The sequence below is a fragment of the Phenylobacterium sp. CCH9-H3 genome, from assembly GCF_001557235.1.
Taxonomy (GTDB): domain Bacteria; phylum Pseudomonadota; class Alphaproteobacteria; order Caulobacterales; family Caulobacteraceae; genus Phenylobacterium.
On record NZ_LSJI01000266.1, the window covers coordinates 1 to 54893 of the forward strand.

Here is a 54893-nt window from a genome sequence, read left to right on the forward strand (position 1 = left end):
GGGGCGGGGCCGCCCTGGCGGACCTTGCCCGCGCCGCTGATGTCGGTCTCAAGGCTGCGGGGGCTGGTGAGCAGACGCACGTCGCCTGCGCCGGAGATGTCGAGCCGCGCCCATTCCGTCGGCGCGATGGTCGCCTCCGCCGCGCCCGAGATGTCCACGTCGGCGCCGCGGGTCTTGAGCGCGCCCAGGTCGACCTCGCCCTTGCCGGAGATATCGAGCTCCAGGTCCTCGACCTCGCCGGAGGCGGTCACCCGGCCCATGCCGGCGACGTCGAGGCGCAGGGTCTTCTGACGATAGCCTTCGATGGTCAGGGCGTTGTAGCCGGCGACGTCGAAGCGATTGATCCCGGGCGCGCGGACCACGATGCTGAGCTTCGGGCGCCAATGGCCACGACCGTGCTCGTAGCGGATGCCGTCGCCGCGCACGACGACGCGGTCCACCGCCCGCTGCGGACCGGTGACGGTCACCGTACCCGGGCCGTCGGCCTGGACGTAGCGGACGTCGGCGGCGAGGCCCAGGTCGAGGCTGTCGCCGCCGGTCCAGGCCAGGGTGCGTGTGGCCTGCGGGCCGGCGTCGGGACCCCAGTCGCCGTGCCCGTTGTCGTCCGAGCGCCAGCGTCCGTGGGTGTGATTGTCCCACTCGCCCCAGCCGCCCGAGAACATCTGCCAGCCGCCGCGGGTCACGGCTTCCGGGCCGCCGATGGCGATCGCCGCGGAGAGAGTCCCCACCGAGAGCACGAAGCCGGCGGCGGCGATCATGAAGAGTACGCGGATCATGTCTTCGCTCCTCAGGCTTGCGGTTCGAGAGCCGGCTTGAGCAGCCGGTAGTGGAGGCGGCCGTACCAGACGAGGGCGTTCATCAGGCCGATCGAGACGATGGTCAGCAGGGCTCCGCCCGAGGCGGATCCGGCCATGATGCCGATGCCGGCCAGGATCGCCGTGACCGGGCCGCCGGGCGGATCGGTGAAGGGGCCTGCGGCGAAGACGACGGCGCCGGCGAAGAAGCAGACGATGACCGCGACGGCGAGGCCGACGATGGCGCCGGCCACGCCCATCAGGATCGGCAGCAGGACCAGGATGTCGATGGCGCCCAGGCCCAGCACCGCGAACACCGCGGCGGCGGCCGACGAAGGGCTGCGCTCCTCGCGCCAGCGGTTGAGGCTGCTCTCGGCGCGGATCTCCCGGGCCAGGCGGTCGGGATCGCCCAGCGCGGCGGCCACCTCGGCCTCGGTCCGGCCGGCGGCCTCGCCGTCGGCGAAGTGCGCCTCGTAGTCGGCGACGATATCGGTCACGGTTTGCGGAGGCAGGCCGCGAAGCCCCTCCCGCAGCCGGGCCATGAAAGCCTGGCGTGTCATTGCGCCCCTCCAAGGATGGTGTCGACCGCGCCGGAAAACGACTTCCAGGCCGCGGCTTGCGAGTTGAAGCTCTTCTTTCCGGCCTCGCTCAGCCGGTAGTACTTGCGCGGCGGGCCGGCGGAGCTCTCGACGAGATAGGTCTCGACCAGCCCGTCCGACTGCAGCCGGCGCATCAGGGGATAGATCGTGCCTTCACCCATGCCGATGGCGTCGGCGAGCTGGCTGGCGATCTCGTAGGCGTAGCTGTCGTGCCGATGGAGCAGGGCCAGAACGCAGAGTTCGAGCGCCCCCTTCTTCAGCTGGATCTCAATGGCTTCGGGCACGTGATCGCCCTCCTTGCTGAGCCATTGAGTACCGCCAGGTACTGTGCGGTGCAAGGTAGCTTGCATTAAACCTTAGTAACCCGGCGAGCGGCGTTACGGATGATGAAAGAGACTTAACTCGGCCGGCAGCCTTGACCGTGGCACCGAGCCGTTTCCGCCACCCCGGAGTGTCCGATGTTCCGCAGCCTGTTGTTCGCCGCCCTGATCGCCGCCGCGCCCGCAGGGGCGCTTGCCGGGGACCTGACTCCCAAGGCGGCCGGGGAAGTCGTCGATCAGCTGGTGATGCACATGGACGGCTACATGGACCCGAAGGTGGCCGCCGAGATCCGGGCCAGCCTGAAGGCGCACAAGGCCGAGTACGTGAAACTCGACACCCGCGCCGCGTTTGCGGAGGCGGTCAGTCGCGACCTCTACGCCGTCTCGCGGGACCGTCACCTGAAGGTGTCGCTGGAGACCAACGACGCCAGCCGCGGGGCGCGGCTCAGCGATGAAGAGCAGGCGCTGGTCGATCGGCGCCTCGCCTATGGCCTGATGTCGGTGCGGCGGCTGCCGGGCAATATCGGGCTGCTCAAGACCAGCTACTTCGAGCAGGGCGAGGCGGGCGGCCGGCTGTCGAACACGATGATCGAGCTGCTCAAGGACACCGACGCCCTGATCATCGACCTGCGCGCCAACCGCGGCGGCGGCGGCGCCAGCGATGAGGCGCTACTGGGCCACCTCTCCAGGACGCCGATCCCGATGGCGAAGATCTTCTGGCGCACGGCGTCGGGTGGGACCGACGTGATGCAGCGCCGGGCGGCGACCCCGAAGGACGGCCCGCTCTATCCCGACAAGCCGGTCTTCGTCCTGACCTCTCCCCGAACTGCGTCGGCCGCAGAAGCCTTCGCCTACGATCTGCAAGCGGCGAAGCGGGCGCTGGTGGTGGGCGAGACGACGTCGGGGGCGGCCAACCCCTCGAACCGGCCGTTCCGGCTGGACTATGGCTTCCGCGTCTTCATCCCGACCGGCAAGGTGGTCCACCCGACCACCGGCGGAAACTGGGAAGGCGTCGGCGTGAAGCCGGACGTGGAGGTTCCCGTCGATCAGGCTCTGACCGAGGCCTACGCGCGCGCCCTGGCGGTCGCCAAACCGACGGTCTCCACGCCGAAATCCGAGGCCGAGCGCGCGGCGGCGATCGCCGACCCGAAAGCGACGCTGCTGGCCGACCAGGCGCTCTAGCTTTTCACCTTCACATAGTCGCCCGGCGCGTCGCCCAACGGCTTCAGCGGACCCTTAGCCGGGTCGCGGGCCGGGACCTTTCCGCCAGACCTGGCCGACAGCCAGGCCAGCCAGTGCGGCCACCAGGAGCCCGGAGCCTCGACCGCGCCGGCCTGCCACTCCTCGAGGGTGGCGGGCAGCTTGTCGTTGGTCCAATGTTGGTACTTGCCCGCCGCGGGCGCATTGATCACGCCGGCGATATGGCCGGACCCGGCCATGGTGAAGGTGGTCGGGCCGCCGAACAGCCGCGCGCCCCTGTAGACCGAGCGGGCAGGGGCGATGTGGTCTTCCTTGGACGACTGGACGTAGACAGGGACCTTCACCTTGCCGAGGTCGATCTGGACACCGTCCAGGGTGAGCTCGCCCTTGGCCATCGCGTTGTCGCCGTAGAAGCGGCGCAGGTAGAAGGTGTGCAGGGTCTTCGGCATCCGCGTCTGGTCCGAGTTCCAGAACAGCAGGTCGAAGGGCTTCGGCTCCTTGCCCAGGAGGTAGTTGTTCACGAAGAACGACCAGATCAGGTCGTTGCCGCGCAGGGCGTTGAAGGTGTCGGCCATGGTCTGGCCGGAGAGCACGCCACCCCCTTCGTCCATCTTGGCCTCAAGGTCCTTCAGCCAGTCCTCGTTGGTGAAGAGCAGCAGGTCGCCGGCCTCGGAGAAGTCCTGCTGGGCGGCGAAGAAGGTGGCCGAGCCGATGGAGGTGTCGTCCTTGGCGGCCATGTGGCCCAGCGTAGCGGACAAGAGGGTGCCGCCAATGCAGTAGCCCACGGTGTTCACGTGGTCGACGCTCGCCTGCTTGCGGGCCGCGGCGACGCCCTCGTAGATCCCCTGGCGCATGTAGTCTTCGAAGGTCTTGGTCGCGAGCGCGGCGTCCGGGTTTACCCACGAGGCCACGAAGACGGTGATCCCCTGGGCGGTCAGCCAGCGGATCATCGAGTTCTCGGGCCGCAGGTCCAGGATGTAGAACTTGTTGATCCAGGGCGGGAAGATCACCAGTGGGATCTCGAACACCTCGTCGGTCGAGGGCGAGAACTGCAGCAGCTCGATGATCTCGTTGCGGAAGATCACCTTGCCCGGCGCGGTGGCGACATTCTCGCCGATCTTGAACATGTCGTAGTCGGTCTGGGCGATGGAGAGCTGCCCGCCGCCGCGCTGCAGGTCGGACTGGAAGTTCTCCATGCCCTTGACCAGGCTGGCGCCGCCGGTGGCCATGACCTCTTTCAGCGCCGTCGGATTGGAGGCCAGGAAGTTCGACGGCGAGAAAGCGTCGGTCAGCATCTTCATGAAGAACTCGACCCGCCGCTTCTCCAGTGGATCGACGCCGTCCACGTCGGCCACCAGGCCGTTCAGGAAGTTGGCGGTGAGCAGGTAGGACTGCTTGATCACGTCGAAGACCGGATTGTCCGACCAGTCGGGATCGGCGAATCGCTTGTCGCCCTTGGCCGGGGCCACGACGGGATCGGCGGTCTCGCCGCCCGCGCGGCGGGCGGTGGACTGCCAGAGGTCGAGGTAACGGGAAAAGAGGTCGGCCTGGGCCCGCATCATCCGGTCGGGCTGAGCAGCCAGCCGGCTCATGACCTGGGTGAGGGCGGGAGCCACGTGGAAGGGATCGGGCGAAAGGGCGGCCGGCCGGTCGGCCTGGCGCAGGGCCATCTCGGCGATCGCGCCCTGGGCGGTGATCGCCGCGCGGGCCAGGTTCATCGAGAGCTGTTCGATGTGGGCGCGCTGCTCGGCGGTGAAGGCCGTGGGATCGAAGCCGGGCAGGCCCGGCTGCGGCTGCGACGGCGGCGGCTGGGGCGCGGGCTCAGGCTTGAAGGTCTTGGCTTCCGCCGAGGGCGCTTTGGCCGCCTTCTTGCCGGTCTTCTTGGAGCCGGCCTTCTTCGGCCCCTTGGCCGGGGTCGAGGTCTGCTCGCTCATCCTGTCGTTCTCCCGAATGGCGCGATCTGAAGTCGCGCTCTTCCGCCGCTCGCAATCATCGCATAAGACCTTGGCGCAAATGAACGCGTCGCGCCCGTTTTTTCCGATGAGGCCCTGGGTTGGCACAGCGCTCGCCGTCGCGGCGGGTTCCCTGCTGCTCGGCGGCTGCATCGGCAACCCGTTCAGGGACGCCAAGGTGGATCCCGCCTCGCCCGTGGCCGCGGACGTCACCCGCCTGACCCGCCAACCCGGCAAGTTCCCCACCTTCGCCAGCATTCCCACGGCGCCCACCGACATTCGCCCGTTGGCCCAGTATGGCCGCGACGCCTATGCCGTCCTGGCCGAGGGTGAGGCCCTGACCCAGGCCACGGCCCCCGGGACTTGGACCCTGCAGGGCACCGACGCCTTCGCCGAGAAGGCGCGTCGCGATGCGGGGCCTCAGATCGAGCCCCCGAAGCCCGGCGACGCCGAGGCTTTCGCAAGGGAACTGCGCGAGCGAGCTACCCCGCCTCCGCGGCGCTGAGCCCCGATGGGGCTTTCGGGGCCGCGAGAGGCATAAAAATCCCCCAAGCCGGCTTGGCGGACTCCCGCCTGGAGTCTATCGAAGCCTGACGTCAGCTCGCAGATCGGCCGCATGGGCGAACCGCGGCGAGAGAGCTCTACCTATGACACCCGAATTCCACCGCATCCGCCGCCTCCCGCCCTACGTCTTCGAGGAGGTGAATCGCATCAAGGCCCGCCTGCGGGGCCAAGGTACGGACATCATCGACTTCGGCATGGGCAATCCCGACATGCCGACGCCCAAGCACATCGTCGAAAAGCTGATCGAGACGGCGCGCGACCCGAAGGCGGGCCGCTATTCCGCGTCCAAGGGCATCCAGGGCCTGCGCAAGGCCATGGCCGGCTACTACGCCCGCCGCTTCGGCGTGAAGCTGGACCCGGACCGCGAGGTGATCTCGACCCTGGGCTCGAAGGAGGGGTTCGCCAACCTGGCGCAGGCCCTGACCGCGCCCGGCGACGTGATCATCTGCCCGAACCCGGCTTATCCGATCCACGCCTATGGTTTCATCATGGCGGGCGGGGTGATCCGCCACGTGCCGGCGGGCAGCCCGGAGGAATACCTCTCGGGCATCAGCCGCGCCGTGAAGCACTCGGCGCCGCCGCCCAGCGTGCTGATCGTCAGCTATCCGTCGAACCCTACCGCCCAGTGGGTGGACCTCGACTTCTACAAGGAGGTCGTGGCCCTGGCGCGCAAGCACGATCTGCTGGTGCTGTCCGACATCGCCTATTCCGAGATCTACTTCGACGACAACCCGCCGCCGTCGCTGCTGCAGGTCGAGGGCGCCAAGGACATCGCCGTCGAGGTCAATTCGCTCAGCAAGACCTTCGCCATGGCCGGCTGGCGGGTCGGGATGGTGGTCGGCAACGAGCGGATGTGCGCGGCCCTGGCGCGGGTGAAGTCCTATCTCGACTATGGCGCCTATACGCCGATCCAGGTGGCCGCCGCGGCGGCGCTGAACGGGCCTACGGACTGCATCGACGAGATCCGGGCGATCTACAAGGGCCGCCGCGACACCCTGGTGTCATCGATGAAGCGGGCCGGATGGGATATCCCGGCGCCGCCCGCCTCGATGTTCGCCTGGGCCAAGCTGCCGCCGCAGTACGAGGAAGCCGGATCGATGCTGTTCTCCAAGCTGCTGATCGAGGAGGCCGGGGTCGCCGTGGCGCCCGGCATCGCGTTCGGCGAATACGGCGAGGGCTATGTCCGGATCGGCCTGGTGGAGAACGAGCATCGCATCCGCCAGGCGGCGCGCAGCGTGAAGAAGTTCCTGGCCAACTCCGAGGAGATCCTGGGCCGCGCGCACAACGCGTTGGCCGCACAGTGACCGACATGGGAAGCGATCGAAAAACCTGGCGCATCGGCGTCGCCGGCCTCGGCACCGTGGGCGCCGGCCTGCTGACCTTCCTCTCGGAACATCCGGACTTCGCGCCGGCGGGGGGCAGGGCGGTCGTCACCGGCGTGTCGGCGCGCTCGCGCTCGCGCCCGCGGCCGTTCGACATCTCGAACCTGCCCTGGTTTGACGATCCCGTGGCGCTGGCGAACTCGCCGGACGTGGACCTGTTCGTCGAACTGGTCGGCGGCTCCGATGGGCCGGCCAAGGCGGCGGTCGAGGCGGCGCTGTCGGCGGGCAAGCCGGTCGTGACGGCCAACAAGGCCCTGATCGCCGAGCACGGCGCCGAACTGGCCGCGCTGGCCGAGGCCAAGGGCGCGCCGCTGCTGTTCGAGGCCGCGGTCATGGGCGGCGTGCCGGCGGTGAAGATCGTCCGCGAGGCGCTGGTTGGCGACGAGATCCGCTCGGTGGCCGGCATCCTGAACGGCACCTGCAACTACATCCTGACCGAGATGGAGGCGACGGGCCGCTCGTTCGCCGAGGTGCTCGCCGAGGCCCAGCGGCTGGGCTATGCCGAGGCCGATCCCACCATGGACGTCGGCGGCTTTGACGCGGCCCATAAGATCTCGATCCTCGCGGCCCTGGCCTTCGGCTGCGCGCCGAACTTCGCCGCAGCCGAGATCGAGGGCATCGAGCAGGTGGACCTGCTGGACATCCGGATGGCCAAGGACCTGGGCTATCGCATCAAGCTGGTCGCCTCAGCCGAGCGTTCGGCCGATGGCGTCCTGGTGCGGGTGCACCCCTCGCTGGCGCCGCTCAACCATCCCCTGGCCCAGGCCGGCGGGGCGTTGAACGCGCTCTTCATCGAGGGCGTACGGACGGGAAGGATCTTCGTCCAGGGGCCCGGAGCCGGGGCGGGGCCGACGGCCTCGGCCGTCGCCGCCGACATCGCCGACGTGATGACCGGCGCGGTCCGGCCCGTCTTCCAGGCGCCGGCGAACTCCCTGAAGCCCTTCGATCCAATCGACCCGTCGCGGATGATGGGGCGCGCCTATCTCCGCTTCCTGGTGAAGGATGAGCCGGGGGTGATCGCCGCGGTTTCCGAGACCCTCGCCGAGGCCGGGGTGTCCATCGAGAGCTTCCTGCAGAAGCCGACCGAGGGCGCCGAGGGCGTGCCGATCGTGCTGACGACCCACGCGGTGGCGGAATCTGTCCTGACGGCGGCAGTCGAACGGATTGCGGGCCTGCCCGCGGTGTTGGATCGTCCTCATCTGTTGCGGATCGCCCGCATCTAGGGTCAAACGCGCCTCCGATAGAGATGCGCACGCTGGGGTTGGAAACGAGATGAGTTCTGAAGTTCTGGATCGCGGACTGGTGCTGGACGCGGTCCGGGTGACCGAGATCGCCGCCATCGCCGCCTGGAAACTGGTGGGCCGCGGCGACGAGAAGGCCGCCGACCAGGCCGCCGTGGACGCCATGCGCACGGCGCTGAACGACCTCGACATCGACGGCGAGATCGTCATTGGCGAGGGCGAGCGCGATGAGGCGCCGATGCTCTACATCGGGGAGAAGGTGGGCAAGGGCAAAGGGGCCAAGATCGACATCGCCCTCGACCCGCTGGAAGGCACGACCCTCACGGCGAAGGCGATGGCCAACGCCTGCGCGGTGATGGCCTGGGCGCCCAAGGGCACCATGCTGAACGCGCCCGACACCTACATGGACAAGATCGCCTGCGGTCCCGGCTATCCGGCCGGGGTGATCGACCTGGACAAGAGCCCGGCCGACAACATCAAGGCGCTGGCCAAGGCCAAGGGCGTCGACCCCAGCGAGATCACGGTCTGCATCCTTGACCGGCCGCGGCACGCCGACATCATCGCGTCGGCCCGTTCGGTGGGCGCGCGCGTCCATCTCATCACCGACGGCGACGTGGCAGGCGTGATCAACACCACGGACCCGGAGACGGGCATCGACCTCTACGTCGGCTCGGGCGGGGCGCCCGAGGGTGTCCTGGCCTGCGCAGCGCTGAAGTGCGTCGGCGGCCAGTTCCAGGGCCGGCTGGTGTTCCGTAACGCCGACGAGCGGGCGCGGGCGGCCCGGGTCGGGATCACCGACCTCGACAAGAAGTACGACCTGCACGAGATGGTGCGGGCCGACGCGATCTTCGCGGCCACGGGCGTGACCAAGGGCGCTCTGCTGGACGGGGTCACCTATTCGGGCGGCTTCGTGCACACCCACACCCTGGTCATGAACTCGGCGACCCGAACCGTGCGCGACGTGCGGATGAAGCGGCCGGTCTAGGTCTGCGACCGGATCTGTCGCAAGCGGCGCGCAGGGAGATAGGTCCTAGCGACTCGTAGGCGCCCGGCCGATAGTGGCCCCAGGCGAAGGAGCGGACCGACGGATGGCGGACGGGAGCGCGCATGTAGGGTTCCTGGGCGTCACGCGTTCGCTGAGCGGCCGGCTGTGGCGCCAGCGGGCGGCCGAGGCCGACATCGTGCGGCGCCACCAGCTCGACCATGGGGTGTCCGAACCGCTGGCCCGGGCGCTGGCGTCGCGCGGCGTGACGGTCGAAGCGTGCTCCGACTTCCTGAACCCCACGCTGAAGGCGCTGTTCCCCGATCCTTCGTCCTTCGCTGATATGGACCGGGCCGCGGAGATCCTGGTGGACGCCCTGGAGGCGCGTCGCCGGATCGTGGTGTTCGCCGACTACGACGTGGACGGCGCGTCCTCGGCCTCGCTGATCGTGCGCTGGTTCCGCGCGATGGGCCTGGAGCTGTCCATCTACGTGCCGGATCGGATCAACGAGGGCTATGGCCCGTCCCCCGCCGCCTTCCGCCGCCTGAAGGCCGAGGGCGCCGAACTGGTCGTCACCGTCGACTGCGGTGCGGCGGCGCACGACGCCCTGGCCTGCGCGGTCGAGATCGAGCTGCCGGTCGTGGTGGTGGACCACCATCTGATGCGACCGGGCGAGGTTCCGGCGGTCGCGGCGCTGGTGAACCCGAACCGGCCCGACTGCCGTTCGGGGCAGGGGCATCTGGCGGCCGCTGGAGTGAGCTTCGTGCTTCTGGCGGCGCTGTCCCGCGAGGCGCGCAAGCGCGGCCTGTGCGCGGGCGCGGGTCCCGATCTGAAGGCCTGGCTGGACCTGGCGGCGATGGGCGCTGTTTGCGACGTGACCCAGCTCACCGGGTTCAACCGCGCCTTGGTCGCCCAGGGGCTGAAGGTGATGTCGGCCTGGGGCAATCCCGGACTGAAGGCCCTGATGGAGGTCGCCAAGGCCCAGGGACCGGCGTCCGTGTTCCATGTCGGCTTCCTGCTCGGGCCTCGGATCAACGCCGGCGGGCGCATCGGCCGGTCCGACCTGGGCGCACGGCTGCTTTCCACCGACGATCCGGCGGAGGCGCGGGCTCTGGCCGCGGAGCTGGATGCACTGAACGCCTCGCGCAAGCAGGTGGAGGCCGAGGTCCAGGAGGCGGCGGTCCGCCACATCGAGCGCGAGAGCAACCAGGCCGACGCGCCCTGCTTGATCGTCGCCGACGACGGCTGGCATCCGGGCGTCATCGGCATCGTGGCCGGGCGGCTGCGCGAGCGTTACCGAAAGCCGGTGATCGTCATCGGGATCGACCGGGCCGCCGACGTGGGGAAGGGCTCCGGCCGTTCGCAGCCGGGTGTCAACCTGGGGCGGGCGGTACAGGCCGCCTACGAGGAAGGGCTGTTGCTGGCCGGCGGCGGCCACGCCATGGCGGCGGGCCTGTCGGTGCGACCCGACACGATCCCCGAACTGCGGGCCTTCCTTTGCGAGCGGATGGCGGCCGAGGCCGAGATCGCCGCGGCCGCGGACGGGCTGGAGATCGACGCCCTGGTGACGACGCGGGGCGCGGACCGGAGCCTGTGGAGCGACTTCCAGCGGCTCGCGCCGTTCGGACCGGGCAATCCCGAGCCGACGTTCGCTGCGGCGGACGTGCGAATCGAACGGCCGATGGCCCTGCGCGGCGGACACGTGCGCTGCACCCTGACCGACGGCAGCGGGGGGCGACTCAAGGCCGTGGCGTGGCGGGTCGAGGACACCGAGGCCGGCCGCCGCCTGCTGCAGGAAGGCGGCGCGGTCCATGTGGCGGGCCGCCTGAAACCCGACGACTGGCAGGGGCGGGAAGGGGTGGAACTCGAGATCGAGGACGTCGCCGACCCGCGCCGAACATAAGTCCGTTTCGGCCGCTTGCGCCCCAAAAAGAAGGCCGCTATAGAGCCGCCTCTCGCGCACGCGGTCCCTTCGTCTATCGGTTAGGACGCCAGGTTTTCAACCTGGAGAGAGGGGTTCGACTCCCCTAGGGACTGCCACGCGACCTCCCCTCATAAGGTGTTCGACCTCGCGCGGCGCGGGATTCGCCGAACGCGAATCACCATTGACGTCCCATATGTTACAAGAACAGTGTTATAGTCGGCTCCGACCCAATTGTCGGGAGGGTAGCGGGCCGAGGGGCGAATGGCTGGTTACGAATTCGAGCAAGTGGATGCGCCGCCGCCGGTGCGGATTTGCGGGCGCGTGAAGTGGTTCGACGTGGGCAAGGGCTACGGCTTCATCGTCCCCGACGATCCGAGTCTCACCGACCTCAAGGATGTGCTGCTCCACGTCACGAGCCTCAGGACCTCGGGCCGTGAAAGCTGCCTCGAAGGCTCTCTGATCACCTGCGATGTCGTCCGCCGGCCCAAGGGCTGGCAGGTGGCCGAGGTGGTCCTGGTGGACGAAAGCTCCGCCACGCCGGCCCCGCCGCGGCCGGACGCCATGCGCAGCCGCCCCGAGGGGCTGAGTCGACCGCCGCGCCGGCCGGTCCAGGCCACGGGCCCGCTGGAAGAGGCCAAGGTGAAGTGGTTCAACCGGGCCAAGGGCTACGGCTTCGTCGTGCGCGACAGCCAGCCGGGCGACATCTTCGTCCACATCGAGACGCTTCGGCGGTCGGGAATGGAGGATCTCCAGCCCGGCGAAAGCGTCATGGTCAGGTTCGCCGAGGGGCCCAAGGGGCTTGTCGTGGCCGAGATCGAGGCGTCTAACCTCTCGTAAGAGAGACGACACGCTTCGGAGCTGACTTCGTGCTGCATGAGTTGATCGGCCGGCGGCTGGGCGTCGCCCTGGCCTTGGCGCTGTGCGCCGCGCCGGCGATGGCGCAGATTCCGCGCCAGGATCCAAAGACCTGCAAGGGCCAGCCCGAGATCAAGCCGCTGGAGGCCCTCCAGGTGCGCACCGACAAGGGCGTGCATGCCTTCATGGTCGAGGTGGCGGACAGCGACAGGGAGCGCGAGTATGGCCTGATGTGCCGGCGCAGCCTGGCCGCCGACCGCGGCATGCTGTTCCTGTTCGCCAAGGCCGGGCCGCAGATGTTCTGGATGCGGAACACGCTCATCCCGCTCGACATCATCTACATCGGCGAGAACGGCCGGGTGGTCTCGATCAGCCGTAACGTCCAGCCACTGGACGAGCGGGGGGCGCCGTCGGCGGGGCCGGCGAAGTTCGTGCTGGAGCTCGCGGCCGGCCGTGCGGCCCAGATCGGCCTGCTGCCCGGCGACCGGGTGCTGCATCGGGCGCTGCCGCGTGGCTGACGAGATCCCCGAGCCGCCGGCCGGCTTCGTCCTGACCAAGGGCCGCGGCCCGTTCTCCACCCACAACGGGCCCTACTTCCACCGGATCGGCGCCGGCGACCTCGTGGAACAGGCGTTCTACGCCCTGCCACGGCACACCAACGGCATCGGCATCGTGCACGGCGGCATGCTGTCGGCCTTCACCGACGGGCTGCTGGCGGCGGCGGTGGGACGCGGCACGCAGAAGGTAGGCGTGACGATCCACCTCTCCATCGACTTCCTCCACATGGCCCGCGAAGGCGACTGGATCGTCGGCGAGGCGCGGATGAGCCGGGCGACCCGGGACGTGGCCTTCGCCGACGGCCGCCTGCACGCCCGCGGCGTGGACATCGTCCGGGCGTCGGGCGTCTTCAAGCTGATGAGCCGCCCGGGCTAACAGTCCTTGTCAGCGAACAGGCCCTTCAGATGGGCCAGACGCTGGCTCCCCGGGGTCGCGGGCGCGGCGTCTGTGCCCGGCGTCGCGGACATGCCGGGCATGGCGCCGTAGGCCTGGGCCAATTGCTGCTGCATCTGCTGCTGCTGTTGCTGCATGGCCTGCTGCTGGATCGCCCCTAGGGCCTGCTGGGCCGCGTAGCCGCCCTGGCCCCCACCAAGCTTGCCGCTGCTCAGCAAGGGCGCCGCCGCCTGGAGCGCGGCTCCCGCGAAGCCCAGGAACTTGCGGCCCGACTCCGCGCGGCGGGCGGCCTTGGCTTCGCTGGCGGACAGCGTGTTGATCTCATCGGCCAGGATGGCGCAGGTCTTCTGGCTGTCGCCCGCCTCCACGACGGCTGGTTCGGCGCCCCGGGCGGGAGCGGCGAGGGCGAGCAGACATGCGGCGAGCACCGCGCCGCGGATGGGCCTTGGAGACGTCATGTATGCCTCTCTGTTTGAGGCGTCGGTTGTGGCCCGCGGCGCCGCGTTGGTCGCCCGCGGCTCGACGAACAGCATGGCGTACGCGCCGAATGCCGGTCCACGTGCGCCCATCAGCCCCTTTACCGGACCGGGTAAACCCTTGTAGGGCAGGCGTTCCGGCGTCCTCGGGGCGTAGCGCAGCCTGGTAGCGCATCTGCTTTGGGAGCAGAGGGTCGGGAGTTCGAATCTCTCCGCCCCGACCACGCCGGCGGAATTTGAGGCCTGAGAAACAGCATGCTCGCGCGCATCTACCGTCCGTCCAAGACCGCCATGCAGTCGGGCCGCGCCAAGGCGGCCGGCTGGGTTCTGGAATTCGAGCCCAAGGCGGCGCGCAGGCCCGATCCGCTGATGGGCTGGACCGTGACGACCGATACCGAGTCGAGCCAGGTGCGGCTGACCTTCGAGACCAAGGAAGAGGCCGTGCGCTACGCCGAGGCGCACGGGATCGCCTTCCAGCTCATCGATCCCGCACCGGCCAAGCGCATCATCAAGGCCTACGCCGACAACTTCGCCTTCGGCAGACGGATCCCCTGGACCCACTGAGGTCTCGCCTGAGCGCCCGTAGCTCAACCGGATAGAGCATCCGCCTTCTAAGCGGACGGTTGCAGGTTCGAGTCCTGCCGGGCGCGCCAGGCCGCAAGGTTGGCCGCGGTCAACTCAGGCGCTCGATCGCCGCGTCATGGAATGTCACTTAGACGGACGTATCGCCCCCTGCGGGTCACAGCATTTCTCCACCATGTTCGCGGCCGTCCCAGCCGTGTAAGCAGCCGCCATGGCCTGGACGAAGACCTACGACGAAGCCGAGCCGCAGCGCGTGAACAAGTGGCTGGCGCAGAGCGGCGTGTGTTCGCGGCGCGAGGCCGAGGCGCTGATCGGCGAAGGGCTGGTCTATATCGATGGGGAGCGGGTCGACGACGCTGGCCGCAAGATCCAGCCGGGCCAGACGCTCACCCTGACCGACAAGGCCGAGGGGCGGCTCGAGGGCTTTACGGCCGTCCTGAACAAGCCCACCGGCTACGTCTCGGGCCAGCCGGAGCCCGGCTATACGCCCGCGGCGCGCCTGCTGACCCGGCAGACGCTGGTCGGCGAAAGCGCCACGATCCCGGACGCGAAGATGAGCCTGCCGCCCCTGGGACGGCTGGACCTGGACAGCCACGGCCTGCTGATCCTGTCCAACGACGGCGTGCTGGCCAAGGCGGTCATCGGGCCGCAATCGGAGCTGGACAAGGAGTATGTCGTCCGCGTCGCCGGGCGCATCGACGAGCCGACGCTGGGCCGCCTGCGCCACGGCCTGGAGCTGGATGGCCGCAGGCTGCGCCCCGCCAAGGTGAGCGTGATCCAGGGCCAGGTGCTGAGGTTCGTGCTCACCGAGGGCCGCAACCGGCAGATCCGGCGCATGTGCGAGCTGGTCGGTCTGCGGGTGATGGACCTGAAGCGCATCCGGATCGGCCCGCTGGAGCTGGGCGACCTGCCGGAGGGGCGGTGGCGGCCCATGACGGCCGCCGAGCGCGAGGCGATGATCAGGTCGTCAAAGGGACCGGCGTCCGGTCGGGATTGAGCGGCACCACCCAGTCGGCCCGCTCGGGCATCTCCGCCAGGATCCAGCGGGTGAGCCGCTCATAGTACTGCACGAACCGGCCGACCTCGCCGTCGGACATGCCCCCGCCGGTGCGGGCGCGCAGCTTGGCCTCCTGTTCCACGCGCCAGCCGCGGACCACGTCGAAGCTGGGCGCCCGCAGCAGGACCAGCCGGTCCAGCCGGCCGAAGAGCGCTTGATAGTGCTCGGCGAGCTGGCGGTTCACATAGCCGCGCCAGGCGCGGGTGGGATCGTCGCGCCGCTCCAGGCCGTTGGCGGGCTGCGTCAGCCGTTCCGCGGGCTCCGGCCGGGCGCCGACACACCAGCCCTCGAGGATCACCACGTCGGCGGGACCCTCGACCGTGCGCCAGCGACTCTTGGGTTGGCGCTCGTCCGTGGCCTTGTCGAAGCCGGGCAGGGGCGTCGTCCCCTCGCCCCGGAGGTGGTCGAGCACGGCGCAGGCCAGGGCCACGTCGTGAGTGCCGGGCGGCCCGCGGACCTGGAGCAGGCGGTGGACCTTGGCCGCGAGCCAGGCGCGCGCCTCCCGTCCGAGGTAGAAGTCGTCCAGGGAAATCGTGACCGCCTTCAGGCCGTTGCGATTGAGGTAGCGCTCGGTCGCGGCCGCCACGGTCGACTTGCCCGACCCCTGCGCGCCGCAGAGGCCGACGACCGCCGTGCGACCGAAGTCCGCGCGCCAGTCGACGCAGCGATCGGCCAACGGGCGACAAACCTCGTCGAACGTCAGCTGGAACGTTTCCGGCAGGCGTTCCTCGGCGATGAAATCCGCCAGCCAGTCGTCCAAGCGTTCCCCAGCGCGCCTTAGTACCCGCCGACGATCGGCAGAATCTCGCCGGTGATGTAGCTGGAGGTCTGCGGCGACGCCAGGAACACGAAGGCCGGCGCGATCTCCTCCGGTTGGGCCGGGCGGCCCATAGGCGTCTTGGCGCCGAACTGCTGAAGCTCCTTCCCCGCCTTGTCCGCAGGGTTGAGCGGCGTCCAGACGGGGCCGGGAGCCACGGCGTTGACCCGCACGCCCTTCTTGATCAGCGAACCGGCGAGCGATCGTGTGAAGGCGTGAATCCCGCCCTTGGTCATCGAATAGTCGAGCAGGTCCTTCGAGCCCTCGAGCCCGGTGACCGAGCCGGTGTTGATGATCGCCGAGCCGGGTTTCAGGTGGGGCGTGGCGGCCTTGGCCATGTTGAAATAGCCGTAGAGGTTGGTTTTCAGCGTGCGGTCGAAGTGCTCGTACGTCAGGTCCTCGATGGACTGGGCATGCTCCTGGAAGGCGGCGTTGTTCACCAGGATGTCGAGACCGCCCAGGGCTTCGATCGTCCGTGCGACGGCGGCCTCCGCGTACTTGGGATCGGCTACATCTCCGGGGATGAGGATCGCCTTGCGGCCCTCCTTCTCCACGGCCGCCTTCGTGGCCTCGGCGTCCTCGGTCTCCTCGAGATAGGCGATCGCCACGTCGCAGCCTTCCCGGGCGAACAGGACGGCCACAGCCCGGCCGATGCCGGAGTCGCCGCCGGTGATCAGCGCGACCTTGTCCTTGAGCTTTTCGGAGCCCTTGTAGAACGGGGCCTCCCACATCGGCTTCAGGGTGAGGTTGGCCTCTACGCCCGGCTTCTCGAGGTGCTTCTGAGGGAGCGGTGGGACGGGATAGGCGCGGGCGCCCGTCTGGGGCGGGGCTTCGTCGCCGTCGTCGAAGGACCGCTTCTCCTTCGCCTCGACCTCCTTCTGGATCTTCCGCTCGTCGTCGGCCACGCGCTCGGCGCGGTCCTCGAAGCCTTGCTGGACGCCGGACATGACGCTCTCCTTCCTTGCTTGGCCAGCAAGCGCGGGAGGGCCCGGCAGGTTCCGCTCAGTCGGCGAGTTTGCCGTAGGCGTCCAGGCCGCGGCGTAGGTCGGCGATCAGGTCTTCGGGCGCCTCAAGGCCGACGTGCAGGCGCATCAGGGGGCCGCCATAGTCCGTTGCGAACCGCCGGACGTGCAGCTGCGGGTCGCAGGATATGGCCAGACTCTCGAACCCGCCCCAGGAGAAGCCCAGTCCGAACAGCTTGAGCGCGTCGAGGAAGGCGTTGACCGCCGCCTCGGGCGCAGGGCGCAAGACGAAGCCGAACAGGCCGCAGGCGCCCGTGAAGTCGCGGGCCCACAGCCCATGGTCGGGAAAGTTCGGCAGAGCTGGGTGCAGGACTTGGCGGACCTCGGGCTGGTCGCCCAGCCAGCGGGCGACCGCAAGGCCGCTCTCGCCGTGGCGGGCCATGCGGGTGGGCAGGGTGCGAAGGCCGCGGAGGATGGCGTAGGCCTCCTCGCCGGAGACGGCCCAGCCCATGTGATGGACCCCATCGGCCAGCTTGCGCACCAGGGCGGGGTCGCGGGCGGCCACGGACCCCATGAACACGTCCGAATGACCTCCCACGTATTTCGTCAGCGCCTGGATCGACAGGTCGACGCCGTGGGCGAGCGGCTTGAACAGGAGGCCCGCCGCCCAAGTGTTGTCGATGGCGGTCAGGATGCCCCGCTCGCGCGCCAGTTCTGCGATGCGGGGGACGTCCTGCATCTCGAATGAGAGCGACCCGGGACTTTCCAAAAGGATCAGCCGCACCGCATCGGAAGCCGTGGCGACGAGGGTTTGCGGCGGCGTGTGCGGATCGAAGTAGCTTACCGTCACGCCGAACCGCTTCAGCACGTGGTCGCAGAACCGGCGGACCGGCTTGTAGACGTTGTCGACGACCAGGATCTCGTCGCCGGCCTTCAGCAGCGCCATGAGCGCGCCCGAGATCGCCGCGATGCCCGACGGATAGAGCGAAACGCCCACCGCGCCTTCCAGGACGGCCAAGGCCTCCTGCAGGCAGGCCTGGGCCGCCAGGCCACCGCGGCCATAGGTCAGGTGGTTGGCGTCGTCGTACAGCGCCTCCGCATTGGGCAAGAGGACGGTCGAACCCTTCTGGATCGGCGGCCCGACGGTCTTGGCCAGCGCGCCGCCGGTCTTGCCGGCGTGGATCAGGCGGGTCTCATCCGACATGCGGGGTTGCGGGTCCGGGCGACGCTGGCGAAAGTGCCAAGGCACTTAGAGCCCCAAGCCCTTCAGCGTTTCAAGGGAGCAGCGATGATCCGGCGCCTCACGGCGATCGCGGCGGCGATAGCGTTCCTGAGCGCGTGCAGCCGGCCGCCCACCCCGGAGGCAAAGGCGCCGGAGGCTGAGCCGGTGGCCAAGATCCGCTCGGCGCAGGCCGGATACGAGCCGGCGGAAAGCCCGACGCTGAAGGCGGTGAAGGCGCGCGGCTATGTGGCTTGCGGCGTTCATGAGGGCCTGCCGGGCTTCGCCCTTCGGGACGCCCGCGGCGCTTGGCGGGGCTTCGACGTCGACATCTGCCGCGCCGTGGCGGCCGCGACGCTGGGCGACGCGACCAAGGTGCGGTTCACCGTCGTCGGCGCCCAGGATCGCTTCGGCGCCCTGCAGAAGGGCCAGTTGGATCTGCTGTCGCGCAACACCTCCCAGACCTTCGCGCGCGAGGTCGGGCTGGGGGTGACCTTTCCGGTCGTGACCTACTACGACGGCCAAGGATTCCTCGCGCCACGGTCGATGAGCCTGACCAGCGCCGAGGAGTTGAACGGCGCCCGGGTCTGCGTGCAGGAGGGCACGGCCAGCGCGGGCAACGTCGAGGACTATTTTCGCGTCCGCGGGCTGAAGTATCGCCCCGTGATGGCCGCCACCGAGGAGAAGGCGCGCCAGCTGTACGAGGCCGAGAGCTGCGACGTCTTCACCGCGGACATCTCGGCGCTGGCGGCCTCGCGCTCGCTGCTGAGCAACCCCAACGGCCATGTGATCCTGCCCGATGTGATCTCGAAGGAGCCGCTCGGGCCCGTGGTGCGCCAGGACGATCCCGTATGGGCCGATATCGTGCGCTGGACAGTCTATGCGACGCTGCTGGGCGAGGAACTGGGCCTGAGCGCGCGCACGGTGGAACAGGCCCGTGAGACCGCCACCGACCCCGAGACGCGTCGGCTGTTGGGCGTGGAGGGCGACCTCGGCGCCCTGCTGGGGCTGAAGGCCGATTGGGCGTTCCAGGTGATCCGGCAGGTGGGCGCCTATCACGAGATCTTCCGCCGCGACCTGGGTCAGGACTCGGCCCTGCGCCTGGACCGCGGCCTGAACGCTCTGTGGAACGCGCCGGCCCCCGGGCTCATGTACGCGCCGCCCATGCGGTGAGGGGCCGCTAAAGCTCCATCAGCATGGCGCAGCGGTCGTGGAGTCCCTTGGCGGCCTCGTAGGCGAGCGCCTGGCGGAGGCTGGCGGGCGCGTCCTGCGGGTCCCATTCGCGGAAGCCGAACGAGGCGTAGAAGGGGGCGTTCCAGGGCACGTTGCGGAAGGTGGTCAGGCTGAGGGCGGTGAGCCCGTGCGCCCGGCCGTAGGCGGCTGCGGTCTCGAGCAACTGGCGGCCTACACCCTTGCCCTGGTGCTCGCGAAGGACGTCCACCTCGTCGATGTGCAGGCGCTGGCCATCGACGCGGCCGGCCAGGTAGCCAACGGGGCCGTCCTCGATCTCGGCGACCCAGAGCGTGCCCGCGGCCAGGTGGGGGCGCCAGGCGTCGACCGGGGAGGCGTCGGAGAACAGCCAGGCGGGGACATCACGCCCCTCGAACGCGGCGGCGGCCGAGCGTTCGATCTGGGGCAGGTGCGGCAGGTCGCTCTCTCGGGCCAGGCGGATCTGGATGGGTCAGGCTCCTGTGACCACGGCGGTGTCGGGTCGGCCGCCCCACTCGGTCCACGAGCCATCGTAGACCGCCACGTCGAACCGCCCCAGCCGCGCCAGAGCCAGGGCCAGCACCGAGGCGGTGACTCCGGAACCGCAGGTGGTGACGATGGGGCGGGCCAGATCGATGTGCGCAAAGACCGGCCGCAGCTCGGCCGCGGACTTTAGTGTGCCGTCGGGGTTCACGACCTGGTCGAAGGGCAGGTTCAGCGCGCCGGGCATATGGCCGGAGCGGAGGCTGGCGCGGGGCTCCGGCGCCTCGCCGCGGAAGCGGCCGGCCGACCGGGCGTCGACCACCTGGGCCGAGTTGTCGGCCAGCACGCCCGCGACGGCGTCCAGGTCCTTCACGAGGCTGGCGTCCGCGCGGGGGGCGACGGCGACGGGCGAGGGGTTCGGGACAGCCGTCGCCACGGGACGCCCCTCGGCGCGCCACGCCTTCAGCCCGCCGTCGAGAACGAAGACGTCCGCATAGCCCATGGCGCGCAGGGTCCACCACACGCGCGGCGCCGAGTAGATGCCGTGGGCGTCGTAGACGACGATGGTGGAGTCCCGCCCCAGCTCCAACGCTCCGGCCGCGTCGGCGAACGCCTCGGGCGTCGGCAGCATGTGCGGAAGGTCTGTGGTCGGGTCGGCGATGGCGTTGATGTCGAAGAACACCGCGCCGGGGATGTGGCCGGCCAAGTAGCTGTCGCGCCCGTGGCCTGGCTGGCCCACGAGGGGCAGGGTGGCGTCGACGATCCGAAGGCCCGGGTCTCCCAGCCGCTCGGCCAGCCAGGCGGTGGAGACGAGGGGGTCTATTCCAGCCATGAGGGAACCGGCAGGCCCTTCTCCCGCAGGAACGGCGGGTTGTAGATCTTGGATTGATACCGCTGGCCGTGGTCGCAGAGCACGGTGACGATGGTGTGGCCCGGGCCCAGGTCCTGGGCCATCCGGATGGCGCCGGCGACGTTGATTCCGGTCGAACCGCCCATGACCAGGCCCTCGAATTCCATCAGGTCGAAAATGGCCAGCAGCATCTCCTCGTCGGAGATGCGATAGGCGTGGTCGACCGCAAGGTCGGTGAGGTTGGCGGTGATCCGGCCCTGCCCGATGCCCTCGCTGATCGAACTGCCCTCGGCCTTCAGCTCGCCGTCGGTGTAATATTTGTAGAGCGCGGCGCCGTGGGGATCGGCCAGGCCGATCTTCACCTTGGGGTTTCGTTCACGCAGGGCCTGCGCCACGCCGGCCAGCGTGCCGCCCGAGCCGACGGCGCTGATGAAGGCGTCGACCTTGCCCTCGGTCTGCGCCCAGATTTCCGGGCCGGTGCCCCGGATGTGCGCTTCGCGATTGGCGACATTGTCGAACTGGTTGGCCCAGACCGCGCCGTTCGGCTCCTTTGCGTCAAGTTCTGCGGCCAGACGTCCGGAATATTTCACGTAATTCATCTCGTTGGCGTAGGGGACGGCGTCCACCTCGACCAGTTCGGCGCCATAGAGCCGGATGGCGTCCTTCTTCTCCTGGCTCTGGGTGCGGGGGATGACGATGGTGCATCTATAGCCCAGCGCCTTGCCGACCATGGCCAGGCCGATGCCGGTATTGCCCGCCGTGCCTTCGACGATCCGGCCGCCGGGCCGCAGCAGCCCCTTCTGCTCGGCGTCGCGCACGATGTAGAGCGCCGCCCGGTCCTTCACCGACTGGCCGGGGTTCATGAACTCCGCCTTGGCGAGGATCTCGCACCCCGTCATCTCGCTGGCGCGGCGCAGCCGCAGGAGCGGCGTGTTGCCGATGAGGTCGAGGACGGAAGGCGCGACGGTCATGGCCGCCTACTTAAGGAAGCGCAGCGGCGCAGAACAGGGGCCTGCTCAAGCTTTGATGAGGCTGAGCTGCACCACGTCGGTGCGCTCGGTCCGGAATCCGGCCTCGCAATAGCTGAGGTAGAAGCGCCAGAGCTTGCGGAAGCGCTCGTCGAAACCCAGGCGGGTGATCTCGTCCCAGGCCGCCTCGAACCGCCGGCCCCACTCGGCGAGGGTGTCGGCGTAGCAGACTCCGAAGCGGGAGATCGGCCCCCAGGCCAGGCCAGCCCGGTCGGTGGCCGCCTTGAGCCGCTCCTCAGACGGCAGCATGCCGCCCGGGAAGATGTATTTCTGGATGAAGTCGGGCGTCCGCCTGTAGTGCTCGAAATACTCGTCGCGGATGGTGATGATCTGCAGCCCCGCCTGGCCGCCCGGCTTCAGACTGTCGCGCACCTTGTCGAAATAGGTGGGCCAGTACCGCTCGCCGACGGCTTCGAACATCTCGATGGACGCCACGCGGTCGAACCGGCCCGCCACGTCGCGGTAGTCGATCAGCTGGATGTCGGCCTTCTCGTTGAGGCCCTGGCGGAACATCCGCTCCTTGGCGAACTTGAACTGTTCCTCGGAGATGGTGATGGCGGTGACCTTGGCGCCCACGTCCTTCGCGGCGAATTCGGCGAAGCCGCCCCAGCCGCAGCCGATCTCGAGAACATGGTGGTCCGGCGCCAGGCCCATGCTCTCGCACAGGGTCCGGTACTTGCGCTTCTGGGCGTCGGACAGGGCCTCGCCCGGGCGTTCGAACCGCGCCGCCGAATAGGTCATCGTGGCGTCGAGCCAGCGGGAATAGAACGCGTTACCCAGGTCGTAGTGAGCCTGGATGTTCTTCTTCGAGCCCGCCCGGCTGTTGTTGCGGCCCAGGGCGTGCTCCAGGACGTTCAGCGCGGCCATGAACCGCGAGCCGAACGACACCTTCTCGAAGCGCGCGTAGTTCTGCGCCAGCACCTCAAGAAGCACCGACAGGTCGGGCGTGTCCCATTCGCCGGCCATGTAGCCTTCGCCAAAGCCGATGGTGCCGTTCGAGATGGTGCGCTTGATGAAGTCGTAGTCGCGCACGACCAGCCGCGCCTCCGGGCCGGGCTCGCGCCCCTCCAGGCGGATCTCGCGGCCGTCCGGCAGCACGAAGGTCATGACCCCCGTGTTCCAGTTCCGGATGATCGTCCGCGCCGCCGCCCTGAACACCAGCGGTGTTCCCGACAGGTCCGTCACCGGCGAACCTCCGACCATTCTCACGCCCCTTTACCCATGCCGAGGATAGCACCGACGGCGTCCTGCGCTATCGGGCGTGCGGGATGTACGGTCAAGACGCCGGTCGGGACGCGCCGGATTGGGCTTGAGATGGGCGGCGGGTCGGGCGACTAGAGGCGCGAACGCCCCCAAAGGAGCACCATGGCCACGCTGACGCTCAATCGCTGGAACCTGTCGATCGGCGACGGCCAGCCGCTGGTCGTGATCGCAGGCCTGAACGTGTTCGAGGACCTGGACATGGCCCTGGACGTGGGCGGCCGGCTCAAGGCGACCTGCGCCACGCTGGGTCTGCCCTATGTGTTCAAGGCCAGCTTCGACAAGGCGAACCGCTCCTCGATCCGAAGCTACCGCGGCCCGGGCCTGGCTGAGGGGCTGAGGATGCTGGCCGCCGTGAAGGCGGAGCTGGACGTCCCGATCTGCACCGATCTGCACGAGGCCGAGCAGGCCGAGCCGGTGGCGGCGGTGGCCGACCTGGTCCAGATCCCCGCCTTCCTGTGCCGCCAGACCGACCTCGTGGTGGCGACGGCCCGGGCGACGGCCGCAGCGGGCGGATTGCTGCACGTGAAGAAGGGCCAGTTCCTGGCGCCCTGGGACGCGCGCGCCATCGTCGACAAGATCCGCGAGGCGACGCCGGGCCGGGAGCTCACCATCCTGTGCGAGCGCGGGGTCTCCTTCGGCTATAACAACCTGGTGGTGGACATGCTGGGGTTGGAGCGGATGAAGGAGCTGGGCGTGCCGGTCACCATCGACGCCACCCACGCCGTCCAGCTCCCCGGCGCCGACCCGCGGAGTAACAGCGTGGCCACGGGCGGGCGGCGCGAGGGGGTGCCGGTCATCGCCCGCGCGGCCGTGGCCGCCGGCGCGGACGGGGTGTTCCTGGAGTTCCACCCCGACCCCGACCGGGCCCTCTGCGACGGCCCCAGCGCGCTGCCGCTCAGCGCCGCCGAAGGGCTCCTGAAGCAACTCAAGGCCATCCACGCGGCCGTCCGCGCGGCTTGACCGACCCGCCAACGCGCCGCACACGCTAGCGCCATGGATCTGGCCGCCCTGCAGCACCTGCTCGGAGAGCTTCCCGGCAAGCGCGTCGCCTGCGTAGGCGACCTGATGGTGGACCGCTTCGTCTACGGCGGGGTGAGCCGCGTCTCGCCCGAGGCGCCCATTCCCGTCCTGGCGCGGTCGCACGAGCTGAAGATGCTGGGCGGGGCCGGCAATGTGGCCCGCAACATCGCCGCCCTGGGCGGCTCGGTCGCCCTGGTGGGTCTGGTCGGCGGAGACGCTGAGGGCCACGACGCCTCGCGCCTGGTCGGCGAGGAAGAGCCGGCGATCGAGGGCTATCTGGTCACCGACGCCGACCGTCCGACGACCCTGAAGACCCGTTTCATCTCGGGCGGCCAGCAGCTCCTCCGCGTCGACCTGGAAGAGAGCCGGCCGGTCACCGGCGAGGTCGAACAGCGCCTGATCCGCACGATCCGCGACGCCGCGCGCGGGGCCGGCGTGGTGCTGATCTCGGACTACGGCAAGGGCGTGGTCACCGATGCGGTGATCGCCGCCGCGCACGAGGTGGCCGCAGAGACTGGCGCTAAGGTCATCGTCGATTCCAAGGCTCGCTCGTTCGCTCGCTACGGCGACATCGACCTGGTCAAGCCGAACGCCTCGGAGCTCGCCTACGCCACCGACATGCCGACCGAGACCGACGCGGAGCTGGAGGTGGCCATCGCGCGCGCGCTGGAGCTGTGGTCGACCAGGGGCGTGCTGGTGACCCGGGCGGCCAAGGGGGTGTCCCTGGGCCTGCGCGGCCAGCCGGTCCGACACTTCCGCACGGTGGCGCGGGAGGTGTTCGACGCCTCGGGCGCCGGCGACACTGCCCTTGCGGCCCTGGGCCTGGCCATGGCCGCGGGCGCCGACCTGGACACCGCCATCGGCTTCGCACAGCTCGCCTCCGGCGTGGCCGTGGGCAAGGCCGGCACGGCCACCGTCAGCCCGGACGAACTGGTCGAGGCGGTGCTGTCGGCCCACACCGCCGTGGTCGAGGGGAAGGTCGCGACCATCCAGCGCCTGGGCGAGGAAGTGGCGCGCTGGCGGGCCCAGGGGCTGAAAGTGGGTTTCACCAACGGCTGCTTCGACATCCTGCACAAGGGACACGTGGCCTATCTGGCCCAGGCCCGCACCTGGTGCGACCGCCTGATCGTGGGCGTGAATTCCGACGCCTCGGTTCGCGAGCTGAAGGGCGAGGGGCGTCCCGTCAACGACCTGGAGAGCCGCGCCCTGGTGCTGGCCAGCCTGCGGAGCGTCGATCTCGTGGCGCCGTTCGAGGAGCCGACACCGCTGCGGCTGATCGAGGCGGCCCGGCCCGACGTCCTGATCAAGGGGGCGGACTACACAGAGGACGAAGTGGTCGGCGGCGACCTGGTCAAGTCGTGGGGCGGCGAGGTGAAGCTGGCCGAGATCGTCGACGGCTATTCCACCTCGGCCGCCATCGCCCGCATCGCGAAGAAGGAAGCCAACGGATGACCCGACGCATCGTCTTCGTCACCGGCGGGGCCGGCTTCATCGGCTCGAACATCGCGGCGAAGCTGGCCGAGGACCGCAGCCTGGACGTTGTCGTCTGCGATCGCCTGCACGAGGCCGAACTGGGCAAGTGGCGCAACATCGCCAAGACCCCGATCGGCGACTTCGTGGCCCCGGAGCAAATGTTCGATTGGCTGGAGAAGCGCTGGCGCGACGTCGAGATGGTGGTCCACATGGCGGCCGTGTCGTCGACGACGGAGCCTGACGCCGACAAGATCATCCACTCGAACTTCACCCTCAGCCGGGACCTGTTCCGCTGGTGCGCGGACCGGCAGCGGCGACTGATCTACGCCTCGTCGGCGGCCACCTATGGCGCGGGCGAGGGCGGCTTCGACGACAACAACGACTACGAGGCCCTGGCGGCCCTGCGGCCGCTCAACACCTACGGCTGGTCCAAGGCGCTGTTCGACCTGTTCGCCGTGCGCCAGGCGGACCGCGACTATGCGCCGCCGCAGTGGGTGGGGCTGAAGTTCTTCAACGTCTACGGGCCGAACGAGGAGCACAAGCACTCGATGAAGTCGGTGGCGTCGCAGATCTGGCCGAAGGTGCGCGAGGGCCACGCGGTGCAGCTGTTCAAGAGCTACCGCCAGGACGTGCCGGACGGCGGGCAGAAGCGGGACTTCGTCTATGTGCGGGACGCCGCCGACGTGACCCGCTGGCTGCTGGACAATCCGCAGGTCAACGGCGTCTACAACCTGGGCTCGGGCCAGGCGCGCACCTTCGAGGACATGGCCCGCCAGGTCTTCGCCGCCGCGGGCAAGAACGCCCAGATCGAATACACCCCGATGCCGCCGGCGATCCGCGACAAGTACCAGTACTTCACCGAAGCCAAGATGGAGCGCCTGGCCGAGGCCGGATACGCCCAGCCGCTGACCACGCTGGAGGAGGGGATCGGCGAGTACGTGGGCCGTTACCTCAGCCAGCCGGACCCCTACCGCTAGCATGTCGGAACCGCCGGTCCGGAAGCGCACGCGCTGGTGGCTGGCGGCCCTGCTCGCCGCGGCCCTGGTGCTGTCCATCGGCGTGCTGGCCTTCTGGGGAGACCTGGTCTCGACAGCCTTGGACCCCAAGGTGCCGTTCCAGACCTATGAGCCTCCGCCGGGGCCGGACTACTCCGCCTCAGGCTCATGGTATCTGCGCCCCCAGCCCGGAAACGGACTGAAGGCCGACGTCTTCTTCGTGGCGCCGACCACCTACGACGGCGGCCGCAACTGGAACGCCCGGTTGAACGCGCGCAAGGCCAACCGCCAATTCGAGACGGTCATGGCGCCCAACTACGTCGGCCCCTTCGTCAGCGTCGGTCGCGTCTTCGCGCCCCGCTACCGCCAGGCCAGCCTCTATAGCCTGACGACCCTGCGCGAGGACGCCCGGGAGGCGCGCCAGTTCGCCTATGGCGACGTCCGGGACGCCTTCCGCTGGTACATCGACCAGGACAACGGGGGGCGGCCCTTCATCATCGTCGGGGTGGAACAGGGCGGCACCCTGGCCAGCCGCTTGCTGCGTGACGAGGTGGCGCGCGATCCGGTGCTGCAGAGCCGCCTGGTGGCAGCCTATCTGATCGACACCGTCGTCCCGGCCGACGCCCCGCCCATCGCGCCCTGCGTGCAGAAGGGCCAGGCCGGCTGCCTGGCCGCCTGGGCGCGGGTCTACGAAGGCGACTTCGACGCCGCCCAGCGGCTGCTGGACCGAGCCCTGGTGTGGAACGCGCAGGGAGAACTCGAGAACCTGACGCCCCGGCCCGCCCTCTGCTTCAACCCGCTGCTGGGTGCGGTGACCGACCAGGCTGCGCCGGCCCGGCTGCACCTGGGCGCGGCGAACGCGACCGGCCTGGAATGGGGCGCAAGGCCGGCCTTTATGGCCCGGCAGGTATCGGCGCGCTGCGAGCGCGGCGTACTTCTGGTCAGCCGTCCCAAGTCCTCGTCGCTGAAGCAGCGGGGGGACTGGGCGGACCGGCGCAAGGTCCCGGGCTTCAACCTCTTCTATGCCGACCTCGAGGCCGACGCGAAACAGCGGCTGGCGGGGTGGCTCGCGCGGTGAGTAAGGTCCTCCCAACGAACAGGGAGGACGCCATGACCAATCGCCAGATCGTGCTGGACCGGCTGCCGCAGAGCGAGAGGCTGGCGCCCGACCACTTCGCGCTCAGCGCCGGCGAGCGGCCGACGGCCGGCGAGGGCCAGGTGCTGCTGAAAACCCGCTACATCTCGCTGGACGCCGCCAACCGGGCCTGGATGCAGGGCGCCACCTATCGCGCCGCCCTGGCGCCCGGACAGGTGATGGCCGGCGGTGGGCTGGCCGAGGTGGTGGAGAGCCGCGTCCCGCACCTCAAGCCCGGCGACCTCGTTTTCGCCGACACGGGCTGGCAGGAGTATGCGGCCCTGCCGGGGAAGCATCTCACGGCCCTGCCGGACCTGAAGCCCCAGACGCATCTGCTGAGCGTCTATGGCGTGGCGGGCCTGACAGCCTATTTCGGGCTGCTGGAATGCGGCCAGCCCAAAGCCGGCGAGACCGTCGTCGTGTCGGCCGCCGCAGGGTCCGTGGGCTCGATCGTCGGCCAGATCGCCAAGATCAAGGGATGCCGCGTCGTCGGGATCGCCGGCGGGGCCGAGAAGGGCCAGTGGCTGGTGGACGAACTGGGGTTCGATGCGGCGGTCGATTACAAGTCGCCGGAGTTCAAGCGCCAGCTGCGGGCCGCGGTCCCCGACGGGATCGATGTCTATTTCGACAACACCGGCGGCGACATCTTCGAGGCCTGCCTGTTCGCCATGCGCAACCATGGGCGCATCGCCTGCTGCGGGGCCGTCTCCCAGTACGACGGCGCGACCCCGCCGCACGGGCCGCGCGGGGTGCCGGGTCTGATCGTCACCAAGCGCCTGACCCTGCGAGGGTTTGTCGTCATGGATTTCGCCGACCAGAACGACCGGGCCCTGGCCGATCTCCAGGCCTGGGTCGCGTCCGGCCAGCTCAAGGTGCAGGAGGACGTGATCGACGGCCTGGAGAACCTGCCGACGGCGCTGATCGGCCTGCTGGCCGGCGAGAACCGCGGAAAGCGGATGGTGCGGGTCTAGCCGATGTCGAGTTCCGGCCGCACCTCGATGGTCCCGTAGCGGGCCATCGGGATGCCTTCGGCGATCCGAAGGGCCTCGTCCGCGTCCGCGGCCTCGATGAAGATGAAGCCGCAGAGCACCTCCTTGGTCTCGGCGAACGGGCCGTCGGTCACCAGCGGCTTGCCGCGCCGCACCCGAACCGTCCTGGCGGTCTTGACGCTCTGCAGCGCTGAAGCGGCCAGGAAGTGGCCGTCCCGGGTCAGCTTGGCGTCGTAGGCGAGGGAGTCGCGGTCGAGGGCGGTCTTCTCCTCCGGCCCCAGGGCCGAAAGCGCGTCGGGCTCGGCATAAACCAGGCAGATGTACTTCATGGCGGGTTCCTTTCGGCAGCTTCCGCCCAAGGTCGAACGGCGCGCGCCGAACCCGACATTTTCGTCAGCCGGCGTCGCGGAGGGCGAGACCCGCCTTCCAGTCGAACAATTCGGACAGCACCTGCAGCGCCTTGCCGCGCTCGGACGTGAGCTCGGGATCGCGGTTTACGATCAGCCGCGCATCGTCACCCGCAACGGCGATGAGGTCGCGATGGACGAAGGGGTCGGCGAAGACATAGTCGGGCAGCCCCGACTGGCGTAGGCCCAGCGCATCCCCGCCGCCGCGCAGCTCCAGGTCCTTCTCGGCGATCACGAAGCCGTCGTCGGTCCGCCGCAGGATGTCGAGCCGCTGCTGGGCCGTCTCGCTGAGCGGCGGATCGTAGAGGAGGACGCAGGCGCTCTCCCGCGCGCCGCGACCCACCCGGCCGCGAAGCTGGTGCAACTGCGCCAGGCCGAATCGCTCGGCCTGCTCGATGACCATGATCGTGGCGTTGGGCACGTTGACGCCGACCTCTACGACGGTCGTCGCCACCAGGACCGACAGGCGGTTGTCGGCGAAGTCCGCCATCACCGCGTCCTTCTCCGCGCCCGAGAGCTTGCCGTGGACGAGGCCCACGCCCGGTCCGATGACCTTGCGAAGGGCGATGGCGCGCATCTCCGCGGCCGCCAGGTCGCTGACCTCGGACTCAGAGACCAGGGGGCAGATCCAGAACGCCTGCGCCCCGCCGGCCACCGCATCCTTCAGGCGGCCGACGATCTCGTCCAGGCGCGGCATCGGCACGGCGCGGGTGGCCACGGGCGTGCGGCCTGGCGGCTTCTCGTCGATGCGGCTGACGTCGAGGTCGCCGTACATCGTCAGCTCCAGCGTCCGCGGGATCGGCGTGGCCGACATGGCGATCAGGTGGACGGCCTGGCCCTTGGCCTGCAGGCGCTGGCGCTCGGCCACGCCGAAGCGATGCTGCTCGTCGATGACCACCAGCTGCAGCCGATGGAACGCCACCTCGTCCTGGAACAGCGCATGGGTGCCCACGGCCACCTGGGCGGCGCCGGAGGCGATCGCCCGCAGCTTCTCGGCCCGCGCGGCGCCCTTGTCGCGCCCGGTCAGCAGCACCACGCCGACGCCATGGGCGGCGAGGGGGCCGGAGATGGTCTCGTAGTGCTGGCGGGCCAGGATCTCGGTCGGGGCCATCAGGGCGGACTGGCCGCCGGCGTCGGCCACGTCGGCCATGGCGCACATGGCGACCACCGTCTTGCCCGAGCCCACGTCGCCCTGGACCAGCCGGCTCATGCGCTCGCCCGCCTGGAAGTCGCCCCGGATGTCGGCCAGGGCGCGCTCCTGGGCCCCGGTGAAGGCGAAGGGCAGGTCGGCTCTCAACCGGTCCGACAGCGGCCCCGCCGGGATCTTCGCCGCCGCCTCGCGCCGGCGGTCGGCCTTGCGCTGGGCCATGGCGAGCTGGTGGGCCAGCAGTTCGTCGTAGGCCAGCCTGCGGCGGTGACGGCTGAGGGGGGAGAGGTCGGCTTCGCCCGTGGGGCCATGCAGCCGAACGAGCGCCTCGCGCCAGCCCGGCAGCTTCTCGCGCGCCAGCCAGGCGGGATCCTGCCACTCCGGCAGCTCGGGCGCTTTTTCCAGGGCTTCCAGCACGAACTGGCGCACACGGCGCGGCGGCAGGCCGTCGGTCGCGGGATAGACCGGTTCGATCTCGGGAATGTCGACCGGCCGCTCTGGGTCGGCCATGTAGTCCGGATGGACCATCTGGCGGCCGTACTGCGTCTCCTCGACCTTTCCCGAGACGATCCGGCGCGCGCCCACCGGATGGCGCTTCTCCAGGTCGTCGCCGAACCGTCCGAAGAAGACCAGGGTCAGCATCCCCGTGGCGTCCGCCACCCGCACTCGCCAGGGATGGGTCTTCACCCGCGGACGCTGGTAGTCGTTGATCACCACGTCGAAGGTCATGACCTGGCCGTCGATGGCGTTCGCCACCGCCGCCGGGGTGCGGCGGATGACCGAGTGCGGCTGCAGCCACAGCACGTCGCGCACGAGCGGACCCGCCACGCGCTCCAGCAATGGAGCCACGCGGGGGCCGACGCCTTTCAGCGACGTGATCGATGCAAAGAGCGGGAACAGAATCTCCGGCCGCATGCTTGGAGCATACCCGACTGGCGCGCAGGGCCGCGCCGCTCTATATCCGGCGCCTCTCGATGAACACGGATGATGCACGGCTCAAAAAACTGAAGCTGCGCGCCTGGCGGCGGGGCTTCAAGGAAGCGGACCTCATCCTGGGGCCGTTCGCGGACCAGCACGTCGCCACGTTCGATGAGGCCGAGCTCGACTGGTTCGAGGCCCTGCTCGAGATCCCCGACCAGGATCTCTACGGCTGGATCCTGGAGCGCGAGCCGACGCCGGCTGAATTCGACGGCCCCTTGATGAGTAAACTCAAAGCTTTCCGCGACGAAGCTCACAAGGCGATCGGCAATGGCTGACGACGCGCGTCCCATCGGCCCGGCCCAGCTGCGCCGCGTGGCCGACGATCCCGGGCGTCTCGACCTCGTCGGCGCGCCGGAAGGCTTCGACGCCCTCGTCATGGCCGACTTGGCCAAGGCGCGGAAGGGCCTGTCGGTGTTCGTGGCCCGCGACGCCGCGCGCCTGTCGGCCTTCGTGGACGCCTTCGCCTTCTTCGCCCAGGGGATCGAGGTGCTCACCTTCCCCGCCTGGGACTGCCTGCCGTACGACCGGGTCGGCCCTTCCGCGGGCGTGGCGGCTCAGCGGATGGCGACGCTGTCTCGCCTGGCCGAGGGGCTGGATGCAAAGCCCCGCCTGCTGGTGACGACCGTGCCGGCGCTGCTGCAGCGCGTGCCTCCCATCTCCTCGGTGAAGCGGGCCAGCTACTCCGCCCGGGTCGGCAACGTGGTCGAGATCGCCGATCTGGAAGCCTATTTCGCGGTGAACGGCTACAGCCGCGCCTCCACGGTTTCGGAAAAGGGTGAGTTCGCCATCCGCGGCGGCGTCATCGACGTCTATCCCTCCAGCGCCGAGGAGCCGGTGCGCCTGGACCTGTTCGGCGACACTCTGGAGAGCATCCGCGCTTTCGACCCCGAGACGCAGCGGTCTACGAAACAGCTGAAGGACGTCTCGCTGCTGCCGGTCAGCGAGGCCCTGCTCGACAAGGAGGCGGTCAGCCGTTTCCGCACGGGCTATCTGGAGACCTTCGGGGCTCCCGGAGACGATCCGCTGTACGCCACCATCTCGGAGGGCGGTCGCCGCGCGGGGATGGAGCACTATCTGCCGCTGTTCTATCCGAACCTGGCCACCCTGTTCGACTACCTGCCCGCCGACACGGCGGTGGCCCTGGATCACCTGGCGAAGGACAGCCGGGACCAGCGGCTGGCCATGGTGCGGGACGCCTACGACGCGCGCACCTCGACCGAGCGCAAGAGCCACTACCACCCGCTGGAGCCCACGCGCCTCTACCTGGACGAGGCCGAGTGGGACGAGCAGCTCAAGGTGCGGCCAAACCGCCGCTTTTCAGCCTTCAACGAGGCCGAGGGCGAGGCCGTCATCGACATGGGCGCGCGGGCCGGGCGCAACTTCTCGGCCGAGCGCAAGCTGGACAGCGTCAACCTGTTCGAGGCGACGGTCGACCACGCCAACAAGCTGAGCGCCGGCGGCAAGCGCGTGCTGTTCGCGTCTTGGTCGGACGGCTCGTCGGACCGGCTGATGCACATGCTGGCCGATCACGGCCTGAAGAGCCTGCCGCTCGCGCCCTATTGGGACGCCGCGAAGGCCGCAGATCCGAAGAAGCCGCAACGGGTGGTGCTGCCCCTGGATGCGGGCTTCGAGACCGACAGCCTGGCGGTCATCTCCGAGACCGACATCCTGGGCGACCGGCTGGCCCGGCCGCGCAAGCGCCGCCGCGCTGCGAACTTCCTGGCCGAGGCCTCGGCCCTGACGCCGGGCGACCTCGTCGTCCACATCGACCACGGCATTGCCCGCTACGAGGGTCTGAAGACCCTCGACGTCCAGGGCGCGCCGCACGACACGCTCGAGCTGCAGTACGGCGGCGAGGCCAAGCTGTACCTGCCGGTCGAGAACATCGACCTTCTGACCCGCTACGGCGCCGACAGCGAGGGCGTGCAGCTCGACCGCCTGGGCGGGGCGGCGTGGCAGGCGCGCAAGGCCAAGGCCAAGGAACGGCTGCGCGAGATGGCCGACGGCCTCATCCGCATCGCCGCCGAGCGGGCGACCAAGCAGACGGATGCGGTGGAGCCGCCGCAGGGCCTGTTCGACGAGTTCTGCGCCCGCTTCCCGTACGAGGAGACCGACGATCAGCTGGGCGCCATCGGCGATGTGCTGGAGGACCTGGGCGCCGGCCGACCCATGGACCGGCTCATTTGCGGCGACGTGGGCTTCGGCAAGACCGAAGTGGCGCTGCGCGCGGCCTTCGTCGTGGCCATGAGCGGCCAGCAGGTGGCGGTCGTGGCGCCCACGACCCTGCTGGCCCGGCAGCACTTCAAGACCTTCTCGGAGCGGTTCGAGGGGTGGCCGGTCAAGGTCCGCCGCCTCTCGCGCCTGGTCCCGGCCAAGGAAGCCGCCGAGACGCGCGACGGCCTGGCGAGCGGTGAGATCGAGATCGTCGTGGGCACCCACGCGGTGCTGTCCAAGCAGGTCAGCTTCAAGAACCTGGGTCTGGTGGTCGTCGACGAGGAACAGCACTTCGGGGTGAAGCACAAGGAGAAGCTCAAGGAGCTTCGCGCCGACGTGCACATGCTGACCCTGACCGCCACGCCGATCCCGCGGACGCTGCAGATGTCGCTGAGCGGCATCCGGGAAATGTCGATCATCGCGACGCCGCCGGTCGACCGACTGGCCGTGCGCACCTACATCACGCCCTGGGACCCCGTGGTCATCCGCGAAAGCCTGCTGCGCGAGAAGTACCGCGGCGGCCAAGCTTATTTCGTGGCTCCACGCATCTCGGACCTGCCGCAATTGGAGCGGTTCCTGCGCGAGCAGGTGCCCGAGATTAAGTTTGTGGTCGGCCACGGCCAGATGGCCCCGACCCAGCTCGAGGAGGTGATGACCGCCTTCTACGACGGCCAGTACGACGTGCTGCTGTCGACCACGATCGTGGAGAGCGGCCTGGATATCCCCACCGCCAACACCATGATCATCCACCGCGCCGACATGTTCGGCCTGGCCCAGATGTACCAGCTGCGGGGCCGGGTGGGGCGCTCGAAGGCTCGAGCCTACGCCTACCTGACCACGCCGGCCGAGAAGCAGATCACGCTGTCGGCGGAGAAGCGGCTGAAGGTGCTGCAGTCGCTGGACAGCCTGGGCGCCGGCTTCCAGCTGGCCAGCCACGACCTGGACATCCGGGGCGGGGGCAACCTGCTGGGCGACGAGCAGTCGGGCCATATCAAGGAGATCGGGGTCGAGCTCTACCAGCAGATGCTGGAGGATGCGGTCGCCGAGCTGCGCGCCCGCGCCGGCGCCGAGGAAGTGGCCGACCGGGGCTGGTCGCCGCAGATCAACACCGGCGCCGCCGTCCTGATCCCGGACGAATATGTGCCCGACCTGAACGTACGGCTGGCGCTTTATCGGCGGATCTCCGAGGCGGAGAAGGCGCAGGACCGCGAAGCGCTGGCGGCCGAGCTGATCGACCGCTTCGGCCCGCTGCCGCCCGAGGCCGACCAGTTGTTGAAGGTGGTCGCGATCAAGGGGCTGTGCCGCGAGGCCAACGTCGCGAAGATCGACGTGGGGCCGAAGGGCGCCGTGGTCACGTTCCGGAACGACGACTTCAGGAACCCGATGGGCCTGATCCAGTTCGTGGGGAAGAACCAGGTCGCCTGGAGGGTCCGGCCCGACCACAAGGTCGTGGTGAAGGGCGAGTGGGAGACGCCGAAGCAGCGCCTCGACGCCGCCGAGAAGGTTCTGGCCGAACTGGCGAAGCTCGCCCGCGAGGCTTAGCGAATTTGGAACGGCTCGGGCGCACGGTGCGCGCGATCCGAGGAGACATGCCGATGCGCCCCTTTGCACTCGCCCTTGCCGCCGGCGCCCTCGCGGCCGGCCTCGCGTCCTCCGCCTTCGCGCAGACCCCGGCTGCCGACGTCGCCGACGTGCGCTGCCTGATGGTGCTGCAGGCGGTGGGCAACGACCCGAAGCAGCGGGACGCCGCGGCGCGCGGCGTCTACTACTACCTCGGCCGGCTGTCGGCCCGCGGCCCCATGGCGCGCCTGGAAGCCTCCATGCTGGCCGAGGGCCGGAAGATGAACGCCCCGGCTGCGGTGCAGGCGGAGCTCACCCGCTGCGGCGCCGAGCTCAATCAGCGGACGGGCGAGCTGCAGGCGATCAATCAGCGGCTGCAGAAGCAGTTCGCGCCGCCAGCCAAGAAATAGGCCTCAGCCCGCCTTGAGGCTCTGGGCCATGGCGGCGGCCTGTTCGAGGGCGTAGCCGACGCTGTCCGGCGAGGCGACCTCGGCGACGCCAAGATCGAACTCGACGACGAAGGGCGTGGCGCCCTGTCCCGCCTCGAAGGCCGTGCAGCCGATCACCGCGGCGATGCGCTCCCCGGCCGAGCGGGCCGCGTGCAGGCTCGTGGCGGGCAGGGCGAGAGCGAACACCTCGGGCGCGAGGCGTGCGGCGGTGTCTTCCACACGGACCAGGCGGCCGATCATGGAGCCGATCTGGGGAACGGCGCGGGCGACCCAGCCGCCGGTGCGCGGCGCTTTGAGGTCCGGCTTCTCGGCCACCTTCAGCATGCAGATGCTCAAGGGGCGGTTCCGCTCGCGGGCGCTCCGGGCCAGGCGCATCAGGTGGCCGGCGAACAGGTCGCGGGTGAAGAGACCCGTGGCCGCGTCCATCAGGCCCGAACCGCGGGCCCGCTCCAGCGCGGCGCGCACCGATTTCTGTCGGCGGAAGGACCGGGCCAGCTCGACAACCCGAAGCGCGGTCTCGGTCTCCGGCGTTTCGGGCGAGGCGACGTCGGAGATTCCGCGATGATAGGCCTCCGCCGCGGTGACCGCCGATTCGGCGCGCATGTAGAGTAGGGCGGGCGTGTGGTAGAGCCGCGTGTTCCGCCGCAGTCCCGCGGCGATCGACAACGCCTCGTGCGGGTTGTCGCCGGCCCATAGGACTACCGCGTCGAACGGCCGCTCGTGCAGATAGTCGAACGCGGTGAAGGCGGTGAAGGCGCCCACCACCTCGGCGCCGTTGCGCTGCAGGGCATTGGAGAGCGCCAGGAACTGCGGCGCGGGCTCTCCAATGGCCAGGACGCGGAAAGGTGTCGGATCCAGCTCGGGCGCGTCCAGCACATGACCGCGTTCGGAGAAGGTCTCGACCCGGACCTCGAACTCCTCTTCGGCCACCGCCGTGCGGACCAGGCTCTCCAGGCGCATGGCGGCCTGGGCGGGGTGCAGGGGCGCAGCCAGGGTCAGGTCGTAGCCGTGATCCTTCTGGAAGGGGTCGGGCGCGCCCATGGCCATGATCGGGAGGCGACGCGGCGCGCAGGCGGCGCGCAGGCGGTCGGCCAGGCCCTCGGCGGCGCCGTGGTCCATTTCGGCCAGGTCGACGATCGCGGCCTGGATCTGGAGGTCGGAGAGCGCGGCCGCGGCGGCCGCTTCGCTGCGGGCGGTGACCGTGCGCCAGCCGAGCTTGTCCAGCCCCTCGGCCAACGGGCCGGCTGTGGAATCGTCGCGAGCGACGATAAGCACTCGCGCCTGAAGCCCTGCGGCCATATCCCCATCCAATCGCGCCCTGATCTGTCCTAAGCACGGAATCGCACAGGGCCGGAAGAGTTGTCCCATACCCGCCCGCGGGTTGCAGAAGAGTTTCATTGTCGCAGGAGGTCTAAGGTCGTGGGGGTCGAACTGACGGGGAAGGTGGCCGCGGTCACCGGTGCGAGCGGGGGCCTGGGCGCGCATTTCGCGAAGCTGCTGGCCGCGAATGGCGCGGCCGTCGCCGTGACGGCGCGGCGCGTGGACAGGATCCAGGCCATCGCCGACGAGATCAACGCCGGCGGCGGCAAGGCCGTGGCCCTCGCGCTGGACGTGGGCGACGCCGAGGCGATCGGCCCCGCGCTGGACCGCGTCCAGGAGGAACTGGGCGGCCTCGACATCCTGGTCAACAACGCGGGCATCGGCGGGGAGGGGCTGGCCCTCGACATCTCGGTCGAGGATTTCGACCAGACCTTCGCGGTGAACGTGCGCGGGACGTTCTTTGCGGCCCGCGAAGCGGCTAGGCGGATGATCGCCGCCCAGGTCGAGGGGCGGATCGTCAACATCGCCTCGATCGCCAGCCACACCGTCCTGCCGGGCCTTTCGGCCTACTGCGGGTCCAAGGCGGCCGTCGCAATGCTGACCAAGAGCCTGGCGCGGGAATGGGCCCGCCGGGGGATCGCCGTGAACGCCCTGGCGCCGGGCTACATCGAGACCGCGATCAACGACGCCTGGTGGCCGACGGAAGGCGGCCAGAAGCAGCTCAAGGGCTTCCCGCGCCGTCGGCTGATGGACGCGAGCGACCTGGACGCGGCGTTCCTGCTGCTGGCCGGGCCGGCGGCCCGCGCCATCACGGGCGCGCTGATCACCGTGGACGACGGACAGTCGCTGCCCGGCGGCGGCTAGGCTTGGCTGACCGAAGGGCAAGAGGCTTAGATCGCGCGAAAACTGGGAGGACAGCATGCGTCAGGGTCCGCTAACCGGCCTGAAGATCGTCGAATTCGCAGGGATCGGCCCCGGCCCCTTCTGCGGCATGCTGTTGTCCGACCTGGGCGCCGACGTGGTGCGCATCGACCGCAAAGGGCAGGGCCGGGGCGCGCCGTCCGACATCACCTCGCGCGGCCGCCGCTCGGTGGCGCTGGACCTGAAGAAGCCGGAGGCGGTCGAGGCCTGCCTGAAGCTGATGGACGGCGCCGACGCGATCATCGAGGGCTTCCGGCCGGGCGTCATGGAGCGCCTGGGCCTGGGGCCGGACGTGGCGCTGAAGCGCAATCCGAAGCTGGTGTTCGGGCGGATGACCGGCTGGGGCCAGACGGGTCCCTACGCCCACGCCGCCGGCCACGACATGAACTACATCGCCATCACCGGCGCGCTGCACGCCATCGGCACCGACGACAAGCCGGTGCCGCCGCTGAACCTGGTGGGGGATTTCGGGGGCGGGGCGCTCTACCTCGCCTTTGGCCTGTTGGCCGGCGTGATCCAGGCGCGCGAGACGGGCAGGGGGCAGGTGATCGACTGCGCCATGAGCGACGGCGCGGCCTCGCTGATGGCCATGTTCTACGGCTTCAAAGCCGCCGGCATGTGGAAGGAGCAGCGACGCTCGAACATGCTGGATGGCGGGGCCCACTTCTACGACACCTACCAGTGCCGGGACGGCAAATGGGTGTCGATCGGCTCCATCGAGCCGCAGTTCTACGCCCTGTTGCTGGAGAAGACCGGGATCGACGATCCGGAGTTCCAGAAGCAGAACGACCGGAGTGTGTGGCCCGCCCTGCGTGAGAAGCTGGCCGACGTCATCGCCCAGAAGACCCGCGACGAGTGGACCGAGATCATGGGCGGCACGGACGTCTGCTTCGCCCCGGTCCTCGACCTGGACGAGGCCCCGAAGCACCCGCACAACGCCGCGCGCGAAACGTTCGTGACCCTGGGTGGTGTCGTCCAGCCAGCGCCCGCGCCGCGGTTCTCGGCGACGCCGGGCAAGATCCAGGGACCGCCGCCGGCCATCGGCGCCCACGACCGCGAAGCGCTGTCCGACTGGGGCTTCTCGGACGGCGAAATCGGCGCTTTGCAGAGCGCGGGGGCGCTCGCCTAGCTTCCGAATTCGGCAACACGTTATCTGAAAGCGCCGTTCAGGCGCGGTTCAGCCGGCGGGGCCCAGATTGCCCCCCGGATCGGACGTCGCGCTCTCCCGTCCCTCGAAGCGGCGGCCGGCCCGGATGGAAAGACACGCCCATCGGCGGCGCGCCACCTACTAACCCGGGTGGCGCGCCGTTATCATTTGGGCCAAGGCTTACCGGACCTTGAGTCGAGCCTTCACCGCCGCGCGCATGACCCTTTCCGAGATGATCCGGCGCGTTCGCCAGGGGGACTGGGATCCCGTCCACGGCCTGCGGCTGGGCCTCACCGTGCTGGGCAAGGCGCTGGCCCGACTCTGGGGCCGCGACGTCATGCTCTACAATGGCGGGGTCTCGTTCTTCGTCATGCTCGCCATCTTCCCCGCGCTGGCGATCGTCATGGGGCTTTACAGCCTGCTGTCGGATCCCGCCCAGGTCGCCGCGCAGGGCGAGGCCATGGCGAAGGTGATGCCCGACGCGGCCCGGCTGATCTTCCAGAGCGAGCTCGTCCGCCTGTCCCGGGCGCCGCCCGAGACCGTCTCGGTCCAGAGCATGGTGGCGCTGGTGATCGGCGGCTATGCCTCGCATCGGGGGTTCAAGGCCCTGCTGGCCGGGCTTTCGTTCATCCATGACGAGGATCGGCCTCGCGGCTTCGTGGGATTCAACCTGCTGGCGTTGGCGGTCCTGATCGCGGCGCTCGGCGCGCTGGGCGTCCTGTCGACTGTGTTCTTCGCCTTCCGCATCGTGGGCGAGACGTTCGGCCTGCGACCGCTGCGCGGCGCGCTCTGGCTTTACAGCGAGTGGACGTGGGCGAGCGCCGGCATGACGCTGGGCATGGCGCTGATCTACCGCTGGGCCATGTCGCGCGACCCGGTGGACTGGCGGGCCTCGCTGCTGGGCGGAGCGGCGGCGGCGGCGCTGTGCATCTTCGCCTCATGGGCGCTGGGCTTCTATGTGGAGGACATCGCTGCGCTCGGCGTGACCTACGGCTCGGTCGCCACAGTGGTCATCTTCCTGATCTGGCTGTCGTGGAACGTGAACGCGGTCTTCTTCGGCGGCGCCCTGGCCACGGAGGTGGAGCTTGCGCTGCATCGGCGGCGCGTGCCCCTGGCCTCGGAGATGGGCGGTCTGCGCGGCTAAGCTTTCGAGAGCAGGAAGCTCAAGGTCCCGTCGGCTTCGGACTGTTCCAGCACCTGGGCGCCGATCTGGGCGGCGAAGTGGGGCACGTCGATCCGGGCGAGGGGATCGTCGGCCAGCAGCCTCACCTGAGCACCGGCAGGCGCCGCCTCCAGGGCGCGCCGGAGCCGCAGGGTCGGAACCGGGCAGCGATGCCCGCGCGCGTCGACCAGGATCTCTTCGGAAGCCATCGCCGGCGCATACACCGGCGGGCGGCTTGGCCCAAGCGCCGCGAGTCCGGCTGTCCAGCAGTAGGACGCGACTTGGCCGGCGGACACCGATGCCCGCCGGCCAAGTTCTTCGCGCCGGGTGTCTACTTCGAGAGGCGCAGGGCCGAGATCTGGCCCGCGATGCTCTGGAACACCGAGGTCAGGGTCGTCGAGTCCTCGACGTTGTAGTAGTGGTCGCGGCTGCTGGCGCAGGCCTCGAGCAGGCTGCTGGAGCCCTCCACGACCCGGATCGTGTAGATCTCGATGTCCTTCTTCTTCATGTTCTCGCACAGCAGCTTCAGGCGATAGTCGAGCGCCGCCGTTCGGGTGGAGTCGGAGGAGCCGATGCCCAGCGGCTGGCCGTTCGACTTGATGACGCGGCCCTGCCAGATGTACCCGGCGCCTGAATAGGTGCCGTCGTTCGGCGTGTCGCGCTGGGCGATGGTGTTCTCGCCGTCCGTCATCAGGATCACGATCTTGCGGTACTTCGGCGTCCCATAGGCGACGCCGTCGGCGAACGGTCCCCAGGGCGAAACCATGTTCCAGCCCCAGGACATGCCGATGGGAATGTTGGTGTTGCCGTCGGCGACGAGCCCGGAGATGTCGTTCCGCAGGCCCTGGAAGTCGGTCGTCAGCCGCCGCATCCGGGCCAGGCCGCAGCCGCGGTTGGGGCCGAACGAGGTGGTCAGCGACGCCTTCTTCTTGCCGGTGTACTTGTTGATCATGCCCTGGCGGACGCGCCAGTCGTTGCTGTTCGTGTTGTCCGGCACATAGTCGTTCTGGTAGTCGCGGGCGTAGCCGCTGGTCTGCACGTCCGGCTCGTCCACGGCGAAGTAGGGCGTGTAAAGCGTCGCCGGCGTGCCGACGGCCGGCGGGGTATCCTCGACGTCGTGCGGTGCCTTGCGCATCTCGAGGCAACCACGCCAAGTGGCGTTCAGGTTCGAGAAGAGCGTGAAGCGGTTGGCCTGCTGGGTGCCGGACGAGGTCGTGAAGATCTCGTTGTTGATCGGCGAGACGCCGTTCTGGTCCACCCACGTCGCGTTGCGATAGGCCGTTTCGTCGACGCGCACGGTATTGGAGAAGGGCACCAGGGCGATCTTGACCGCGTCGGGCTCGACGCTCTTCTTCGCCGCGTCCTCCATCTTGGTGACGAAGTCCGAGGCGGCCGCCTTCATGTCCTTGAGCTTGGTGCCCTCGTTCATCGAGCCGGTCGTATCCAGGACCAGGGCGATCTCGACCTTGACGCTAGTGCGCACTACCTCGGTGCTGGCCTCGATGGACATCACCCCGTCGCTCAGGAGGCCGGCGATGAAGGGCCGCACGTTCAGCTTCGCGCTTGCGACGACCGTGCCGCCTTCGCCGGCCGCGAACGAGCTGGACGCCAGTTCGAGGCCGTCGTCCAACTCCAGGTTCTGGGACAGGATGCGGTCGCCGGTGGCCTTCAGTTCGGAGTCCGATTGGGCCGTGGAGCGCGCCGCGCCAAGGGCGGCGGCGTCCAGCGCGTCCTGCAACTGGGACTTCGCGCTCGTGGCTCGGGCGAGATCCGCGGCGCCGAGGCCGGCGACCGTGAGCGGGGCGATGGCGATGGCGACCACAATCGCGACGTTGCCGCGGTCGTCGAGGCGGGGGACCAGTCGCCCCATGCCGGCGAAACGTGACCTGCGCATGTTCTATCCTGCGATCGATTTCTATTGGCCTTGCTGGATATCGCAGGACGGCTAATCGCTCCTTAGGCAGGACCGTTAAGTTCCGTTCACCGTCATTCGCAACCGGATGTTGGTGCAACCCGGTCAGGCTGCCGGCATGTTCAAGATCAAGGCGCATGCGGCCCCAAGACGGGTCTTTCGCCGCGACGAGAGCGGCGCGGCGGCGATCGAGTTCGCGCTCGTCGCGCCCCTGCTGTTCTTCACGCTGCTGTCGCTGGTGGAGCTGGGCGTGCTCGGCATGCTGACCGTCGGGCTCGACAATTCGATGGTCCAGGCCGCGCGCCTGATCCGGACCGGACAGCCGACGGCGGCCACCTCGGCGGCCAGCTTCGAGGATCAGATCTGCGCGAACGTCGCCTCCGTGATGGGCAGCTGCCAGGAGCGCCTGGTGGTGAGCGTGCAGTCGTTCTCGGCGTTTTCCAACGCAGGCGCCGCCGCCAGCGCGCCTCCGGCCGGCCAGTTCAACAAGGGCGGCCCGAACGACATCATCCTGGTCAAGGCCGACTACCGGTGGCCGCTGATGAGTCCCTTCGTCGCCACGGCCTTCAACCGTAGCGGCCCGCTGGAGGTGACCATCAGCGCCCGGACGGCGTTCAAGAACGAGCCCTTCGAATGACGATCAAGCTCCTGCGCCGCCTGGCGGCGGACCGGTCGGGCGCCTCGGCCATCGAGTTCGCCCTGCTGTTTCCCATCCTCTTCGTGCTGCACATCGGCGCCGCAGAGGCGCTGCAGGCCTATATCGCCCAGCGGAACGTGGCTCACATCGCCTCGGCCATCGCCGACGTCACGGCGCGCAGCCGGACGGTCACCGAGGCGGAACTGAACGACATCCTGCTCGCCAGCACCTCGATGATGCATCCGTTCCCCAACATCCGCCTGCAGCGACGGGTGTCGAGCATGAGCTCCGACAACGGCGGCGCGGTCAGCCGGGACTGGACCTCCAGCAAGGACTTTACCGATTCCAGCTCACCGAGCGTCCCGTCCGGATATCTGCAGCCCAACGAGAGCGTCATCGTCACCGACGTGATCTACGACTACCAGCCGACGTTCGGCCTGTTCCTGCCGGATACGATCCGCTTCACGCGCCACGCCTATGTGCGGCCGCGCCTGTCCAGCAAGGTCGAGAAGGTGAGCTGACCTTCGAGAGCCGGTAGAGCCCGCGCCGATCCCCTGCTAGAAGCCGCCTCCCGGACAGGTGGCCGAGTGGTTTAAGGCAGCGGTCTTGAAAACCGCCGTAGGTGAGAGCCTACCGTGGGTTCGAATCCCACCCTGTCCGCCACGCCCCGCGGCAATCTCCGGTTAACCCTGTCGCAAGCTTCCGGGCCGACGATTCCGGTGAGTCGGAGGCGGACATGACGAAATCCACGAACTGCGGACGGTCGATCCGGATCGCGCTGATCCTGTTGGCCGGCGCGTCGGTGACCGCCTGCGTGACGCCGCGCTATCCCAGCCGCGCCGATGGCGTGGGCAAGGCGCCGCCGACGGGGCAGGGCGAGTACAAGGTCGGCAAGCCCTACCAGGTGAACGGCGTCTGGTACGTGCCGCGGGAACAGCCGGACTACGACCAGCGGGGCGTCGCGTCCTGGTACGGGCCCCAGTTCCACATGAAGGCCACCGCCAACGGCGAGACGTTCGACATGAACAACATCTCGGCGGCCCACACGACCCTGCCGCTGCCGTCCATGGTGGAGGTCACCAACCTCGACAATGGCCGCAAGCTGGTGGTGCGCGTCAACGACCGCGGGCCGTTCGCGAACAACCGGATCATCGACCTGTCCCGCGAGGCTGCGCGCCAGCTCGGCTACGATCGCGCGGGCCTCGCCAATGTGCGCGTCCGCTACCTTGGCCCGGCGCCCCTCCTGGGGCCTGGCGCGGGCCTGCGGTACGCCCAGGCCAAGCCGCTGCCCACCCGGGTCGCGACCGCTGCGGCGCCGATGGCGGCGGCGGCGACGTCGGACGACGTGATGGAGATGGCGGCTGGCTCTTCCTCGCCGCGAGCCATGTCCGCCCTGTCGGGGCCGGCCGACGACGTCGCCGTCTCGTCCCTGCCGCCGGTCACTGGCTCGGCCATCTCGGATACGCCGATCGCGGGCCCGACCCTGATGGCCTCGGCGCCCTCCGCCGGCACGGGCCTGAGGATCCAGGCGGGCGCATTCTCCAGCCAGGCGAACGCCCAGCGCGCGGTGGCTCAGCTTTCGTCTGCCGGGATGGCCTCGATCGAGCCGCTCCAGCGCGAAGGCATGACGCTGTACCGGGTGGTGCTGCCGGCGCCGGCCGACGAGGCCGCGGCCTATGCATTGCGGGACCGGGTGGCGGAGATCGGCTTCAGCGACGCCCGCGTGGTCAGCGCCTTCTAGACAAAGCGCTCGAACGCGCCAATTTGGCCGCGTGACACGCGGTCGGTTCATCAGCTTCGAGGGCGGCGAGGGCGCCGGCAAGTCCACCCAGGTGCAGCGCCTCGCCGCGCGGCTTAGGCATGGCGGCCGGGAGGTCGTGACCACCCGAGAGCCGGGCGGTTCGCCCGGCGCCGAGAGCATCCGCGACATCGTGCTCCGCGGCGAGGCCGACCGCTGGAGCCCGACGACCGAGACCCTTCTGATGTATGCCGCCCGCCGCGACCATATCGAGCGGGTGATCCGGCCGGCGCTGGCCCGGGACGCCTGGGTGATCTGCGACCGGTTCGCCGATTCCACGCGCGCCTACCAGGGCGCGGCTGGTGGCGTGGACCCGCGGTTCATCACGGCGCTGGAGACCTTCATCCTGGAGGACACGCGGCCCGACCTGACCCTGGTGTTCGACCTGCCCGCCGAGGTCGGGCTGGAGCGCGCCCATGCCCGGGCCGGGGCCGAGATGCGGTTCGAGTCCAAGGGCATGGCCTTTCACCAGCGCCTGCGTGACGGCTTCCGCGCCATCGCCGCGTCCGAGCCCGAACGGTGCGCCCTGATCGACGCTACGGGCTCGATCGAGGAGGTCGAGGCCGCGGTCTGGGCCGCGGTCGAGGCCAGGCTGGCGGTCCATGGCTGACCTCGAGGTTCCGCATCCGCGCGACATTCACCAGCTGCAGGGCCAGGAGGCCGCCGAAGCCGCCTTCGAGGCGGCCCGCGCGCGCGCGCGTCTTCACCATGCCTGGCTGCTGACCGGCCCGGAGGGCGTCGGCAAGGCGACCTTCGCCTACCGCGCCGCCCGCCGCCTGCTGGGCGCTCCGGCCTATCCCGCCAACGGCCTGCTGGGCGCGGACCCCGAGCATCCCGTGGCCCGTCAGGTGAGCGCCCGCAGCCATCCCGACCTCCTGGTGCTGGAGCGCGAGGGGCCCGATGGCAAGGCGCGCAAGGTCATCCCGGTCGACGACGCGCGGCGGCTGGCCGAGTTCTTCTCGAAGTCCCCGGCCAGCGCGCCGCATCGGGTGGCCATCGTCGATGCAGCCGACGATCTGAACGTCAACGCCGCCAACGCCATCCTGAAGACACTGGAGGAGCCGCCGCCCAGGGGTGTGCTCCTGATGGTCTCGCATTCGCCGGGCCGCCTCCTGCCGACCATACGCTCCCGCTGCCGCCGGCTGGCGTTCCACGCCCTGGGCATCGAGGCGACAGCCGATTTCGTCAGCGCGCGCGCCGACGTGAACCCTGAGGAGGCGCTTCGCCTGGCGCACATGGCCGATGGGGCGCCGGGCCATGCGCTGTCCCTGGCCGCCGCCGGCGCCCTGGCCATGGACGACGCGGCCCGCGACCTACTGGCGGAGCTGCCACGCATCGACGAGACGCGCGCCCTGTCCCTCTCGGAGAAGTTCCGGGGCGGAGAGGGTTCGGCCCAGTTCGCCCTGCTGTTCGAACGCCTGGCCGACCGCGTCCACAAGCTGACCACCGACCGGGCTTCCCAGGGGATCGGGCGGCTTGATCGCTGGGCCCAGGCGTGGGAGACGCTCCAGCGCCTGCCGCGCGAGGTCGAGGCCCTGAACCTCGACCGCGCCGACGCCCTGTTCACCGCGCTGACGGAGCTCCGCCAGGCCGCCCAGGCCTGAAGCCGCCCATGCTGATCGACAGCCACGTCAACCTACACGCCCCGCAATTCGACGAGGATCGGGACGCCGTCATCGACCGCGCCCGCGCCGCCGGGGTGCGGCTGATGGTCAACATATGCGACCGCGTGTCGAATTTCCCGGCCGTCCGCGCCCTGGCCGATCAGCCGGACATCTGGTGCACGGTGGGCACCCACCCGCACGAGGCCAAGGAAGACCCCGAGCTCGCGACGGCCCGCCTCGTCGAGCTCGCGGCGGACCCGCGGGTGGTCGGGATCGGCGAGTGCGGGCTCGACTTCCACTACGACCTCAGCCCCCGCGACATCCAGGCCAAGGTGTTCCGCGCGCATGTGGCGGCGGCGCGCCAGACGGGGTTGCCGCTGGTGGTGCACACCCGCGAGGCCGACCAGGTGATGGGGGAGATCCTGGAGGAGGAATACGCCGCCGGCCCCTTCCGCCTCCTCATGCACTGCTACACCTCGGGCGCGGAGCTGGCGCGCCGCGCCGCGGCCCTGGGCGCCTGGTTCTCGGTCTCGGGCATCGCGACCTTCAAGGCCGCCGAGGACGTCCGCGCTGTGATCCGGGACATGCCCGCCCAACGGATCATCGTCGAGACGGATTGCCCCTACCTGGCGCCGGTCCCGCACCGGGGGCGCCGCAACGAGCCGGCCTATATCCCGCACGTGCTGGCCAAGCTGGCGGAGGTGCGGGGCTGGAGCCTTGACGAGGCCGAGCAGCGGACGACGGACGCCTTCTTCGACCTGTTCGACCGGATCCCGCGACCATGAGCGGGACGCTGGAGATCACGATCCTGGGCTGCGGCTCGTCGGGCGGCGTGCCGCGGGCGGATGGCGACTGGGGGATCTGCGACCCGGCGGAGCCGAAGAACTTTCGCACGCGGTGCTCCATGCTCGTCCGGCGGCGGGGCGAGGGCGAGCAGACGACACTCTTCGTGGACACCTCGCCGGAGTTCCGCATCCAGAGCGCCCGCGCCAGCGTGAAGCGCTGCGACGCAGTGCTGCTGACCCACGACCATGCCGACCAGGTGCATGGCCTCGACGATATCCGCGCCTTCTACCTGCGCCAGCAGGCGCGAATCCCCTGCTGGATGGACGCGGCCACCGAGGCCACCATGATGCGGCGGTTCGGCTACATCTTCGAGGGCGAGGGCGGCTATCCCGCGATTTGCGACCGCCGCCTGATCCCGTCCCACGGCGTGCCCTGGGAGGTCGACGGGCCGTCGGGCGCCATCCCGGTCGTCACCTTCGACCAGGACCATGGCGGTGTGAGGTCTGTCGGCTATCGCTTTGGCGATATTGCCTATTCCAGCGATGTGGTCGGGTTGGACGAGACCGCGTTCGAGGCCCTGGCCGGCCTGGATGTCTGGGTCGTCGACGCCCTGCGCCGCCGGCCCCACCCCACCCATGCGCACCTGGACCTGGCGCTGGAGTGGATCGCGCGGGTCAAGCCAAGGCGCGCGATCCTGACCAACATGCACATCGATATGGATTTCCAGCGGCTGCGCGCGGAGCTGCCCGATGGCGTCGAGCCGGCCTACGACGGCATGGTCTTCGAACACGAATTGAAGGCTATATCGATTTGAATTCCCCGCTGAAACTTGGATTTCTGGCGTCGGGGAACGGATCCAGCGCCGAAGCGGTCGTCGACGCCATCGCAGCTGGCGAACTGGCCGCCGAACCCCGCCTGCTGGTCAGCAACAAGAAGGGCGCGCCGGCCCTCGAGTGGGCGCAGGCGCGCGGGGTGCCGGTGCTGGCAATCCCGACTCTGGCGGATCCCGACGCCGCCGATGCGGCGCTCGCCCAGGCGATGACGGCCCGTGGGGTCGAGCTGATCGTGATGTCGGGATACCTGCGCCGCCTGGGCCCGAAGACGCTGGCACGGTACGCGGGCCGGATCCTCAATATCCACCCCGGACCGCTGCCCCGTTTCGGGGGCGAAGGCATGTACGGCGCGCGGGTGCACGCGGCGGTGATCGCGTCGGGTGTGCCGCAGAGCGCCATTGTGATCCACGCCGTGGACGAGGTGTATGACCACGGGCCGGAACTTGCCCGCCGGTCCGTGCCCATCGTGACCGGCGACACGCCGGACAGCCTGGAGGCGCGCGTGAAGGCGCTGGAACCCCGGTTCTTCGTGGAGACGCTGCAGGAGATCGCCGCGGGGCGGCTGGAGCTTCCCCATGCCGGTTGAACGCCGCGCCGTCCTTGCAGGCGCCGCCGCCCTGGCGGCCACGGGCTCTGGCGCCAACGCGGGAGGCGGCGAGATGTACGGTTTGATCGGCAAGATGCTGGCCCAGCCGGGGCGGCGGGCCGAATTGATCCGGCACATGGTGGGCGGCGTCGACGCCATGCCGGGCTGCCTCAGCTATGTGGTGGCGCTGGATCCGACGAACCCCGACGCCATCTGGATCACGGAAGTCTGGGACAGCCAGGCCAGTCACCAGGCCTCCCTGAAGCTACCCGCGGTGCAGGCCATGATCGCCTTGGCGCGCCCCCTGATCGCCGGCTTCGGCGAGCGCTTCGAGACCCAGCCCGTCGGCGGCTTCGGGCTAAGCAAGCCCTAGTTACTTGCAATACGATACTCACTATGCGAGCTCTGGCCCGGTCGAGAGGCAGGAGGTGAGCCGTGCGTCCCAGTCCGCCGGAGCGGGTTGCCGAGTACCGCCGCAGGGGTTGGTGGCGCGGCCAGACGGTCGATGACCTGTTTCGTGTGGCGGTCGCCGCTCGGCCGGATGACGAGGCCCTGGCCGACGCGCCCAATCGCGAGGCCCTAGTCGGCTCGGCGCCGCAGCGGCTGACCTGGACCGAGGCGGACGCCCGCGTCGACGCCCTGGCCCACGCCTTCGCCGCTCTCGGCGTCCGCCGCGGCGACGTGGTGGCCATGCAGCTTCCGAACCTGGTGGAAGGCGTCCTGGCGTTCCTGGCCTGCGCCCGGATGGGCGCGATCCTGAGCCCGGTGGCGGTGGCCTACCGCGCCCATGAGCTGCGCCAGATCCTGCCGGTCGTGCAACCGCGCCTCTACCTCACCCTCGGCGCGTTCCACGGCTGCGACCACGCGGCCATGCTGGTCGAGCTGAAGCGGGAAGGGGTGACGGACGCCGAGGTGGTGAGCCTGGACGCCGAAGCGCCCGCGGGCGGCCATGTGCTGGCCGAGCGCCTCGCGGCCGCGCCGCCGACGCCCTACGCTACGCCGGCCGATCTCGACGCCGCCGAGGCGCTGACCATCTGCTGGACGTCGGGCACGGAGGCCATGCCCAAGGGCGTGCCGCGCCACCACGACCACTGGGTGGTCAACGGCGAGGCGCTGGTGGAAGCCGCAGGCCTGCATCCGGGCGACACGGTGCTGAACCCGTTCCCGCTGATCAACATCGCCGCGATCGGCGGCATGGTGATGACCTGGCTCGTTTGCCAGGGCCGCCTCGTCCAGCACCATCCCTTCGACCTGGGCGTCTTCCTGCGCCAGATGCAGGCGGAGAAAGTGGCTTACACCGTGGCGCCGCCGGCGGTCCTCAACATGCTGCTCCAGAACGAGGCGCTGCTGGCCGAGGCTGACCTCTCCAACCTGCGTTGCCTGGGCTCGGGGTCCGCCCCCCTGGCGCCATGGATGGTGAAGGGTTGGCAGGAGCGGCACGGCGTGACGGTGATGAACGTGTTCGGCTCCAACGAAGGCGCCTCGCTGTTCTCGACGGGCGAGGCCATCCCGGATCCGGAGCAGCGGGCGCGATTCTTTCCCCGGTTCGGGGCGGACGGCGTGGACTGGCCCGCCGCCTTCCCGGCCAAGATCCGAACCCGGCTCGTCGATCTCGCGACGGGCGCGGACATCACCGAACCCGGCCGGGAAGGGGAGCTGCGGATCGCCGGCGCCATGACTTTCGACGGCTATTTCCAGGCGCCGGACCTGACCCGTTCGGCCTTCGACGAACAGGGCTTCTTCCGGACCGGCGACCTGTTCGAGATCGCGCCGGAAGCGGGCGGCCGCTGCTACCGCTTCGTCGGTCGCTGCAAGGAGATCATCATCCGCGGCGGCCAGAACATCTCGCCCGCCGAGCTGGATGTCCTGATCGAGAGCCACCCCAAGGTGCGGGAAGGCGCCTGCGCCGCCTATCCCGACGAGCGGCTGGGCGAGCGCGTCTGCGCCGTGGTGGCGGTGAAGCCGGGCGAGAGCCTGACCCTCGACGAGCTGAACGACCATCTTCGCGCCCACGAGATCGCGACCTACAAGCTGCCGGAGAAGCTGCGCATCGTCGAAGCCCTGCCGCGCAACCCGCTGAACAAGGTCCTGCGCCGGGAGCTGGCGCCGGTCGCGGCCACCTGACCTTCCGGGAGCACCCTGCCGGATCAAGGACTTGCCGGCCGAAAGCGACTTGCATAGTCGCACCCGTTCCGCGACCTTTGTGAACGACGGTTATGAAAGCGCGCAACGGAACGATGGGCCCGCCCAAATTCATTCGCACCTGCTCGATCTGGCGGGCGCTCGAGGTCGTGGGCGACACCTCGATCCTGCTGATCCTCGAGGCGAGCTGGATCGGCGCCCGCCGCTTCGACGAGTTCCGCACGCGAACGGGCCTGCTCCAGACCCTGCTCAGCGATCGGCTCAAGCGTCTGGTGGCCGCGAACGTCCTGGAAAAGGTGCTCTATAGCGAGGCTCCGCCCCGCTACGAGTACCGGATGACCGAGAAGGGCCGCGACCTCTACTGGCCGGCCCTGATGATGCTGCGCTGGGAGCGGCGTTGGACGCCCACGGCGGGGCGCCTGCAGCTGCGCCTGCGTCACAAGACGTGCGGCCATGTGTTCGAGCCGACGCCCACATGCCTGAAGTGCGGCGACGAGATCAGCGCCCGCGACGTCGACTGGGCGGAAGGCCCCGGGGTCGGCTGGATGGCCGCGCGCTACAGCCGCCGCCGGCAGCAGCGGCACGCCGCGACCGGCGCCCAGGGGTTGATGGTGGATGTGGCCCAGATCACCGGCGACCGCTGGGCCAGCCTGGTCCTGCGGTCCATCTTCACCGGCCTCCGGCGCTTCGACGAGATCCACCGCGATACGGCCATGGCCACGAACATCCTTTCCGAACGCCTCTCGTGGCTGGCGGCGCAGGGCGTGATCCGACCCCATGACCTCGGCGGGCGGCGCTTCGAATATCGGCTGACCGAAAAGGGCGTCGACTACTATCCCGTCCTGCTGATGCTGTTGCGCTGGGGCGACAAGTACTACGTCTCGCCCGAGGGGCCGCCGCTGCTGCTGCGGCACAAGTCGGACGGCCACGACCTGGAGCCGGCGGTGACCTGCTCCTGCTGCGGCCAGCCGGTGGAGCCGCATGCTGTGGCCTATGAGGTGATCGAGGCGGAGAGCCCGAAGGCGCTCGAACCCGCCTGACGTCCGCGCTGTCACTTTCATAACGATACTCGATGCGCTATGCGTCGCGGGGGAGGACGCGCGCGCATGACCTATCGGGTGATCCAGTGGGCGACCGGCGCCATGGGCAAGGCCTGCCTGCGGGCGGTGATCGACCACCCGGCCATGCAGCTGGCGGGCCTCTACGTCTACGGCGACGACAAGGTCGGACGCGACGCCGGCGACATCGCCCGCCGCGATCCGACCGGCGTGATCGCGACGCGGGACGTCGACGAGATCCTGGCCCTGGACGCTGACGTGGTGATCCATTGCGCGCGTCTGGCGCCGCCCTACGGCTCGCACGACGCCGAGATTATCCGGCTGTTGGCCTCGGGCAAGAACGTCATCAGCATCAACGGCTACAGCCGGCCGCAGCACTGGCCGGCGGCGCGGCGCAAGGCTCTGGAGGCCGCCTGCGCGGAGGGCGGAACCAGCCTGATGGCGGCGGGCCTCAATCCAGGGTTCGCAGGCGAGCAGTTGGCCGTGGTCGCCAGCGGCGTCTGCCAGGCCATGGACCATGTGGAGGTGGTCGAGAGCGTCGACTGCCGGGCTGTACGCAATCCCGCCTACGTCTTCAGGATCCTGGGGTTCGGCTCGAATCCTGCGGCCGTCGACGCCAACGACGCGGCGTGGGGCCCCGCCAGTTCCCTGAACGGCATGTACGAGGAAGTGCTCGCCGCCATGGCAGAGCACCTGGGCATGGCCCTGGACGCCGTGCGGACCGACCATCGCGTCTACGGTGCGACGGAGGACCTGACCGTCGCAGCGGGGACGATCCCGGCCGGGCGGATCGCGCATGTGAACTGGCGCTGGAATGGTATCGTCGGCGGCGAAGCGCGGCTCGCCATGTCGATCCACTGGTGGATGGAAGAGGCCCATCTCGACGAGCCCGATCCGCCCCTCTGGCGCGTTCGGATCAAGGGCCACCCGGGCGTCCGCCTGAGCCTGGACCTGGAGAAGCGGGAAGGGGATGCGACCGCCACCTCAGCCGAGCAGATCGCCGTGGCCGGCGCGGTGATCAACGCCGTTCCCCGCGTCGTGGCGGCCCGGCCGGGACTCGTGACCCGTCCCCTCGCGACGCCCTTTTCCGGACAGCTCGCGGACGCTTGATCGCATCTCGCGGCGCAAGTTACTTGCATAACGATACGTGGTGTGGATGATCCCGATGAGGAGGAGCGTGCGATGACCGCAGGAGAGACCGACCTGACCGGCCGCGTCGTCATCGTCACCGGAGCCGGCAAGGGCCTGGGCCGGGCCTACGCCCTCGATCTCGCCGCCCGCGGCGCCTGCGTGGTGGTCAACAATCGCTGGAGCGACCGGACCCAGCCGCCCAGCGCCGAAACCGTCGTCGCCGAGATCGTGGCCCGCGGCGGCCGGGCGATCGCGAACCTGGATCCCGCCGAGGCCCCGGCCACCGGCCGGCGTCTGGTCGAACAGGCGCTGGACACGTTCGGCCGCCTCGATGGCGTGGTGTCCAACGCCGGCGTTCCAGAAACCCTGCGCCTCCACCGGCAGACGGCGGAAGGTTTCCGCCGGGTCTTTGACATCAACTTCTTCGGCGCCTTCGATCTCGTCCATGCCGCCTGGCCGGAGTTGTCCCGGAACGGCGGCCGCATCGTGGTCAGCGCCTCGGCCGCTGGCCTGCACGGCGGCGACGGCATGGCGGCCTATGCCTCATCCAAGGCGGCGCTGATCGGCCTGGTACGGGGATTGGCGACCGAAGGCCGGCCGCGGAACGTCCTGATCAACGCCATCGCACCCTATGCGGTCACCGCCATGACCGAGCCGTACCTCGCCCCGGGCCAGGCGGAGCGGATGGATCCCGCCGCCGTGGCGCCGCTGGTCTCCTGGCTGGTGAGCGAGGCCTGCGACATCACCGGCCAGACGCTGGTCTCCGGCGGCGGGCGGCTGCGCATCGCCACGGCCGTCGAGGGCGCGCCGGTCCGACTGGACGGACCGATCGGCGCGGCGGTCCACGCCGCCATCCGCGCCGAACCGCGCGAGGCCTATCCCGACTCCCACGCGGCCTTCGCGGCCTTCATGGACGGCCGCCCCGCGCTGGCCGCCACCCCCGCATAATCGGACGAGGAACAGATGGTCTATATTCTAGGCGGCTGGCAGTCGGACTTCTCCCAGAACTGGGCCCGTCGGCAGATGGACTTCGCCGACGCCTTCGCCGAGGTGGTGGGCGAGGGGCTCGCCGCCGTCGACCTGGAGCCCAAGGACATCGACACCGGCCACGTGGGCAACTTCGTGGGTGAGCTGTTCGCCGGCCAGGGTCTGCTGGGCGGTTTCTTCGGCCTCGTGCATCCCGACTTCGACGGCATGCCGACCGCCCGGCACGAGGCGGCCTGCGCCTCGGGCAGCGTGGCGATCCTCGCCGCCACCGCCGAGATCGAGGCCGGCCGCTACGACACTGCCTGCGTCGTCGGCCTGGAGATGATGCGCAATGTCTCGGGCCAGCAGGCGGCGCAGAACCTGGGCGCGGCGGCCTGGACCGGCCACGAACTGCAGGACGCGACCTATCTCTGGCCGCGCGCCTTCTCGGACCTGGGCGAGGAGTACGACCGCCGGTGGGGCCTGAAGTACGAGCACCTGATGCGGATCGCGGAGATCAACTTCGCCAACGCCAAGAAGAACCCCAACGCCCAGACCCGGCAGTGGGCGTTCAACGACAAGAGCTTCACCGCCGACGACGAGGCCAATCCGGTCATCGAGGGCATGATCCGCAAGAACGACTGCGGCCAGGTCACCGATGGCGCAGCGGTCGTGTTCCTCGCCTCGGAGAAGGCCGCCCGCGAATATGCCGACAAGCGCGGCGTGCCGCTGGAGAGCCTGCCGCGGATCAAGGGCTGGGGGCATACCTCGGCGCCGATCAGCTACGACCGCAAGGTGCGCGCCAGCGAGGGCCAGCCCTACGTCTTCCCGCGGGTCAAACAGGCGATCGACGCGGCGCGCGGCCGCGCCGGGGTGACGGACATCTCGGAGCTGGACGCCGTCGAGACCCACGACTGCTTCACCACCACGGAATACATGGCCATCGAGCATCTCGGCCTGACCGCCCCCGGCGAAGCCTGGAAGGCCGTGGAGGACGGCTCCATCGAGATCAGCGGGCGCCTGCCGATCAACCCGTCCGGCGGCCTGATCGGCCTCGGCCACCCGGTGGGCGCCACCGGCGTGCGGATGACGCTGGACGCCTTCAAGCAGGTGACCGGCCAAGCGGGCGACTACCAGGTCGAGGGGGCCAAGACCGTCCAGACGCTGAACATCGGCGGCTCGACCACCACCACGGTCAGCCTCGTCGTCGGCGTCTGAGGATGGCCGACAGCGCCGAGGCCCCCGTGAAGGCGCCGTTTCGCGAGGCGCACCTGATGCCCGTGGACCTGGAGATTGAGCGTCGCCCGGACGGCACGGTCCTCATCGCCTCCAGGATCCCGCTGCGGCCGTACGAGGCCAACATCCCGGCCGCCTTCGCCCGCCGGGCCGAGGTGTCTGCCGAGAAACCAGCATTGGCCCAGCGAGGCGCCGACGGTGAATGGGCCTACACCTCGTACGCCCAGCTCAAGCGGGACATGGACGCCGCCACCCAGTGGCTGCTCAGCGAGGCCCCCGCGGGCCCGGTGCTGATCCTGGCCGGGAACACGCCCGCCTTCGCGGTGATGAGCTTCGCCGCCCAGGCCGCGGGTCGCGCGGCCTGCCCAGTCAGCGTCACCTATGCGGCGCTCGGCGGCGACTATGGCCGCCTGGCGCATGTGGTCGACAAGGTGAAACCGGGCGTGGTGTTCGCCGAAGACACCGCCATGGCCAAGGGCGCGCTGGACAGCCTGGACCTACACGGCGCGCACATCGTGACGGCGACGCCCGCCGCCCTGTCCAAGTCCGCCACAGCCTATGCGGACGTCCTGGC

General features: G+C 69.7%; 55 protein-coding genes and 4 tRNA genes (1 of these 59 running past the window's edge). 42 read left to right on the plus strand and 17 right to left on the minus strand.

Features of this window, described 5'->3' with window-relative positions; genetic code table 11:
• The 3 genes from AX721_RS23070 to AX721_RS23080 form a co-directional block, all read right to left on the minus strand.
• Positions 1-776, minus strand: a 776-nt coding sequence (locus tag AX721_RS23070) for a GIN domain-containing protein (protein ID WP_068878316.1), incomplete at its 3' end; no start/stop codon positions are given.
• Positions 777-787: 11 nt separating this feature from the next.
• A complete protein-coding gene (locus tag AX721_RS23075) occupies positions 788-1354 on the minus strand; it encodes a DUF1700 domain-containing protein (protein ID WP_068878317.1) in 567 nt (188 codons plus the stop codon).
• Positions 1351-1677 carry a PadR family transcriptional regulator gene (locus tag AX721_RS23080; RefSeq protein ID WP_068878318.1) on the minus strand — a complete coding sequence of 109 codons (327 nt, stop codon included), beginning with the start codon at positions 1675-1677 and terminating at the stop codon, positions 1351-1353. The genes AX721_RS23075 and AX721_RS23080 overlap by 4 nt, the downstream gene beginning before the upstream one ends.
• Before the next feature lie 174 nt (positions 1678-1851).
• Between AX721_RS23080 and AX721_RS23085 the strand changes: the two genes are divergently transcribed.
• Positions 1852-2895 (plus strand): S41 family peptidase, encoded by a 1044-nt coding sequence (locus tag AX721_RS23085; RefSeq protein WP_068878319.1) that lies wholly within the window; start codon positions 1852-1854, stop codon positions 2893-2895.
• On the opposite strand, the gene phaC is transcribed toward AX721_RS23085, so the two are convergent.
• Positions 2892-4847, minus strand: a complete 1956-nt coding sequence (phaC, locus tag AX721_RS23090; protein ID WP_197422690.1) for a class I poly(R)-hydroxyalkanoic acid synthase — start codon at positions 4845-4847, stop codon at positions 2892-2894. The genes AX721_RS23085 and phaC overlap by 4 nt on opposite strands.
• A gap of 106 nt (positions 4848-4953) precedes the next feature.
• Here phaC and AX721_RS23095 point away from each other — a divergent pair, with 106 nt between their 5' ends.
• From AX721_RS23095 to AX721_RS23135, 9 genes are all read left to right on the plus strand, one after another.
• The gene (locus tag AX721_RS23095) at positions 4954-5370 is read left to right on the plus strand and encodes a hypothetical protein (protein WP_068879075.1); all 417 of its coding nucleotides are present in this window, start codon (positions 4954-4956) and stop codon (positions 5368-5370) included.
• Positions 5371-5512: 142 nt separating this feature from the next.
• Positions 5513-6733 (plus strand): LL-diaminopimelate aminotransferase, encoded by a 1221-nt coding sequence (locus tag AX721_RS23100; protein WP_068878321.1) that lies wholly within the window; start codon positions 5513-5515, stop codon positions 6731-6733.
• A 5-nt stretch (positions 6734-6738) separates the two neighbouring features.
• Positions 6739-8034: a homoserine dehydrogenase gene (locus AX721_RS23105; RefSeq protein ID WP_068878384.1), complete on the plus strand. Its 1296-nt coding sequence runs from the start codon at positions 6739-6741 to the stop codon at positions 8032-8034.
• A 49-nt stretch (positions 8035-8083) separates the two neighbouring features.
• Positions 8084-9037, plus strand: a complete 954-nt coding sequence (glpX, locus tag AX721_RS23110) for a class II fructose-bisphosphatase (RefSeq protein ID WP_068878322.1) — start codon at positions 8084-8086, stop codon at positions 9035-9037.
• 103 nt (positions 9038-9140) lie between these two features.
• Complete coding sequence (gene recJ / locus AX721_RS23115; RefSeq protein WP_068878323.1) at positions 9141-10937, plus strand: single-stranded-DNA-specific exonuclease RecJ; 1797 nt, start codon at positions 9141-9143, stop codon at positions 10935-10937.
• A gap of 62 nt (positions 10938-10999) precedes the next feature.
• Positions 11000-11074 (plus strand) — tRNA-Glu (locus AX721_RS23120).
• A gap of 145 nt (positions 11075-11219) precedes the next feature.
• On the plus strand, positions 11220-11795 hold the full coding sequence (locus tag AX721_RS23125; RefSeq protein WP_068878324.1) for a cold-shock protein: 576 nt from the start codon (positions 11220-11222) through the stop codon (positions 11793-11795).
• 29 nt (positions 11796-11824) lie between these two features.
• Positions 11825-12331, plus strand: a complete 507-nt coding sequence (locus tag AX721_RS23130) for a DUF192 domain-containing protein (RefSeq protein WP_068878325.1) — start codon at positions 11825-11827, stop codon at positions 12329-12331.
• On the plus strand, positions 12324-12746 hold the full coding sequence (locus tag AX721_RS23135) for a PaaI family thioesterase (RefSeq protein WP_068878326.1): 423 nt from the start codon (positions 12324-12326) through the stop codon (positions 12744-12746). Before AX721_RS23130 ends, AX721_RS23135 begins: the two co-directional genes overlap by 8 nt.
• Here AX721_RS23135 and AX721_RS23140 read toward each other — a convergent pair.
• Positions 12743-13222 (minus strand): hypothetical protein, encoded by a 480-nt coding sequence (locus tag AX721_RS23140; RefSeq protein WP_156467348.1) that lies wholly within the window; start codon positions 13220-13222, stop codon positions 12743-12745. The genes AX721_RS23135 and AX721_RS23140 overlap by 4 nt on opposite strands.
• Before the next feature lie 165 nt (positions 13223-13387).
• Between AX721_RS23140 and AX721_RS23145 the strand changes: the two genes are divergently transcribed.
• The 4 genes from AX721_RS23145 (at position 13388) to AX721_RS23160 (ending at position 14819) form a co-directional block, all read left to right on the plus strand.
• A tRNA-Pro gene (locus AX721_RS23145) sits at positions 13388-13464 on the plus strand.
• 31 nt (positions 13465-13495) lie between these two features.
• Positions 13496-13804, plus strand: coding sequence for an ETC complex I subunit (locus AX721_RS23150; RefSeq protein WP_068878328.1), 309 nt, complete (start codon positions 13496-13498; stop codon positions 13802-13804).
• A gap of 12 nt (positions 13805-13816) precedes the next feature.
• Positions 13817-13893, plus strand: a tRNA-Arg gene (locus AX721_RS23155).
• 140 nt (positions 13894-14033) lie between these two features.
• Positions 14034-14819 (plus strand): pseudouridine synthase, encoded by a 786-nt coding sequence (locus AX721_RS23160; RefSeq protein WP_068878329.1) that lies wholly within the window; start codon positions 14034-14036, stop codon positions 14817-14819.
• On the opposite strand, the gene AX721_RS23165 is transcribed toward AX721_RS23160, so the two are convergent.
• From AX721_RS23165 to metC, 3 genes are read right to left on the minus strand one after another with little or no spacing between them, the layout of a single operon-like run.
• The gene (locus AX721_RS23165) at positions 14782-15639 is read right to left on the minus strand and encodes a kinase (protein ID WP_068878330.1); all 858 of its coding nucleotides are present in this window, start codon (positions 15637-15639) and stop codon (positions 14782-14784) included. The two genes, AX721_RS23160 and AX721_RS23165, sit on opposite strands and share 38 nt — an antisense overlap.
• A 17-nt stretch (positions 15640-15656) precedes the next feature.
• The gene (locus AX721_RS23170) at positions 15657-16643 is read right to left on the minus strand and encodes an SDR family oxidoreductase (protein WP_068878331.1); all 987 of its coding nucleotides are present in this window, start codon (positions 16641-16643) and stop codon (positions 15657-15659) included.
• 55 nt (positions 16644-16698) lie between these two features.
• Positions 16699-17862, minus strand: coding sequence for a cystathionine beta-lyase (gene metC / locus AX721_RS23175; protein WP_068878332.1), 1164 nt, complete (start codon positions 17860-17862; stop codon positions 16699-16701).
• Positions 17863-17946: 84 nt separating this feature from the next.
• Between metC and AX721_RS23180 the strand changes: the two genes are divergently transcribed.
• On the plus strand, positions 17947-19050 hold the full coding sequence (locus AX721_RS23180) for an amino acid ABC transporter substrate-binding protein (RefSeq protein ID WP_068878333.1): 1104 nt from the start codon (positions 17947-17949) through the stop codon (positions 19048-19050).
• 7 nt (positions 19051-19057) lie between these two features.
• Here AX721_RS23180 and AX721_RS23185 read toward each other — a convergent pair whose 3' ends face one another.
• Genes AX721_RS23185 through AX721_RS23200 form a run of 4 tightly spaced genes read right to left on the minus strand, consistent with a single transcriptional unit; the run spans position 19058 to position 22650 of the window.
• The gene (locus AX721_RS23185) at positions 19058-19555 is read right to left on the minus strand and encodes a GNAT family N-acetyltransferase (RefSeq protein ID WP_068878334.1); all 498 of its coding nucleotides are present in this window, start codon (positions 19553-19555) and stop codon (positions 19058-19060) included.
• Between the two features lie 3 nt (positions 19556-19558).
• Positions 19559-20401, minus strand: a complete 843-nt coding sequence (gene sseA, locus AX721_RS23190; protein ID WP_068878335.1) for a 3-mercaptopyruvate sulfurtransferase — start codon at positions 20399-20401, stop codon at positions 19559-19561.
• A complete protein-coding gene (locus AX721_RS23195; protein ID WP_068878336.1) occupies positions 20389-21390 on the minus strand; it encodes a cysteine synthase A in 1002 nt (333 codons plus the stop codon). The genes sseA and AX721_RS23195 overlap by 13 nt, the downstream gene beginning before the upstream one ends.
• Positions 21391-21435: 45 nt before the next feature.
• Entirely contained in the window at positions 21436-22650 is a 1215-nt protein-coding gene (locus AX721_RS23200; RefSeq protein WP_068878337.1) for a cyclopropane-fatty-acyl-phospholipid synthase family protein, read from the minus strand.
• 162 nt (positions 22651-22812) lie between these two features.
• Here AX721_RS23200 and kdsA point away from each other — a divergent pair, with 162 nt between their 5' ends.
• The 5 genes from kdsA to AX721_RS23225 are packed head-to-tail and all read left to right on the plus strand — an operon-like array spanning position 22813 to position 28304.
• Positions 22813-23670, plus strand: coding sequence for a 3-deoxy-8-phosphooctulonate synthase (kdsA, locus tag AX721_RS23205; RefSeq protein ID WP_068878338.1), 858 nt, complete (start codon positions 22813-22815; stop codon positions 23668-23670).
• A gap of 33 nt (positions 23671-23703) precedes the next feature.
• Positions 23704-25182 (plus strand): D-glycero-beta-D-manno-heptose 1-phosphate adenylyltransferase, encoded by a 1479-nt coding sequence (rfaE2, locus tag AX721_RS23210; protein WP_068878339.1) that lies wholly within the window; start codon positions 23704-23706, stop codon positions 25180-25182.
• Positions 25179-26180 (plus strand): ADP-glyceromanno-heptose 6-epimerase, encoded by a 1002-nt coding sequence (gene rfaD, locus AX721_RS23215; protein WP_068878340.1) that lies wholly within the window; start codon positions 25179-25181, stop codon positions 26178-26180. Before rfaE2 ends, rfaD begins: the two co-directional genes overlap by 4 nt.
• Before the next feature lies 1 nt (position 26181).
• On the plus strand, positions 26182-27276 hold the full coding sequence (locus AX721_RS23220) for a DUF3089 domain-containing protein (protein ID WP_068878341.1): 1095 nt from the start codon (positions 26182-26184) through the stop codon (positions 27274-27276).
• A gap of 32 nt (positions 27277-27308) precedes the next feature.
• Positions 27309-28304 (plus strand): NADP-dependent oxidoreductase, encoded by a 996-nt coding sequence (locus AX721_RS23225; RefSeq protein WP_068878342.1) that lies wholly within the window; start codon positions 27309-27311, stop codon positions 28302-28304.
• Here the strand turns inward: AX721_RS23225 and AX721_RS23230 are convergent.
• Positions 28301-28651, minus strand: coding sequence for a YciI family protein (locus tag AX721_RS23230; protein WP_068878343.1), 351 nt, complete (start codon positions 28649-28651; stop codon positions 28301-28303). The genes AX721_RS23225 and AX721_RS23230 overlap by 4 nt on opposite strands.
• Before the next feature lie 64 nt (positions 28652-28715).
• Positions 28716-30791, minus strand: coding sequence for an ATP-dependent DNA helicase RecG (gene recG, locus AX721_RS23235; RefSeq protein ID WP_068878344.1), 2076 nt, complete (start codon positions 30789-30791; stop codon positions 28716-28718).
• Between recG and AX721_RS23240 the strand changes: the two genes are divergently transcribed.
• The 3 genes from AX721_RS23240 to AX721_RS23250 are packed head-to-tail and all read left to right on the plus strand — an operon-like array spanning position 30758 to position 35041.
• Complete coding sequence (locus AX721_RS23240) at positions 30758-31132, plus strand: succinate dehydrogenase assembly factor 2 (protein WP_369808017.1); 375 nt, start codon at positions 30758-30760, stop codon at positions 31130-31132. The genes recG and AX721_RS23240 overlap by 34 nt on opposite strands.
• Positions 31125-34613 (plus strand): transcription-repair coupling factor, encoded by a 3489-nt coding sequence (mfd, locus tag AX721_RS23245; protein ID WP_068878345.1) that lies wholly within the window; start codon positions 31125-31127, stop codon positions 34611-34613. The genes AX721_RS23240 and mfd overlap by 8 nt, the downstream gene beginning before the upstream one ends.
• 53 nt (positions 34614-34666) lie before the next feature.
• Complete coding sequence (locus AX721_RS23250) at positions 34667-35041, plus strand: hypothetical protein (protein ID WP_068878346.1); 375 nt, start codon at positions 34667-34669, stop codon at positions 35039-35041.
• A gap of 3 nt (positions 35042-35044) precedes the next feature.
• On the opposite strand, the gene AX721_RS23255 is transcribed toward AX721_RS23250, so the two are convergent.
• Entirely contained in the window at positions 35045-36379 is a 1335-nt protein-coding gene (locus tag AX721_RS23255) for a diguanylate cyclase domain-containing protein (protein ID WP_068878347.1), read from the minus strand.
• Positions 36380-36499: 120 nt separating this feature from the next.
• Between AX721_RS23255 and AX721_RS23260 the strand changes: the two genes are divergently transcribed.
• From AX721_RS23260 to AX721_RS23270, 3 genes are all read left to right on the plus strand, one after another.
• On the plus strand, positions 36500-37264 hold the full coding sequence (locus AX721_RS23260) for an SDR family NAD(P)-dependent oxidoreductase (RefSeq protein ID WP_068878348.1): 765 nt from the start codon (positions 36500-36502) through the stop codon (positions 37262-37264).
• A gap of 55 nt (positions 37265-37319) precedes the next feature.
• Positions 37320-38450, plus strand: coding sequence for a CaiB/BaiF CoA-transferase family protein (locus AX721_RS23265; RefSeq protein WP_068878349.1), 1131 nt, complete (start codon positions 37320-37322; stop codon positions 38448-38450).
• 208 nt (positions 38451-38658) lie between these two features.
• On the plus strand, positions 38659-39612 hold the full coding sequence (locus AX721_RS23270; protein ID WP_231754758.1) for a YihY/virulence factor BrkB family protein: 954 nt from the start codon (positions 38659-38661) through the stop codon (positions 39610-39612).
• Here the strand turns inward: AX721_RS23270 and AX721_RS23275 are convergent.
• Both AX721_RS23275 and AX721_RS23280 read right to left on the minus strand, forming a co-directional pair.
• Complete coding sequence (locus AX721_RS23275) at positions 39609-39839, minus strand: sulfurtransferase TusA family protein (protein WP_068878351.1); 231 nt, start codon at positions 39837-39839, stop codon at positions 39609-39611. The genes AX721_RS23270 and AX721_RS23275 overlap by 4 nt on opposite strands.
• Before the next feature lie 122 nt (positions 39840-39961).
• Positions 39962-41524 (minus strand): vWA domain-containing protein, encoded by a 1563-nt coding sequence (locus tag AX721_RS23280; protein WP_082765362.1) that lies wholly within the window; start codon positions 41522-41524, stop codon positions 39962-39964.
• Between the two features lie 136 nt (positions 41525-41660).
• Here AX721_RS23280 and AX721_RS23285 point away from each other — a divergent pair, with 136 nt between their 5' ends.
• The 16 genes from AX721_RS23285 to AX721_RS23360 form a co-directional block, all read left to right on the plus strand.
• Positions 41661-42179 carry a TadE/TadG family type IV pilus assembly protein gene (locus tag AX721_RS23285; RefSeq protein ID WP_068878353.1) on the plus strand — a complete coding sequence of 173 codons (519 nt, stop codon included), beginning with the start codon at positions 41661-41663 and terminating at the stop codon, positions 42177-42179.
• Positions 42176-42700 (plus strand): TadE/TadG family type IV pilus assembly protein, encoded by a 525-nt coding sequence (locus AX721_RS23290; RefSeq protein WP_068878354.1) that lies wholly within the window; start codon positions 42176-42178, stop codon positions 42698-42700. The genes AX721_RS23285 and AX721_RS23290 overlap by 4 nt, the downstream gene beginning before the upstream one ends.
• Positions 42701-42752: 52 nt before the next feature.
• A tRNA-Ser gene (locus tag AX721_RS23295) sits at positions 42753-42842 on the plus strand.
• Between the two features lie 73 nt (positions 42843-42915).
• Positions 42916-43920 carry a septal ring lytic transglycosylase RlpA family protein gene (locus AX721_RS23300; RefSeq protein ID WP_068878355.1) on the plus strand — a complete coding sequence of 335 codons (1005 nt, stop codon included), beginning with the start codon at positions 42916-42918 and terminating at the stop codon, positions 43918-43920.
• Between the two features lie 31 nt (positions 43921-43951).
• Positions 43952-44587 carry a dTMP kinase gene (gene tmk, locus AX721_RS23305; protein ID WP_068878356.1) on the plus strand — a complete coding sequence of 212 codons (636 nt, stop codon included), beginning with the start codon at positions 43952-43954 and terminating at the stop codon, positions 44585-44587.
• On the plus strand, positions 44580-45581 hold the full coding sequence (locus tag AX721_RS23310; RefSeq protein ID WP_068878357.1) for a DNA polymerase III subunit delta': 1002 nt from the start codon (positions 44580-44582) through the stop codon (positions 45579-45581). Before tmk ends, AX721_RS23310 begins: the two co-directional genes overlap by 8 nt.
• Positions 45582-45589: 8 nt before the next feature.
• Positions 45590-46366: a TatD family hydrolase gene (locus AX721_RS23315; RefSeq protein ID WP_068878358.1), complete on the plus strand. Its 777-nt coding sequence runs from the start codon at positions 45590-45592 to the stop codon at positions 46364-46366.
• Positions 46363-47181 carry an MBL fold metallo-hydrolase gene (locus AX721_RS23320; protein WP_068878359.1) on the plus strand — a complete coding sequence of 273 codons (819 nt, stop codon included), beginning with the start codon at positions 46363-46365 and terminating at the stop codon, positions 47179-47181. The genes AX721_RS23315 and AX721_RS23320 overlap by 4 nt, the downstream gene beginning before the upstream one ends.
• The gene (locus AX721_RS23325) at positions 47178-47786 is read left to right on the plus strand and encodes a phosphoribosylglycinamide formyltransferase (protein ID WP_082765364.1); all 609 of its coding nucleotides are present in this window, start codon (positions 47178-47180) and stop codon (positions 47784-47786) included. The genes AX721_RS23320 and AX721_RS23325 overlap by 4 nt, the downstream gene beginning before the upstream one ends.
• On the plus strand, positions 47776-48159 hold the full coding sequence (locus tag AX721_RS23330; protein WP_068878360.1) for a putative quinol monooxygenase: 384 nt from the start codon (positions 47776-47778) through the stop codon (positions 48157-48159). The genes AX721_RS23325 and AX721_RS23330 overlap by 11 nt, the downstream gene beginning before the upstream one ends.
• 62 nt (positions 48160-48221) lie before the next feature.
• Positions 48222-49910, plus strand: a complete 1689-nt coding sequence (locus AX721_RS23335) for a class I adenylate-forming enzyme family protein (protein WP_068878361.1) — start codon at positions 48222-48224, stop codon at positions 49908-49910.
• Positions 49911-50023: 113 nt separating this feature from the next.
• The gene (locus tag AX721_RS23340) at positions 50024-50968 is read left to right on the plus strand and encodes a helix-turn-helix domain-containing protein (RefSeq protein ID WP_068878387.1); all 945 of its coding nucleotides are present in this window, start codon (positions 50024-50026) and stop codon (positions 50966-50968) included.
• A 66-nt stretch (positions 50969-51034) separates the two neighbouring features.
• Positions 51035-52096, plus strand: coding sequence for a hypothetical protein (locus AX721_RS23345; RefSeq protein ID WP_068878362.1), 1062 nt, complete (start codon positions 51035-51037; stop codon positions 52094-52096).
• A gap of 72 nt (positions 52097-52168) precedes the next feature.
• The gene (locus AX721_RS23350) at positions 52169-53065 is read left to right on the plus strand and encodes an SDR family NAD(P)-dependent oxidoreductase (RefSeq protein WP_068878363.1); all 897 of its coding nucleotides are present in this window, start codon (positions 52169-52171) and stop codon (positions 53063-53065) included.
• Between the two features lie 15 nt (positions 53066-53080).
• A complete protein-coding gene (locus tag AX721_RS23355; protein ID WP_068878364.1) occupies positions 53081-54301 on the plus strand; it encodes an acetyl-CoA acetyltransferase in 1221 nt (406 codons plus the stop codon).
• A 2-nt stretch (positions 54302-54303) separates the two neighbouring features.
• A protein-coding gene (locus tag AX721_RS23360) for an AMP-binding protein (RefSeq protein ID WP_068878365.1) crosses the window boundary here: on the plus strand, positions 54304-54893 show its start. 1201 nt of this gene lie beyond the right edge of the window; only the first 590 of its 1791 coding nucleotides appear in the window; its start codon is at positions 54304-54306; its stop codon lies beyond the right edge, outside the window.

What these genes read in the sequence shown, in the direction of transcription:
- AX721_RS23150 (WP_068878328.1), top strand. Translation starts at nt 13,496, where the DNA reads ATGCTCGCGCGCATCTACCGTCCGTCCAAGACCGCCATGCAGTCGGGC.
- AX721_RS23350 (WP_068878363.1), top strand. Translation starts at nt 52,169, where the DNA reads ATGACCGCAGGAGAGACCGACCTGACCGGCCGCGTCGTCATCGTCACC.
- AX721_RS23330 (WP_068878360.1), top strand. Translation starts at nt 47,776, where the DNA reads ATGCCGGTTGAACGCCGCGCCGTCCTTGCAGGCGCCGCCGCCCTGGCG.
- AX721_RS23085 (WP_068878319.1), top strand. Translation starts at nt 1,852, where the DNA reads ATGTTCCGCAGCCTGTTGTTCGCCGCCCTGATCGCCGCCGCGCCCGCA.
- AX721_RS23240 (WP_369808017.1), top strand. Translation starts at nt 30,758, where the DNA reads ATGCAAAGAGCGGGAACAGAATCTCCGGCCGCATGCTTGGAGCATACC.
- rfaD (WP_068878340.1), top strand. Translation starts at nt 25,179, where the DNA reads ATGACCCGACGCATCGTCTTCGTCACCGGCGGGGCCGGCTTCATCGGC.
- AX721_RS23180 (WP_068878333.1), top strand. Translation starts at nt 17,947, where the DNA reads ATGATCCGGCGCCTCACGGCGATCGCGGCGGCGATAGCGTTCCTGAGC.
- AX721_RS23095 (WP_068879075.1), top strand. Translation starts at nt 4,954, where the DNA reads ATGAGGCCCTGGGTTGGCACAGCGCTCGCCGTCGCGGCGGGTTCCCTG.
- glpX (WP_068878322.1), top strand. Translation starts at nt 8,084, where the DNA reads ATGAGTTCTGAAGTTCTGGATCGCGGACTGGTGCTGGACGCGGTCCGG.
- AX721_RS23230 (WP_068878343.1), bottom strand. Translation starts at nt 28,651, where the DNA reads ATGAAGTACATCTGCCTGGTTTATGCCGAGCCCGACGCGCTTTCGGCC.
- AX721_RS23225 (WP_068878342.1), top strand. Translation starts at nt 27,309, where the DNA reads ATGACCAATCGCCAGATCGTGCTGGACCGGCTGCCGCAGAGCGAGAGG.
- AX721_RS23250 (WP_068878346.1), top strand. Translation starts at nt 34,667, where the DNA reads ATGCGCCCCTTTGCACTCGCCCTTGCCGCCGGCGCCCTCGCGGCCGGC.
- AX721_RS23285 (WP_068878353.1), top strand. Translation starts at nt 41,661, where the DNA reads ATGTTCAAGATCAAGGCGCATGCGGCCCCAAGACGGGTCTTTCGCCGC.
- AX721_RS23310 (WP_068878357.1), top strand. Translation starts at nt 44,580, where the DNA reads ATGGCTGACCTCGAGGTTCCGCATCCGCGCGACATTCACCAGCTGCAG.
- sseA (WP_068878335.1), bottom strand. Translation starts at nt 20,401, where the DNA reads ATGGCTGGAATAGACCCCCTCGTCTCCACCGCCTGGCTGGCCGAGCGG.
- kdsA (WP_068878338.1), top strand. Translation starts at nt 22,813, where the DNA reads ATGGCCACGCTGACGCTCAATCGCTGGAACCTGTCGATCGGCGACGGC.
- AX721_RS23220 (WP_068878341.1), top strand. Translation starts at nt 26,182, where the DNA reads ATGTCGGAACCGCCGGTCCGGAAGCGCACGCGCTGGTGGCTGGCGGCC.
- phaC (WP_197422690.1), bottom strand. Translation starts at nt 4,847, where the DNA reads ATGAGCGAGCAGACCTCGACCCCGGCCAAGGGGCCGAAGAAGGCCGGC.
- AX721_RS23265 (WP_068878349.1), top strand. Translation starts at nt 37,320, where the DNA reads ATGCGTCAGGGTCCGCTAACCGGCCTGAAGATCGTCGAATTCGCAGGG.
- AX721_RS23160 (WP_068878329.1), top strand. Translation starts at nt 14,034, where the DNA reads ATGGCCTGGACGAAGACCTACGACGAAGCCGAGCCGCAGCGCGTGAAC.
- AX721_RS23170 (WP_068878331.1), bottom strand. Translation starts at nt 16,643, where the DNA reads ATGTCCGGCGTCCAGCAAGGCTTCGAGGACCGCGCCGAGCGCGTGGCC.
- AX721_RS23275 (WP_068878351.1), bottom strand. Translation starts at nt 39,839, where the DNA reads ATGGCTTCCGAAGAGATCCTGGTCGACGCGCGCGGGCATCGCTGCCCG.
- AX721_RS23100 (WP_068878321.1), top strand. Translation starts at nt 5,513, where the DNA reads ATGACACCCGAATTCCACCGCATCCGCCGCCTCCCGCCCTACGTCTTC.
- AX721_RS23140 (WP_156467348.1), bottom strand. Translation starts at nt 13,222, where the DNA reads ATGACGTCTCCAAGGCCCATCCGCGGCGCGGTGCTCGCCGCATGTCTG.
- recG (WP_068878344.1), bottom strand. Translation starts at nt 30,791, where the DNA reads ATGCGGCCGGAGATTCTGTTCCCGCTCTTTGCATCGATCACGTCGCTG.
- AX721_RS23315 (WP_068878358.1), top strand. Translation starts at nt 45,590, where the DNA reads ATGCTGATCGACAGCCACGTCAACCTACACGCCCCGCAATTCGACGAG.
- AX721_RS23125 (WP_068878324.1), top strand. Translation starts at nt 11,220, where the DNA reads ATGGCTGGTTACGAATTCGAGCAAGTGGATGCGCCGCCGCCGGTGCGG.
- AX721_RS23300 (WP_068878355.1), top strand. Translation starts at nt 42,916, where the DNA reads ATGACGAAATCCACGAACTGCGGACGGTCGATCCGGATCGCGCTGATC.
- mfd (WP_068878345.1), top strand. Translation starts at nt 31,125, where the DNA reads ATGGCTGACGACGCGCGTCCCATCGGCCCGGCCCAGCTGCGCCGCGTG.
- AX721_RS23345 (WP_068878362.1), top strand. Translation starts at nt 51,035, where the DNA reads ATGACCTATCGGGTGATCCAGTGGGCGACCGGCGCCATGGGCAAGGCC.
- rfaE2 (WP_068878339.1), top strand. Translation starts at nt 23,704, where the DNA reads ATGGATCTGGCCGCCCTGCAGCACCTGCTCGGAGAGCTTCCCGGCAAG.
- AX721_RS23075 (WP_068878317.1), bottom strand. Translation starts at nt 1,354, where the DNA reads ATGACACGCCAGGCTTTCATGGCCCGGCTGCGGGAGGGGCTTCGCGGC.
- AX721_RS23105 (WP_068878384.1), top strand. Translation starts at nt 6,739, where the DNA reads ATGGGAAGCGATCGAAAAACCTGGCGCATCGGCGTCGCCGGCCTCGGC.
- AX721_RS23290 (WP_068878354.1), top strand. Translation starts at nt 42,176, where the DNA reads ATGACGATCAAGCTCCTGCGCCGCCTGGCGGCGGACCGGTCGGGCGCC.
- recJ (WP_068878323.1), top strand. Translation starts at nt 9,141, where the DNA reads ATGGCGGACGGGAGCGCGCATGTAGGGTTCCTGGGCGTCACGCGTTCG.
- metC (WP_068878332.1), bottom strand. Translation starts at nt 17,862, where the DNA reads ATGTCGGATGAGACCCGCCTGATCCACGCCGGCAAGACCGGCGGCGCG.
- AX721_RS23280 (WP_082765362.1), bottom strand. Translation starts at nt 41,524, where the DNA reads ATGCGCAGGTCACGTTTCGCCGGCATGGGGCGACTGGTCCCCCGCCTC.
- AX721_RS23200 (WP_068878337.1), bottom strand. Translation starts at nt 22,650, where the DNA reads ATGGTCGGAGGTTCGCCGGTGACGGACCTGTCGGGAACACCGCTGGTG.
- AX721_RS23320 (WP_068878359.1), top strand. Translation starts at nt 46,363, where the DNA reads ATGAGCGGGACGCTGGAGATCACGATCCTGGGCTGCGGCTCGTCGGGC.
- AX721_RS23355 (WP_068878364.1), top strand. Translation starts at nt 53,081, where the DNA reads ATGGTCTATATTCTAGGCGGCTGGCAGTCGGACTTCTCCCAGAACTGG.
- AX721_RS23255 (WP_068878347.1), bottom strand. Translation starts at nt 36,379, where the DNA reads ATGGCCGCAGGGCTTCAGGCGCGAGTGCTTATCGTCGCTCGCGACGAT.
- AX721_RS23340 (WP_068878387.1), top strand. Translation starts at nt 50,024, where the DNA reads ATGGGCCCGCCCAAATTCATTCGCACCTGCTCGATCTGGCGGGCGCTC.
- AX721_RS23195 (WP_068878336.1), bottom strand. Translation starts at nt 21,390, where the DNA reads ATGACCGTCGCGCCTTCCGTCCTCGACCTCATCGGCAACACGCCGCTC.